Raw genomic sequence first — 51329 nt, 5'->3', positions numbered from 1 at the left:
GTCTTTCGCTAATTTTATCACCAATGCCTTGAGTGCTATCGCTGCTTACTGCTTTTTCCCAAAGAAACCGTCTATCTCTTTGGAGTTTGTGACAGATAACCAGCTAACTTTGTTCTGATTGCTTATATCGAACTCACGTTACTTTACGTAAACTTTCTCAACCTTGTTGCCCTGACGACGGATATAGAGACCGTTGGCAGGATTCTCAACGCGGATACCCTGAAGGTTGAAATACTCAACAGGTGCATTGGCATTGTCTACATTGATGTCGCTGATAGCAGTTGAACCTCCGGCATAAGATACTGCGTAGAAGTTTACACCGCCACCTGCATAAATAAAGATGGTAGTAGGTGTTGTTCCTGTATAATTTGCAGAAACCTTATCTACATTTTCAGTTGTAGCTTTGCCACTTCCTATCACATTTTCATAAGTTCCCTCTGCAATAGAAACTACACGGTTAGGATCACCACTACTTGCAGAGCAACAAATTGTGCTGATAGTGCAAGGTCCGGGAACTTCAAACTTCATGACACGATTAGTCGCAGAACTTTTACCACCAGTCTGCAAACGCATGGTATACTTCACATCCTCAAATGTTTTATTGTTGGCAGTAATTTTCATTGATCCAACAAACTCCATACCATCAATTGTATTGTTATTCACTTCTGTCACACCGGCAAACGCGCCCTCTCCAAAATTCCAAGTCTTTGAAACGGGAGCTTCGGCTGAAGCTGAAAGTGCCATTACGGCTGCTGCAAAAAGAGTAAAAATTTTCTTCATAAGCATTTGTTTTTTGATATTAAATAACGGTTATACGTGTGTGTTTAAGGTTGATGATTGTGAGTGTGTGCAGGTGTGTTTTCAAAACTAATGCTTGAAATGCTTTTTTCACAATATATTAGCAAATTTACGATAAAAAACCACCCGTCACAATTTTTTAACCCACATTAACACTATCAATCTGTTATCCACATGACTTTCACTAAAAAACCGCTGTCCATGAGATAGCATGAATACCATAACAGGGACAGCGGTCAAGAATCGGTCAGCCAGATGGCTGTATATTCCTAAAACAATCTTCTTTTTTAGAAATCACATATTACTTTATATATACCTTCTCCACGGTGTCACCCTGACGACGTATATAGATGCCATTGGAGGGGTTGGCCACGCGTATGCCCTGAAGGTTAAAGTATTGTATTTCGCCCTCGTTTATGTCAGCTCCAACAGAGTCGATGCCGGTAGTCGTGTCGACAGCCACGTCGGAGAGATGGCCCTGCGCTCCGTTGGCATTGATAGCGCGGACGGTATAGTCAGGCATGGCCTCGCGGGCATTGGAGAGCGTATAGGATGTCGATGTGGTATAGTCAATCAGTTTTCCATCGGCATATATCATATAACCGGCGGCACCGTTTACAGATTCCCAGGTAAGCACACCGGGCTTAATCACGGGAGAGCCGGGGGCGGGAAGCTCGGCTGTAAGCTCGGTGGCAAGCCAACTGTCAGTGCTTCCGAGTACATTCTCCACAGTGAAATATCCCACATATTGCTCAGGCAGCACGGGCGAATATGAATTGATGCTGGTGGGAGAGTTCTTACGTACAGAGAGATCGAGCAGGTTGCCGGAAGCATCCTTGGAGCCGTATTCGAAGAAATGGGTGACAAGAGTGCCCATCGGACCCCATGCGCCATTATCTGGCTTGGCTTCCATTGTAGTATTGAGGAAGAATGCACGGGGCTCGTTCTGCCACGGACGGCCGAGACTATAGTCACCCTGGCCCTTGATCACACAATTGGAGAATACATAACCGTGCTTGAGCGAAGGCGATGTGGAGGGAGCTGTTATATATCCACCGGCGATTTCATGAACGATAGTACAGTGGTCATAGAAGTGGTCACCGCCTCCGCATATGTAGTCGACCGAACCGTGGATAGTACAGTTGAGATAATAACCGCGCTCGCCTGTCACCTGGGTGTCCTGGATACTCTGGAGTGTGACGTTTTTCATGATGTCGAGATTACCTCCATAATGAGCCACACCGACGCCGCCACGCTGGGGCTTGCCAAAGTCAAGATCATTGCGCAGGGTTAAGTTCTCCATATAGATATTGGTGGAATAGCGGGTGGAGAATATCGGGTCGGAGATGCCTGTCTTGGTGCCGTGGATCAGCACTCCCTCACGGCTCTCGCCGATGAGGCTGACGTTATAGCGGTTATTGATGAGAAGCGCGTCCGAACCGAGGTCATAGTCTCCGTCATGTATATATATCACGGTAGTTGCAGCATCGGCCGATGAGTTGGTCGCGCCAAGTGAAGCCACGGCGTCGCGAAGCTGTGCCACAGTGCTTACCTCGATGAAGCGGTCGGCGGAAATAGCCTCTACAGCAGCCTCCGAACCGATGTTGAGAGTGGTCTTGTGATCCTCGGTAGTCTTGTTGCCGAATACATCCGAAGCTGCACCGGCAGGTATCGAGACGACAACATCCGTATTCCAGGCAAGATTCCACAAGGGGAAGCTCAGTCTGGTGCCTCCGCCATAGGCTATTACCTTGTTGCCGGCCACGGAAATCTCACAATCGGTCATCTCGCGGTCAAAAGAGAATGTCACCACGGCATGGTTACGTCCTTCATAGGGGGTCACTGCGATATTCTGAAGTTGCGGAGCTGTAGTCGGGGTTATCTGGTCATACACAAATTCAAACCACATGACAGGCTGCTGTCCATCCTCAAAATCTATTACAAACGGTGTGCCGGCCACATGATTCTCGACATTGACCACAAGGTCGACAGGACTGGTATTGCCCTGGATAAAATATCCGTTGGTGGGACAATACACCTTAGCTCCCTCACTGGTCACCGAGGTGACTTTACCGGCCTTATAGTTATCATAAAGCTGGTGAAGTATGAGCTGTTTTACCTTATGATAGCAGGGTGCGGTCACGGTGGTGGCCTGAGGCTTCAGTTTGAACTGCTTGCCATCCCATCCGTCATTGCAGGGGTTGACTGTGTAGAGTCCGTTGCTCCATGAGCCATCTGCCTGCTTGAGTGCTCCGTCATATTTTATGACAGTCGACTTGTCGGTGTCGGCGGGAGTATAGAGGTGTATGCCGTCGACGGTGAACTCAAACGATTTGCTTACGCTTCCGGCCTTGCCGTCAATCTGATAGGTGGCTTTGGTGCCGTCCATGGATTTGAGCACGGCTTCGGCGGTAGAATTGTCGGCAAATGTGGCCGTAACGACAGGTATCGAGGTGAACACCATATCGCTGACGGTCAGCCCGGGGGTCTGGGCATTGACAGCATCGAGCACATCGGCCCCGACACCTGTACCTCCGATATTGAGGCCGGTCATCACGATGTCGCCTATATGGAATATGCGCATTGTATAGACAGTCTTATAGGCAACCACACTGCCCTCTTCGGGCGTGAGTGTCACGGTGACGATAGTCTCTCCGTTGGCCGCAGGAGCGGGCACTGAGTATCGGCCGTCGGCAATCTCGGTCACAGTGACATTCTCACCGTCACTGACTGCTGTGACCGCAGTAGAGCCATGCACGCGGTCAAACGATAATGTGACATCGCTGCCGTCATACTCCATCGGGAGATTACAATTGTAATCGTAACCCTCGCCGGCAGTCACGCTCTGGCCTTCGATGGCAAAATTGCGCACGCAGGCATAGTGGTCAGCCACTCGTTTGAGCTCCACATCCTTAAAGTTAAGGATATAACCGTCATGCTCGGCTTTGAAGAGGATTTTGAGCACATTGTCACCCTTGGCCACTTCACCCTCGAGATGCACGGTGGCAGGGGTGTAGTTGCCGAGATTTTCTATAGCCCATGAGGTGGAGGCTGTGACATTGTTGTCCTTGTCAGCGACTGTGACCAGGGCCGTACCCTCGCCGCTGCGAGATATGCCCCACACGAGGTCATACACACCGGCTTCATCACACACGATATTATATGAGCCCGAGCAGTCATTTTTGACATAACCGACATTTCCGGCACTTTCAACCCTCATGCCTGTATAATTGCCTTTTTTAAGCGAGATAGGGCCGGGGATATGGTCTCGGGTGTCGTTGATGCCGGCATAGAAGCCCATCTTGCCCCAGTTGCCGGCATAATTGCTGCCCTGGAGATCGGAGGTAGTCAGCTCAAGTGTGTAGTTGCCCACGGCAAGCGGCTCGGTGAGAAACCATTCCCAGTTGTAGGTGCGGTTCCATGCGCCGGTGTTGGGTATAGGATTCTTGGTCTGTGCCACAACGTCACCGTTATTGTCACGAAGAGTGAGATTGATGGTGCAGGTGCCTTTGTGACCTGTCGACATTTTGAATGTATAGGGTTGTGCCACACTGTTTTCAAAAGCAAATGTGACTTTGGTCTTTGAACCTGTGCTTCCGAAACACTGATCCGCACCGGCAGAGCCTTCGACCTTTGCATTCTCATATGTCGCCAGAGTGAGGTCGATGTAAGTCTCCTCGGGGGTAGGGATTGTAAACTTGGCGTCGACTGCCCGTGAGGCTGAGCGTCCCACTGCCGGGACCTGCGGCTCAGACAAGACCGAGCCCGCCGCATAAGCCATTCCGGCCGTAACGGCAAGAGAGGCGATGCCGACAAGCACCTTGTTGATTTTGTTCATGGTAATAATTAAGTAAAAGTAAAAATGTATTATAATGATTCGATAAAAGTTTTCAGGTTTTTCATGTTTATATGCAAAGATATGGTAAAAAATTTGACACTTCGGGGCAAATTTTATCGGATTATCCGGCTACGACTCCGAAATCATGTCATCTACCACAGCCGTTATGCGGCGCATTGGGGTGGTGTTGATGACCAGCGGCACTGTCTCGGAGGTGACGATACTGGTGTCGAGGCCCAAGGCCTCCTCGTCGGTCAGGCCCAGACGGCTCAGCAGGCGGTGGAGGTTCATGAGCCGCACTGTTGAGGGGCTGCACGAACTGTTGGGCGAAAACACCCTGTGGATGACGATGAAATGAAAGTCGCCGGCTATGCCACGCCGCCGCAGCGAGGGATAGGTGCTGGTGAGATCAAAGCGGCCCTGAGCCACGAGGTCCTCGACTATCTGACGCAGATAGACTGTCACACGCGGCGAGATGCGAAATCCGAGATACATCCTCACGTCATAGAGCGTGTCGGGCACTACGGTCCTCACTTCATACTCGAGCGTGTCGGGCGCGTCGGTATAATCTATATGTATCATCCAGTAGTGGTCGGCGCGTTTGGGCTGCTTGTTGATTATCGAATAGATGATTTTGCTCTCGACAGTGCCGTTGGCCGGCGCGCCTGAGAGATAGATGAGATTGGAGGCATACTTGGGTATCTCCGTGTCGGCCTTGAGATCGGTGATGACTCCGGCATAGTCGTCAAGCCTCACATACTCAAGCATGGAGCGACGCACTCTCACGCCCTTGCGCCACCCTATCATTACAAAGCATACAACGCCGGCAATGAGCATGGTAAACCATCCGCCGTGGGCAAACTTGAACATATTGGCCACGAAGAAACATCCCTCCAGGGCCACATATCCCCCGAAAAATATGCCGACTACCCATCCGGGAGTGCGGTGCAGACGCAGATAGACGCCAAGGAGCACCGTGGTCATGAGCATGGTCACGGTGATGGCCAGTCCGTAGGCCGCCTCCATATGGGCCGACGAGCGAAACACGAGCACCGTCACTATGCAACCCGCATAGAGCGCGAGGTTGACGGCGGGGATATAGAGCTGACCGCGGTGGTCGGAGGTGTGCTTGATGACCATACGCGGCCAGAAGTCAAGGCCCATGGCTTCGCTGAAAATGGTAAACGACCCGCTGAGCAGGGCCTGGCTCGCGATGACAGCCGCGCATGCCGACATCACAACTCCGGCCACGACAAACCAGTCAGGCATAATCCCGTAGAAAGGGTTGACGGCAGGGTCGATGTCGCCACGGCGGGCTATCATCCACGCGCCCTGTCCGAGATAGTTGAGTATGAGCATTACTTTGACAAAAATCCAGCTCACCGCTATGTTGAGGCGGCCACAGTGGCCGAGGTCGGAGTAGAGAGCCTCGGCTCCGGTGGTACACAGAAACACCGCGCCCAACACCAGAAACCATCCCGGATAGGCCACCAACAGCCTCACGGCATACCACGGATTGAATGCCTTGAATATCGCGGGACACAGGTGGACACTCGCCGCCCCCATGACTCCGAGCATCAGAAACCACACGAGCATATAGGGCCCGAAGAGGCGGCCGATGCTGCCGGTTCCGGCCCGCTGCATGAGAAATATGAGCGAGATTATGGCTATGACTATGGGCACTACGGGGATGGACGGGTCAATGGGGGCGAGCCCTTCGATAGCCGAAGTCACGGTCATGGCGGGCGTAATCACACCGTCGGCTATCAGGGCGGCCGCGCCTATGGCTGCCACAGCATAGAGCCATCGCGCACCCCTGCGTCTCAGCAGCGAGTAGAGAGCCAGGATGCCCCCCTCGCCCTTGTTGTCGGCCCGGAGGGCTATGACCACATATTTGAGCGTAGTCTGGAGCGTTAGCGTCCATATCACACACGACACGGCTCCGATGATATAGTCGGCGTCATAGGCGGGATTAACACCCATTATGGCCTTCATCACATAAAGGGGCGACGTGCCTATGTCGCCGAATACTATGCCCATGGTGACGAGCAGCCCCAGGGCCGAGAGGCGATGGAGCGAAGAGGCTGTGGCGGCTGAAGGTTTCATAGCTGAGAGGACGTGAGATTGCGACAGGAGGATGCCACTCGGGCCCTAAGCCCGGTGTCATCCTCCTTGTATAACCGTTCAGTCACCGCGAGGGTTCACATCCCCTCACCGCCCCGTCAGTCTCAATTCATGTGGACATCCACCTGCGGGAAGGGGAAGGAGACGCCGGCCCGTTCGGGCAGACGGTTGTAGATGGTCTCGTTCATATCGAAAAACACACCCCAGAAGTCGTCGCTTCTGACCCAGGCGCGTATAGAGAGCGTCACGGCCGAGTCGTCGAGCGAGGCGAGATATACCGCAGGGGGCACCACTCCCTCGCCCGGAATCGGCTCGGAGAGCACACGCGGGTCGGCGGCAAGCATCTCGAGTATGGCCTCGCGGGCGCGCTCCACACTGTCGCCGTAAGAGATGCCGATCTTCCACTCCACACGGCGATAGTGCTGGGTGGTGGAGTTGTTGATGGCCCCGGTGGAGAGACCGCCGTTGGGTATGATGATAGTCTTGTAGTCGGGGGTGGTGATGATGGTCGAGAACATCTCGATTTTCTTGACCGTTCCGGCAAATCCCTGAGCCTCGATGTAGTCACCCACCTTGAACGGTTTGAGGGCGAGGATAAGCACTCCGCCGGCAAAGTTCTGAAGCGTGCCGCTCAGTGCCATGCCTATAGCGACACCGGCCGAGGCGAAGAGCGCGAGAAACGAGCTGGTCTCTATGCCGAGGATGCCGATGACAGCCACGATGAGTATAAAGTAGAGCACTATCCTCACAAAACTCAGCACAAACGTCAGCAACGAGGCTTCGACATTGCGTCGGCGCAGCAGACGGTCGGTGAAGTTGTAGAGACGGTTGATGATAAACTTACCGGCATAAAACACCAGTATTGCAGCCGCGAGCGAAATGGCGAAGTGGGCCAGGTCGGTGGCGATTGCGTTGATAACCTGGTCAAACGACATGTTTTTAAACTGTGAGAGTTCTTCGGCGGGATTGGGGAGATCAACCGACGAGGCATCCGCCCCGTGCGCTCCCATAATTGCATCAGCTATTGGATCAAACATAATTATTACTTGGCCTGCGGCCAAAGGTTATAAGGTTATTACTTGCTCTTCGAGCAAAGGTTATAAGGTTATCAATAAGTCTTGTTTATTTGGCCTTCGGCCAAAGGTTATGAGGTTATTACTTGCTCTTCGAGCAAAGGTTATAAGGTTATGAGGTTATAGGGTTATCAATAAGGTCAGTCGCTATGCCCCTGAGGGGCATAGATTATAAGGTTCTGTCGGTCGTTCATTAGGCCCATCAGCCCCATTCGGCCCATTTGCCCCATTTGCCCCGGAAAACACCCCGCAGGCCTAACCTTATAACCTTATAACCTCATAACCTTTGCTCAACGAGCAAGTAAGTAAGCAGGAGCTACAGAGACCACATCCTTCCACCATTGGAGAGTATTGTAGCCGCGCCACGAGATGTCGGAGGGCTGGTCGATGGCAAAAGAGCCGAGTCCGCAATAGCGGTAAATATACAGATTGCCTATGCCGTTACGCGTGGCAGCCCCATAGACCACCACCTTGCGCCACTGTGCTTGCCATGCCTCGAGCAGAGCGAGCGACGCGGCATGCTCCTTGTTGGCCTCGTTGTCGGGATTGTCAGGGTCATCGGGGTCCTTGCGATGCGTCGTGGTGGTGAAATACTCCATAAGGTTGTCCATATCATAGACATACCCCGCGTCATAAGGCTTGTTATAGCGTTGTATCTCCGACACCCACGGATCGATTACGGTCACCGTCTCATAGATGTCCCTTGTCACGGCGGCAAGCCCCTCCAGCTCGGTAATATTGTAGACAGCTATCTGACAACCGTCGTCATAGCCGTTCTCGTCAGCCTCATAAAATTTATACGTATTCTCGGCCATCCTGACCACGGCATCCTCATCGGTCAGCTCCGGGTCAAACATCACAGGCACATTCCTGTCATAAGGCATACCGTCGATGCTCAGTTCGGTCGGCGACGCCACAATCCAAGGCGTGATGTCGCGCAGCTCATAGATAGTCTCGACATTGCCCATGAGACAGCAGTCAAAATAAATGAAGGCAAAACGCTCGTCGGCAAGCGTCCGAGCCAGCGACTGCACCGTGATGTGATAACCCCGGTCGTCACCAAAAGCCCTGTAACGGTCGTCATTCTCATTTATCCCGCCGAGCCACCCGTTGGCATGGCTCCAAAGCACCAGCCCATACTCATTGGCCGGCGCGATGCTCTTCATGTCGTCCATCACAAGGCTTATGCGCTCGGGGTCGACCGAATATATTGACGGATCATCGGGATAGGTCTTGACCACTTTGAGACCCTGCTCGGTGATTTCGAGCATCTGCGGAGGATTGCCCGACGCGGTCTTCGGACGGTTGTGATACACCAGCAGGCGTCCGCCGTTGAGCGCGCCGCCCTTCACACCATCGAGCATCTCGCGTATGTCGGCGTCGTCACACCCCAATTGGGTGCCGAGACTGTTGTCAGCCACCATATACACGAGCACAGTCCGGCCCACCGTCGCCACAGGTCCGGGCGCAGGGTCAATGACATCGTCCTTTTCATCAACACACGAGGCCGAAAGAGTCACGAAAGCAAAAAGCAATGATGTGAACCGTATTATAAAATCTCGCATTACTTACACAATTTTTCTTTTAAAGCACACAAAGATAGTGATTATCGGCATAATATAGAAACCGGAGTGTGTAAAATATGACACATCCCGCGCCTGCGGCCGTCAAGAGTTAGAATTGTCTTATTTTTCACACTGTTTTTTATATAATTTTGAACATATTTTGTTAATAACTGGAAAAGGCGCGACTACTCCAAACATTAACGCTGCGGACATCCGCAACCTGTAATCCCGCGGGGGGTGTATCCTATAGCTAAAACGCCGTCACGATACATCCCCTCGCTTTATATTCTACCTTTAGCCCCTATTTTATATCTATTTGCGCCACCGTGGAGACAAAAAGAAAAACATTTGAAATATGTGTAAACGTCACATATGACTATAATTCATAAATTTGCCTTATGAAGTCCCTACTAAGCCTCCTACTGTTGTTAACCGTCTCACTCACCGCCGCTGCCCGGTCCGAATCACGGCTTGAGCGACACCCCGACGGCTCGGCCACTCTCGTGGTCGACGGCCGCCCTTACATTATAATAGGTGGCGAGACCCACCAGGGACGCCACGTGCGCATCGGAGTGGACGAGTTCAAGATACTCCACGTCACCCTCTACCCCTACTGACACCAATTAATCGAAAACTATTACCTTAAAACCATATGAACGCAACCACCGCAACTACCAGGCAATCCAAGGGCTTCTACAAGCTCTCCATGCTGCAATGTATCGGATTTGGCTCCGGCGACCTCGCCCAGAACCTCATCTACCAGACCATCAGCATGTATCTTCTCTTCTTCTACACCAACGTCTACGGGCTCGACCCGGCCGTAGCCGCTGTTATGTTTCTCATAGTCCGTATCGTCGACGTCATCTGGGACCCCCTGGTGGGAACCTTTGTCGACAAGCACGACCCTAAACTCGGCAAATATCGCGCCTATCTCATTCTCGGCGGCATACCTCTCACTGCCTTTGCCATACTCTGCTTCTGGAACGGCTTCTCAGGCTCACTCTTCTATGCCTACTTTACCTACGTCGGCCTCTCCATGTGCTATACGCTCGTCAACGTGCCTTACGGCGCGCTCAACGCCTCGCTCACCCGCGACACCGCCGAGATAACCAAACTCACATCGGTGCGCATGTTCATGGCCAATGTCGGAGGACTCGCCGTAGGCATGGGCATACCTATGATACTCAAATACTTCGACCCCTCCGAGACCACCGACATGTCCATGAGCGACTCGGCATGGTTTGCCACCATGACCCTCTACGGTTGCATCGGCCTCGCGCTGCTCATATTCTGCTTCAGCCAGTGTCGCGAACGCGTGGTCATGGACAAGAGCGAGACCGAAAACGTCAAAGTCTCCGACCTCTGGATGGAGTTTGTCCACAACCGTCCCCTGCGTATCCTCGCCTTCTTCTTCATCACCGCCTTCGCCATGATGGCCATAGGCAACGCAGCCGGAGCCTACTACATCAACTACAACCTCTCAGGCTCGGCCGAAGAGCTCTCCATCTTCATGGGCCTCGGCTCCATTCCGGCCTTCATATTCATGCCCATGATACCCGCCATCAAGCGCATGGTGGGCAAGAAAGGCATGTTTTACATCTTCCTCGTCACAGCAATCATCGGCATGGCCATGCTCTATGCCATCTCTGTCATCCCGGCCCTCCGTAAGCACATGTGGATGGTCTACATGGCCCAGTTCATCAAATCGACAGGCGTCATCGTTGCCACAGGTTACATGTGGGCACTCGTCCCCGAAGTAATCTCGTTTGGCGAATACACCCACGGCCGACGCATCTCCGGCATCGTCAACGCCCTCACCGGCATCTTCTACAAAGCCGGCATGGCCCTCGGAGGCGTAGTGCCCGGACTCGTGCTCGCCTTTGTCGACTTTGACAAAACCGCCGCCACCCAGACCCCCTTTGCCGAGCAGGGCATCCTTTGGCTCGTGGCTGTCATCCCCGCCATACTTCTCGCGCTCGCAATGTTTATCATCTCGCGCTACGAGCTCGATGACGACGTCATCGACCGCATCAACCGCGAGATCGAATCGCGCTCCTGACAAGTTGCTACATCATCAACTCACCAATCATTAACAATATGAAACACCTTCTGACCCTCCCGCTGCTCGCGCTGCTTGCATCGTGTGCATCGAGCGCGCCCGGAGACAAACCTCTCAAAGAGGCCTTTGCTGACAACTTCCTCATCGGAGGAGCCATCAACATGGACGTCGTCAACGACAACGACCCCAAAGGTGACTCCATAGTCACACGCCACTTCAACACCATAGTGGCCGAAAACTGCATGAAAAGCGAAAAAATCAATCCCGCCGAAGGCGTATATTACTGGGACGACGCCGACGCATTCGTGAAATACGGCCGAGACCGTGGCATGTTTATCGTCGGACACACCCTCATATGGCACTCACAGCTCGCTCCATGGTTTGCCGTCGACTCGCTCGGCCGGCCTGTCACCCCCGAAGTGCTCAAAGAGCGCATGCGCACCCACATATCCACAGTCATGAACCGCTACAAAGGCTGCATACAAGGCTGGGACGTGGTCAATGAAGCCATCCTCGACGACGGCTCCTACCGCCCGTCGCCCTTCTACGACATACTCGGCGAGGAATTTATACCCCTCGCCTTCCAATACGCCATGGAAGCCGACCCCGACGCCGAACTCTACATCAACGACTACTCCATGGCCGCGCCCGGCAAACGCGACCGCTACGTGCAGTTGGTCAACGACCTCAAGGCGCGCGGACTCCGTGTCGACGCCATCGGCATGCAGGCCCACATGGGCATGGACTATCCCGACATAGCCGAGTTTGAGAAATCCATCAAAGCCTTCGCCTCGACAGGTGCCAAAGTCATGATTACCGAGTGGGACATGTCGGCACTCCCGACAGTCAACACCGGAGCAAACGTCTCTGACACCGCAGCCTATCAGGCAGCCCTCAACCCCTATCCCGACGGACTCCCCGACGACGTGGCCGCCCGATGGAACGACCGCATGCGTCAGATGATGGACCTCTTCATTGCCAACGCCGACGTAATCTCGCGCGTCAACGCCTGGGGCACCGACGACGCTTCTTCATGGAAAAACAACTGGCCCGTAGCCGGCCGCACAGAATATCCCCTCCTCTTCGACCGCGCCTACAACCTCAAGCCCTTCCTCCTCCCCTACACCACCCGCTAACCGGCACTATACTAAGATACAAAAGTTTCATAAGGACAAAAGAAACATAAGTTTTTCATATCTCATAACCTCACGTCCATGGATACCGAAAACCTGATCAAAGAAATTGTGGACTCAGCCATCACTGTCAAACGTACTCTCGGACATGGATTTCTTGAAGCCGTATATCACAATGCCCTCATGTTTGAATTGCAACACCGAGGATACAAATGTGAGAAAGAAAAAGACATAAAGGTATACTACCTCGACCGTATAGCCGGAGCATATCGTGCCGATTTGATAGTCGAAGGAAAAGTAATCATCGAGATTAAAGTCGCAGACGGCATAGCTCCGGCACATGAATACCAACTTGTCAACTATCTGCGTGCGACAAACATCGAAGATGGATTGATTATTAATTTCGGCACTTTCCCGGTCGGCTTCAAACGCAAATTCCTAAACAAAAAAATTAGCTGAAATTAAAAAACTTATGTTTCTTCTGTCCTTCTGAAACTTTTGTATCTAAAAACTTTTGTCCTTTTGTATCCCCTATACCCCATATCTCCCATATCTTTAACCCGATTATTTTATGAATCCACTCCAACCCGACAAACGTTATCTTTTCCCGGACGACTACATGGCCGATCCGAGCGTACACGTATACAACGGCAAGATTTACATCTACCCCTCCCACGACTGGGAATGTGAAAACGTCGAAAACGACAACGGCGACCAGTACGTCATGAAAGACATGCACGTACTCTCCATCGACGGCGACCCCATGACAGGCAAAGTCACCGACCACGGCAAAGCCCTCGACATCGCCGACATACCCTGGGCCGGACGACAGCTCTGGGACTGCGACTGCGCCGAAAAAGACGGACGTTACTACCTCTACTTTCCCCTCAAAGACCAAAACGACATCTTCCGCATCGGAGTAGCCATAGCCGACCGTCCCGAAGGACCCTTCATACCACAGCCCGACCCCATACGCGGCAGCTACTCGATTGACATCTGCGTGCTCCCCGACGCCGACGGACACTATTATCTCTACTTCGGCGGACTCTGGGGCGGACAGCTCCAGCGTTACCGCGACAACAAAGCCCTCGAGAGTGCCGACCTCCCCGAAGGCGACGTCCCCGCACTCCCCAGCCGATGCGTGCGCCTCACCGCCGACATGCTCCAGTTTGCCGAAGAGCCTCGTCCCATCGTAATCCTCGACAAAGAAGGCAACCCCCTCAAAGCCAACGACCCTCATCGCTTCTTCGAAGCCTCCTGGGTGCATAAATACAACGGTAAATATTACTTCTCCTACTCCACCGGCGACTCCCATCTGCTCTGCTACGCCATCGGCGACAACCCCTACGGCCCCTTCGTCTATCAGGGCGTAATCCTCACCCCCGTCGTAGGCTGGACCACCCACCACTGCATCATCGAGTATGAAGGCAAATGGTATCTCTTCCACCACGACAGCGTACCCTCGGGCGGCAAATCATGGCTCCGCTCCCTCAAAGTATGCCCCATCACCTACGACTCTGAAGGCCACATCCTCACCATCGACGGAGGAGGAGATTCTTTATAGTTTAAAAAGTAATGAGTTTAAAAAGTTAAACATCTCAAGGTCTCTCATCCGTAGCTGTTACTGACAAGAGAACCATGACACATTTTAACTTTTTAAACTCATTACTTTTTTAACTACAAAGAATAAATTACCTTTGCACCTATGATACAGCTATCAGGCATACTGTCACGGCGCAAGGTAAAGCACAGACCCTCGTGGCATCTAGTGTTTGAGTGGGAGGACGAGATTTCGCGCGCACTTTCACTCCCCGTCCACGCCCCCGCCCGTCCCGGATGGTGGGCGCGCTCACTGGCCCGCAGGCTCGGGCTGAAATGTCCGGCAAGACACTTTCACCCAATGCTCGAATTTGTAATGATAGCCACCCCCGACAACCGCGGCCGTTACAGCCGCCACACAGTGCCATGGATTATCGACTGGTTTCTACCCGACAGCGACCTGCCGGCATTTCTCCACTCCACGCGCCACTGTCAGCAAGTGCTCATATCAAGCCGCGAAGCCTACGAACGGCTCACAGCCAACGGAGCCGACCCCGGCCGCTACCGCCATCTGCCGCTATCGCTCCCCGACCGCTACCGTCTCGACCCCTCGGCCCCGATGCACAAAGACATCGACCTCGCCCTGGTTGGACGCAACACAAGCCGCCTGCTCGAGTATGCCCGACGCTACGTCGACTCACACCCCGGGCTCCGCGTAGTGGTCAAAGGCCCCAAACGAGGCGGACACCCATGGGTCTACGACCTCGAGGGACACCCCGTGGCCGACATCGACAGCCGCCAAGACTACCTCGCCCTCATGCGACGCTGCCGCCTCTTTCTCTACTCCACTCCCGGCATCGACGACGGCAAACCCACCCAAGGCTTCTCCCAGGTAACACCACGGTTTCTCGAAGCCCTCGCCTGCGGCTGTCGGCCGATAATGCGCTATCCCGACAACCCCGACACACGCTACTACCGCCTCAGCGACTTCGGGCCCTCGGTCGACACCTATGCACAGTTTGAAGCCGAGGCCGACCGCCTGCTCTCCATCCCCCTCGACCTCGACGCCATAGCAGCCTACCTCGCTCCCCGCTACACATCACAGGTAATCAAAAGCATCTTATTATGAAACGCATAGCCATCATAGGAGCCGGAGTCAGCGGCCTCACCATGGGCCGTCTGCTCGCCCCGCGCGCTACAGTCACCATCTACGAATCCGACAGCCGCCCGGGCGGACTCATCAAGTGTGACCGCGTGGAGGAGAGCCTCTTCCACACGTGTGGAGGACACGTCTTCAACACCCGCCGACAGGAGGTGCTCGATATGTTCTGGAGCCTCTTTGACCGCGAACGCGACTTCGTAAAGGCCGACCGCAACTCGGCCGTCAGGATGCCCGACGGTGCCGAGATTCCCTACCCGATCGAAAACCACGCCTACATGCTCGACGACGACACCCTCCACGCCGTCATTGCCGACGTGGCACGCATGAGGGCCGAAGCCGACGAGCCCCATAACTTCGAGCAATTCCTCCGCAAACAGTTCGGCCCCACCCTCTACGACCTCTACTTCGGACCCTACAACCGCAAGGTGTGGCGGCGCGACCTCTCCTCTGTCCCCCTCTCATGGCTCGAAGGCAAACTCCCGATGCCGACACCCGAGGAGATAATCTACAACAACATACGTCGTGTCAAAGAGAAAGCCTTTGTCCACAGCACCTTCTACTACGAGCGTCGCGACGGCTCGCAATTTCTCGCCGACACCCTCGCCCAAGGTCTCGACATACGTTACAACACTCCCGTCGAGACCCTCACCCTCACGTCTCAGGGCTCCTGGGACATCAACGGCACCCCCTATGACACTGTGATATTCTGCGGCAACATACGCCAGCTCCCCTCCATGCTGCGCGGACTCGACATCTCGGGCTACACCTCAGCCATCGAAAGCCTCGAGTCACACGGTACAACATCCGTATTCTGCGAGATAGCCCCCAACCCTTATAGCTGGATCTATCTCCCCGACTCACGCTATGACGCCCACCGCATCATATGCACCGGCAACTTCTCGGCCACCAACAACGCCCCCGGCCACATGACCGCAACCGTCGAATTTACCGACTCCATATCACACGACGAAATACTGCGCCAGCTCCCCTCCATACCATTCTCGCCACGTTACATCACCCACCGTTACAACCCCTGCACCTATCCCATACAGCACGCCGACACACGCAACATGATTTCATCGCTGTGCGACCGTCTGGCTCCCGCCGGCCTATATCTCACAGGCCGCTCGGCTCTCTGGGAATACTTCAACATGGACGTAGTCATGGACTCGGCCATCCGACTCGCCGCCCGCATCAGCTAAGAGGGGTTGCAGAACACCCGAAAGCAGTACAAAAGCAGTTAATATGTAGACTGTTGTAGCGAGGAAAGGCCCGTAGGGCCTGTGCGAACTTAGGCCATGGCAAGCACCCGCGCAAGCGGTGCGCAGCCATGGTACAGAACAATTATCCACAGCATGTGCCGCGTAGCGGTACAACAATATAAGCGCATCAAAACATTAATTTGTAGTGACTATGGATGACCGCATAAAATATCGACTGTTTGACATCCTTGGGGCTATCGACGAGATTGAATCTTTGGAGAAGCAAGTCCTGACACGTCCATTTATAGAATAAAGCCGGTTGCGGCTACTTTTATTCCTTCCTAACCCTCTGTATCTATCCCTACCAATCATGACCACAGTAATCAAGACCCTGCTGTCTGCCTGCCTCATATGCTCCTGCCTCACATCACAGGCCGTGAACGACGTCACATTCAACAAAAAACGTCTGTCACCCACTCTTGAGCTCGCACGTCAGGAACTCACCGCCCCCGACATACTCCCCGACATAACCCACATCAGAGTCGAGACCCGCAGCCGCCCCTCCGACGGAAACGACAGCTACGAAATCACCCGACAGGACGACCGCATCACCATCACAGCCCCCACCGACCTCGGCGCACTCTATGGCGCATATCATCTGGCCCGGCTATCGGCCTCCGGAGCGCAAATACCCTCTCACATCGCCGAGTCACCGGCTTTCGCCCTGCGCATACTCAACCATTGGGACAATCTCGACGGCACCATCGAGCGCGGCTATGCCGGCCGCTCGATGTGGAAATGGGACGAGCTCCCCGACGTCGTGTCACCGCGATATGCCGACTATGCCCGACGCAACGCAAGCATCGGCATCAACGCCACCGTGCTCAACAACGTCAACGCCTCGCCCCTCATCCTCTCCACCCCCTATCTCCACAAAATCAAAGCACTGGCCGACACATTTCGCCCCTACGGCATAAAAGTATTCCTGTCGGTCAACTTCGCCTCACCCATGGCCCTCGACTCGCTCCCCACAGCCGACCCTCTCGACCCGGCCGTACAGAAGTGGTGGAAGCGAAAAGCCGACGAAATCTACAGTCTCATCCCCGACTTCGGCGGTTTTCTCGTCAAAGCCAACTCCGAAGGCCAGCCCGGCCCGATGGATTTCGGCCGCACTCATGCCGAGGGAGCCAATATGCTCGCCCGTGCCCTGCGACCTCATCACGGCATAGTGATGTGGAGGGCATTTGTCTACTCACCCATCGACGCCGACCGCGCCAAGCAGGCCTATATGGAGTTTCAGCCACTCGACGGCCGCTTTGACCCCAACGTCATAATCCAGATCAAGAACGGCCCCATCGACTTCCAGCCCCGCGAGGCTTACAGTCCGCTCTTCGGAGCCATGCCGGCCACTCCTCAGATGGTGGAGTTTCAGGTAACGCAGGAATACCTCGGCCATGCCAACCACCTGGCCTTTCTCGCCCCCATGTGGCAGGAATTTTTCAGTCAGGTATCGCCCGCCTCGCTCAAAGCCGTGGCCGGAGTCGCCAATGTGGGCGACGACCCCAATATGACAGGCCATCCGCTGGCCGACGCCAACTGGTATGCCTTCGGACGTCTGGCCTGGGACCCCACGCTCACCCCCGAAGCCATCGCCGGCGAGTGGATTGACTCACGGCTCATCGACCCGGCCGAGACTCCGGCCGACATACGCCGCAGCCTCATCGACATGTTCACCACCTCGCGCGAGACAGTGGTCGACTACATGATGCCGCTCGGACTTCACCACATCTTCGCATGGGGCCATCATTACGGCCCCGAGCCCTGGTGTGACATCGAGGGCGCGCGTCCCGACTGGATGCCCTCCTACTATCACCGCGCCGACAAGGCCGGACTCGGTTTTGACCGCACACCCTCGGGCAGCGACGCCGTGTCGCAATATCCCGACTCCCTGCGTTCCGTCTATACCGACATCTCGACATGTCCCGAAAATCTCCTCCTGTGGTTTCACCACGTCCCCTGGAACCACCGCATGCAGTCGGGCCGCACCATGTGGCAGGAACTGTGTCACCGCTACGCCTCAGGAGCCGCACGTGCCGCACACTATCAGCATGTTTGGGCCGACGCACGCCCCTATGTAAACTCAGCCATATGGACCGACGTCAACCGCCGTCTGGTCACACAGGCCCGCGACGCCCAATGGTGGAAAGACGCCTGTGTGCTCTATTTCAGCCAATTCTCAGGTCAGGCACCCACGCCCGAAGTCTACCCCATCCATCATACCCTCCCCGACCTCAAGAACATCAACCTCGGCATAGACAATTACACCAACCCCTCGCCCACCCTGCTCGACTCACTCCGATAATCCCGTCCACGGAGCCGCGACATACGAACAACAAAGAGCGCGGGAGTGATAATTCTCATATCGAAATTATCACTCCCGCGCTCTTGCATTTTATACCTTTTTGTTGTCATATTTTTCCACACACCGACACTGAGATTAACATTATTTATATGTATAATGTGAGTATTTCTGTGTAACTTTGCAAAAGAGGGTGAATAGGCTCATGCCGATTCGTGCCCTCTCGTGACCCGACTCTCCCCTCGCCCCCTTTGTTCAGGACTCTGACTGAGGGGAATAGCCGTATATAACGGACTGTAACCTCGCGAAATGCAAGATTTAAAATGACCTTCCGATTTTTCCATTTTAAATTTTCCATCTTCCACACCTCTCCCTCATCCGGCCCGGTGCCGCCCTCTTTGGAAAAAGAAAAAAACTACATAAATGACAAGTAAATGGAACTACTGTCCTCTTACATCCGACGAGCAAGAAGCGGAATCCCGACTGGCGCAACGCTATTCGGGCACTCCGCCTGTTAGCGAGCTGCTGGCACAACGGGGCATATCCACAATCGAGGAGGCTGACAAATTTTTCTACCCCTCGCTCAAGGATCTGCACGACCCGTTCCTCATGCCCGACATGGACCGGGCTGTGGAGCGGCTCAACCTCGCCATGGGGAGGAAAGAAAAAATAATGGTCTACGGAGACTATGACGTGGACGGCACCACTGCCGTGGCTCTCGTCTACAAATATCTGCGTAACTATTACTCTAACATCGAGTATCACATACCCACTCGCACCGAGGACGGGTATGGCATCTCGCGCGCCACTATCGACATGGCCGCCGAGAGCGGCGTGCGTCTCTTCATCATACTCGACTGCGGCATCAAGGCCACCGACGAAGTAGCCTATGCGCGCTCACTCGGCATCGACTTCATCATCTGCGACCACCACGTGGCCGACGATGTGCTGCCCCCCGCGGCGGCCATCCTCAACCCCAAGCTCGAAGGCTCGACCTACCCGTGCTCACATCTCTCGGGCTGTGGCGTGGGCTATAAGCTCATGCAGGCCTTCGCCATCTCCAACTCCCTCCCTATGGGTGACCTCGAGGGACTGCTCGACCTTGTGGCGGTGTCAATCGCCGCCGACATCGTGCCGATGGTCGGTGAGAACAGGATACTCACCTACTATGGTCTCAAACGACTCAACTCCAATCCCAACATGGGCCTGCGCGCCATCATACGCACCTGCGGACTCTCGGGCAAGGAGATTACCATCAGCGATGTAATATTCAAGATCGGGCCGCGCATCAACGCCTCGGGACGTATGCAGAGCGGCAAAGAGGCCGTCGACCTGCTCGTGAGCCGCGACATGGCCGATGCCCTGGCAAGAGCCAAAGAGATCGACGGATACAACCAGGACCGCAAGGAGCTTGACAAGCAGATAACCGAAGAAGCCAACACCATACTCGAAGAGCGCGACGTAAGCCATTCGCAGAAAAAGTCGATAGTCATCTACAACAAAAACTGGCACAAAGGCATCATCGGCATCGTGGCATCGCGTCTCACCGAGCTCTACTACAAGCCGACCGTAGTGCTCACCCATGCCAACGGTCTGGCCACCGGTTCGAGCCGTTCGGTGCAGGGTTTTGACGTCTACAGTGCGGTCGAGTCGACCCGCGACCTGCTCGAAAACTTCGGCGGACACACCTATGCGGTAGGCCTCTCGCTCAAGGAAGAAAACATCCCCGAGTTCACACGCCGGTTTGAGGAATATGTCAGGACCAACATACGCACCGACCAGCTCACGCCCCAGCACGACATCGACGCCTATCTGACATTCAGCGAGATAACGCCCGAGTTTCTCACGCTGCTGCGCAAGTTCAACCCCTACGGACCGGGCAACTCCAAACCGGTGTTCTGCACCCTCCGTGTCAAGGACTTCGGCACCAGCAAACTCGTCGGCAAGCAGGGCGAGCACATCAAACTCGAAGTGGTCGACGACACCTCGGGCAAAGTCTACAACGGCATCGCCTTCAACTCGGCCGCCTACTTCCCCCATATCCACGCCGGCAAGCCGTTTGACATCTGCTACACCATCGAGGAAAACAAGCGCAAGACATCCCACTCCGTACAGCTCCTCGTAAAAGGAATCCTTTGTTAATAATTAGTAATTAATAAAGGGATTACTAATTGCTAATTACTAATTACTAATTACTAATTGAAACTAAGTGTCCTGAAGCAATATTGGGGTTATGACGAGTTCCGGCCCATGCAGGAAGAGATAATCGACTCTGTGCTCGCCGGACACGACACCCTCGGACTGCTCCCCACAGGGGGCGGCAAGAGCCTCACGTTTCAGGTGCCGGCACTCATGCTCGAAGGAGTGACCATAGTGGTCACGCCACTCATCTCGCTCATGAAAGACCAGGTGGACAACCTGGCCGACCGCGGCATAAGGGCCGTATTGTTTCACTCCGGACTCACACCGCGCGAAAAAGACCTCGCCATGACGCGATGTCGTCTCGGCAAAGCCAAGATTGCATACGTCTCGCCCGAACGCCTTCAGAACGAACACTTTCTCGCCGAACTGCGCTCACTCACCGTCTCGCTGCTCGTGGTCGACGAAGCCCACTGCATATCGCAGTGGGGCTATGACTTCCGCCCCTCCTACCTGCGCATAGCAGCCCTGCGGCGCATAGTAGGCCCTCACGTGCCGGTGCTCGCGCTCACCGCCTCGGCCACACCCGAAGTCACGGCCGACATCATGCGCCACCTGTCGTTTGACAAGCCGCGAGTCTTTGCCCGTAGCTTCACACGCGAAAACCTCAGCTACATAGTGCGTTATGCCGACGCCAAGGAGCCGACACTCATGCGCGTGCTCCTCAACACCTCAGGCACCTCCATCGTATATGTGCGCTCGCGACGCCGCACCCGCGAACTCGCCGCACTCCTCTCCGACGCCGGCATCTCGGCCGAAGCCTATCACGCCGGTCTCGACCCCGAGGACAAAGAGATGCGCCAGGACCGATGGAAACGTGGCGAAGTGAGAGTCATGGTGGCCACCAACGCCTTCGGCATGGGCATAGACAAACCCGACGTGCGCCTGGTGGTGCACTACGACCTGCCCCCCTCGCTCGAAGAATACTATCAGGAAGCCGGACGCGGCGGACGCGACGGCAAGGAGTCGCTCGCCGTGGTCATAGCCTCGCGCTCCGACAAGGGACTGCTCACACGGCGCGTCAACGAAGCCTTCCCGCCCAAGGACTTCATAGCCCACGTCTACGAGATGGCAGGCAATTTTCTCAACATCCCCGTGGGCGAAGGCTACGGGACTGTATGCCAGTTTAATTTCAACCTTTTCTGCGACACATTCAGCCTCCCGCCCGTCACCACTCGCAGCGCGCTCCACATCCTCACACGCGCCGGCTATGTGGAGTATATCGAAGAGACCACCTCGCGCTCACGCATCATGGTGACAATGAAACGCGACGACCTCTACTCGCTGCGTCTCGACCCTGACACCGAAGAAGTGTTGCAATGCGTGCTCCGGCAATACACAGGCCTGTTTGCCGACTATGTATACATAAGCGAACTCACGATAGCCGAGCGTCTGCGCCTCTCGTCCGAGCAGGTCTACAACTCCCTGCTCACACTCGGGCGCATGCACGTAATCCACTACATCCCCCGAACTACGACACCCTATCTCGTCTTTACCACCTCGCGCGAGGAGCCGCGCCACATCATCATCCCCATCGACGTCTACGAGCGTCAGCGCGAACGCATGGAGCAGCGGGTCAACGCGATGAAGGAGTTCGTGTTCAACGCCTCGGAATGCCGCGCCAACACATTGCTGCGCTATTTCGGCGAATCGCCGGCCGAGCCGTGCGGCAAATGTGACGTCTGCCGCTCGCGACGCCAGGCCCGGCGCGCCGATGCAGAGCAGTCCGGCCTGCGCGACGCCATCATCTATCACGCCTCGCGCCCCGGAGGCACCGACGTCAGCGAGACAGTCGACACCCTCGCGCCCCGCTACGGACGCGACACCGTCATACAGGCCATCCGCGACCTCGCCTCACAGTCGGCAGTCATCCTCCGCGACACCCGCATCACTCTGAGGGCACTGTAAGCGGGGTGTACTATCTCATTAGTACACCCCCGCACGCCATCCGCCCCAAAGGCTTTGAGGGTGTCCTAGCCGGGTAGTACACCATTCAATCTATCGTTTTTTAAAACAAAATAGGGGGTAAATGTTGTTTTTTTAGTACTTTTGCAAGATAAACCCTCCTAACAGGCAGTTTTTAAAGACGATGCATCCTATCAAGCAGTTAAGATTGCTCCTTGCAATGATTGCGGCAGCCATGCTGGTGGCCGCCTGTGCCAATATGGGCCGGCCCGAAGGTGGCCCGCGCGACGAGCTGCCTCCCGTGTATGTGCGCTCCAACCCCGCTATGGGCCAGCTCAATGTCAAAGGCAACAAGATAACAGTCGAATTTGACGAGAATATCGCTCTTGACGACGCCATGAACAAGATAGTCGTGTCACCGGCCCAGCGCACCACCCCCGCCATATCGTCAAACGCCAAGCGCGTGACCGTGGAGCTGCGCGACACACTGCTGCCCAACACCACCTACACCATCGACTTTGCCGACGCAGTCAAAGACCTCAACGAAGGCAATGTACTTGACGGTCTGGCCCTTGACTTTGCCACAGGCGACACCATCGACACCCTGCGCATCTCGGGCATGGTGTTTGAGGCACAGACGCTCGAGCCCGCCCAAGGCATGCTCGTGGGCGTATACTCCAATCTCGAGGACTCGGCCATACACACCTTGCCGATGGACCGCATCACCAAGACCAACCAACTGGGACAGTTCACCATACGCAATCTCAAGGAAGGGACCTATCGCATCTTCGCGCTCAACGACGTGAACCGCGACTATCACTGGGACCGCTCGGAGGACGTAGCCTTCTATGACGTCACCATCAGTCCGACCGCCACCCCGACCACCGTGACCGACACCCTCGTGCGCGAGAACGGACAGCGCGACTCGCTCGTGACCCGCGACGCCACCCGTTATCTGCCCGACGATGTGCTCCTCACATGGTTTAACGAAGGATATTCCTCGCAATATCTCAAGGACTACAAACGCCCCGAGCGCAACAAGATAACCTTTCAGTTCGGCACCAAGGCCGATACCCACCCCATAATCCGTCTGCTCAACACCCACCGCGCAGGCGACGAAATATCCACTTGGAGCATGCTCGACGCATCGCCCACACTCGACACGCTGACCTACTGGATAGCCGACACCTCGCTCGTAGCCCTCGACTCCATCACCCTCGAGGCCAGCTACATGCGCACCGACACCAACGACTGCCTGAGCTGGACCACCGACACCCTGCGCTTCAACATACGCTCCGTCAAGAAAAAGGAGGAAAAGAAAAAGAAGAAAAAAGACGAGGAGGAGGAGGACTCCATACCCAAGATACCACATATGGACCTGCGCGTATCGTCAGGCTCCAGTCAGGAGCTTAACCGCGGACTCGTCATCACCGGAGGCACTCCGATAGTGAGCTTCGACACCACGGCTGTGAAACTCGAGATGCAGGTCGACACACTGTGGTATCCCATAGAGCCGCCGCGTTTTCACCGTCTCGACTCGCTCAAGCCCATGACCTACACCGCCCCCTATGAATGGGAGGAGGGCACGAAATATCGTCTGACGGTCGACTCGGCCGCCGTGCATGACATCTACGGGCTCGACAACGAACCGCTCACCCATGAGTTCACCACCAAAAAGAGCGACGACTACTCGACCGTATCGTTCACCATCACCGGACTTGACGGACGTCCGGCCATAGTGGAAGTGCTCAACACGTCCGACAAACCCGCCGGCTACGCCCCCGTCGAGGGCAACATAGCCACCATAGCCTATCTGCCGCCCGGCACCTACTACGCACGCCTGTATATCGACGCCAACGGCGACGGCAAGTGGACCACAGGCTCGCTCTCCGACTCCATACCGCGCCAGCCCGAGGAGACATATTATTATCCCAAGAAGCTGACTCTCAAAAAGAACTGGACCATCGAGCAGAGCTGGGACATCAACGAGCTGCCCGTCGACCAGCAGAAGCCGCAGGAAATCAAGAAAAACAAGCCCAAGCGCAAGAAGGGCGACCCCGAGGAGCCACGCAACGGTGACGAAGAGGAAGAGGACGAATTTTTTGACGACCCCTTCATGAACAACGCCACCCGCAACGGCAATCTCACCAACGGCAACTACAACTATAACACCAATAACAGATATTTTTAGACAACTGTCCGACATTGGCAAACTTCACCAAAATACTGTTGCGCTACTGCGTGCCCGCAGTGATAACCGTAGGGCTGTGTTACCTGCTGGTCAGGGGGATGGACCTGCGGCAGATGTGGGAGACCATATGCACGCAGTGTGACTTCCGCTGGATAGCCGTCAACATCCTCCTGCTCATCGGAGCCATGTGGGCACGCGCCGCCCGCTGGCAGCTCCAACTCAGGGCTCTTGGCATCAAGGCCTCGGTGTGGGTGCTGACACTGAGCGTATTCGGCACCTATGCGGTCAATCTGGTGTTTCCGCGTCTTGGTGAAGTGTGGCGCACCGGTTTTGTGGCCGAGCGTCAGAAAGCCCCCTTCACCACCGTATTCGGCTCGATGGTGGCCGACCGCCTCTCCGACACCGTTATGGTCGGACTCATCTCGCTCTCGGCCTTTGTGCTCGCAGGCCCGCAACTGATGTCATATCTCGGCCAGAACCCCGGGCTCATGGCCCGCGTCATCGCCCTGCTCTGCTCGCCCGTACTGTGGGGCTGCATGACAGCGGTGCTTGCCGTCACGGTGTGGATATTTGTCAGGTATCCCGAAAACAAGGTTGTGGCCATATGCCGCCGTCTGTGGCAAGGGCTGTGGGAAGGTTTTGCCGTGATAGGCCGCATGAGAGGCAAAGGTCTGTGGCTCTTCTACACCTTAATATTATGGGCGTGCTACTTTGTGGGACTCGTGTGTGCCTTCATGTCATTTCCGCTCGTAGCCGAGGTGATGGTGCGCCACGGGCTTACGGCCGTGCTGCTCTGCTTCGTACTCACAAGCCTGTCGATGCTTGTTCCATCCAACGGCGGCATCGGACCCTGGCAGTGGGCCATGATATTCGGCCTCAGCCTCTATTGTGACGGCATCCCGGGCCTGACTAAAGATTACATGGCATCATTTGCCAATCTCGCACTCGGCGTACAGGCCGTGACATCTATAATACTCGGTCTTTTCACTTTCGCGTGGATAGCCCTAACCAAAAACCCGAAGAAATGAAATGGATTGACGACCAGGAGGATTATTTCCTTCGCGACTTCAACGACAAGGATGGCGACAAAACCGCCACCCCGGCTGAAGGCACAGACACTCCCGCCGCTCCTGCCGCCGGGAGCGACACCGCTACGGCCGCAGACAATCAACCCTCATCGCAGAACGGCGGCGGTAGCAACGAGTTTACATTCCCCTCGGGCCAAAGTTACGCCAATGGCTCTCAGACCGCATCTCCGGCCGATGATGACGCTCCGGCCCGGAGCCGTCGCCGACGTCGCCGCCGGCGTCTGGCCTGGTTTTTCATTATAGTGTTTGCCGTGCTGGCCGTGGCTTTCTACATACGCTATTTCGTGCCCTATACGTCCGACACTCTCACCACGGGCTATATCACTCTTGTGGAGAAGAGGGGCATATTTTTCAAGACATTTGAAGGAGAGATGATTTCGGAGAGCGTGCTGGCCGATACTTCCAAGGTGTATTCGCGCGATTTTTATTTCTCCATACCCAACGACTCGCTGGGGCGGCTCGTGCAGTCCTATCAGGGTACGGGCAAACGCGTGACTGTCACCACACAAAAATATTTCGGCACCGTGCCCTGGCGCGGCTCCCAAAAATCTGTCATAACGAACATTTCTGTTAATTAGTAATTAGCAATTAGTAATTAGTAATTAACTTATGCTGATATTGTTGCTGATATTATCACTGTTGTTATCAGTGATGTTGGCTGTCAATTAAATGCCATCAATATTATACTGCAAATTGCTTAATCGGCTTTCCGCTTGGCTTGCAAAAAATTACTAATTACTAATTGCTAATTACTAATTGCTAATTGCTAATTGCTAATTTGAAGTTTAAAGTAAGAAGGATTGGATATAAAGTTATTTCCCCCCGAAGGATTTCTTGAGGCGCGGCTGTCGCTGCCGCTGTCCAAGAGCATGAGTGCGCGCGCGCTCATCATCAGTGCTCTCACTCCCGGAGCCGTATTGCCGGGACAGGTGGCTGAGTGTGACGATACCGACGCCATGCTTGCGGCCCTGCGCGATGCTCCGCTCTCTCCCGCCCACCGCACCGTCAATGTAGGCGCGGCCGGCACCACAATGAGGTTTCTCACCGCCTACTACGCCTGTACACCGGGATGTGACATCACTCTCGACGGCTCGGAGCGTATGCGCCAACGCCCTATCAAGGTGCTCGTCGAGGCTCTACGTCAGCTCGGTGCCGACATAAGCTATGAGGGCGAAGAGGGTTTCCCGCCGCTGCGCATACGCGGACAGCGGTTGCGCGGAGGCGAACTCGAACTTGACGCTTCGGTCAGCTCGCAATATATCTCGGCACTGCTCATGACGGCTCCCGTCATGGAACAGGGGCTGAAACTGACATTGCTCGGCGAGATAGCATCGCGCCCCTATATACTCATGACTCTCAAGATGATGCGCGACCACGGCGTGGAGAGCGATTTCTATCTCAACACCGTCACAGTGCCAGCGGGCAGCTACAAAGTACCCGCGACACCCCGCCCCATCGAGGGCGACTGGAGCGCGGCGGCCGCATGGTATGAAATCGTAGCTCTCTCGGCCGGCATGGTCACCATCGACAATCTCACCGACGATTCATGTCAGGGCGACCGACGTCTGGCCGACATATATGCCCGCCTGGGTGTCGACACCGAGTGGGAGGGCGAGGAGGGTGGCACCGAGCTTATGGCCAATCCGGATGCCGACGCGAGGGCCTCAATCGACTTTTCCGACTGTCCCGACCTTGCACAGTATGTGACGGTGACTTGCGTGATGCTGGGCATACCGTTTCACTTCACCGGACTTCACACTCTCGCCATAAAGGAGACTGACCGTGTGGCGGCTCTGCACTACGAACTTGCCAAGACCGGCGTGATGCTCGACACTTCGGTGGCCGGCGCGCTCAGTTGGGACGGACGCCGTGTGCCCATCAGCCGCATGCCTGTCTTTGACACCTATGACGACCACCGCATGGCCATGTGTCTCGCGCCCGTGTCGCTCTATATCCCCGGCATTGTGATACGTAACGCCGAGGTGGTGAGCAAGAGCTATCCCGGCTATTGGGATGCGCTGCGCGCCGCCGGCTTTACCATCGCCGATGCCGACGCCGAGACTCCCGATAATGAAGACGAAGCATAAGCAGCCATGACAGGAGCTTTCATAATACTCGGCATAACTCTTCTGACGGGCGTGATACTCTATATCACCCGTGACAGGTCGGCCTCGGTGGCCGACTCTACGGCTCCGCAAGAGGAGATTGAAGAGGAAGAGGTGTGTTGCGGCCGGCATGCGGTGTGCGAGAAGGGGTTGCTGACCTCCGAGGAGCTGTATTACAACGATGAGGAACTCGACCGCTACAAGGGTCGCGAGCCGGGGAGCTATACCCCGGAAGAGATTGAGGAATTTCGCGAAGTGCTCTACACTCTCCGCCCCGAGGAGGTGTATCAGTGGGGCATCGCTCTTACTCAGCGCGATATACCTCTGCCCGATGCCCTGCGCGACGAGTGGCTCATGCTTGTTTCTTGACTTGCCCTGCGGGCAAAGGTTATAAGGTTAAGCCTGACGGAATGTTTTTGGGGCTAATGGGGCCGATGGGGCTAATGAGCCTCATGGGCCTGATGGGCGACCGACAAAACCTTGCAATCTTTGCTCTTCGAGCAAAGTGACTGATTTATTGACAACTTATAATCTTATAACCCTTAGTCAAAGGCCAAATAATAACCTTATAACCCTTGGCCGGAGGCCAAACAATAACCTTATAACCTTATAACCTCATAACCTTTGCCCGTAGGGCAAGTAAAATGGATATATTTAATTACGAGTTTTTCCGCAACGCACTTATGGCGGTGGTGCTGCTGAGCATCGCGTCGGCCGTGATAGGGACATATATAGTGAGCCGCCGTCTGGTGTCAATATCGGGCGGCGTGACACATGCCTGCTTCGGAGGGCTGGGCCTCGGCTATTATCTGAGTATCAACCCAGTAGTTATGGCAGCCGTCTTTGCCATAGCCTCGTCGCTGGGGGTTCAGTGGATGTCGACGCGACACCGCGTGCGCGAAGACTCGGCCATTGCCGTGATATGGGCCATAGGCATGGCCATAGGCACACTTTTTATATTCCTGACTCCGGGCTACGTGCCTGAGCTCAATTCGTTTCTCTTCGGCAATATCCTCACCGTCACCCGCGGCGACCTGTGGGCCTTCCTGATATTCACGCTCGTGCTTATAGGATTTATGGCAGCCATGTATCGCAACATTGTCATCTGTGCCTTCGACCCCGACTTCGCCCGGGTGCGCCGTCTGCCGGTGACCTTTGTCACCACAGTCATGACGGTGCTTGTGGCCGTGTGTATAGTGCTCACCATCCGGCTCGTCGGAGTGATGCTGCTCATGTCGATGCTCGCGCTGCCCCAGATGACGGCCGAACTGTTTGTCAAGCGTTTCGGCTCCATAATGCGACTGTCAATCGGCATCTCGCTGGCATGCTCGCTGGCCGGACTGCTGCTGGCCACGGTGGTCAACGTGCCGTGCTCGGCCCTGATAGTACTGACCATGGCCGGAGCCTATCTCGTGTCGTGGGCCATACGCCGAATTATCTGAAAAAACCGCCGATTGGCCACATTTGCCACATCCGCACCATGAAATAGCAGTCAAATTATTTGAATTAAAGCGAAAATATTGTACCTTTGTGCGTTAATTGCGCAGGGTAGCTCCCGCGCACCCGCCTTAACATACCAAACCGAATAATCAAAAATCATCTAAACATAGAATGGCAACACTCGAAAAAATCCGTAGCAAGTCAGTGCTCTTGCTGATCATCGTTGGAGCCGCCTTGCTGGCTTTTATCATCGGTGACTTCTTCACTTCGGGCCGCACCTTCTTCGGCACCGGAACAACCATCGCCAAGGTAGGCGACCAGAAAGTAGATGTACAGGAATTTCAGCGTCGCGTTCAGCAGGCCTCACAGCAGGCCCAGCAGCGCGGCCAGCGCATCGACAACGCCGTGCTCCAGCAGCAGGTGCTCGACGCCATGATCGCTGAAAAGCTCTTCAACCAGGAGATAGCCGACCTCGGCATCACCGTGACCGACGCAGAGCTTACCGAAATGATGGTGGGCAAAAACTCGGCCTACGTAGACCGCATGGTGCAGCAGCAGCTCGGCCTGCCCGACGCAGCCACCGCCCACGACATGGCTTTCAATCCCACAAAATACGGCATGCCCCAGGAACAGGCCATGCAGCTCCAGCAGTATTGGCTCGACATGGAGCAGAACGTCGAGAAGATGCTCCTCCAGCAGAAGTTCCAGACCCTCTTCACAGGTCTCATCGCCGCCAACAATCTTGACGCCAAGGCTCTCTATGACGAGAACGCACCCACTGCCAACGTAGTGTACACCAAGAAGGACTTCTCGTCGCTCAAGGATGACGAATATACCGTCGAAAGCTCCGACGTCAACGCCATCTACAACTCGGAGAAAAACCGCTATGCCCTCACCGAGCCCGTGCGCCTCGTGAGCTACATAGCCGTCAACATCATCCCCTCACAGGCCGATGTGCTCGCCGGTCAGAAGAAAGTCGAGGACGCAATCCTCGCCCTCAACAACCAGCCCGAGACACAGGGTCTGGCCGACATGCCCGAGTTTATCGCCGACCGCCAGATGCTCTCACAGGCCGACGTAGACCGTCAGGCCCGTCTGAAATCAGCCCTCGACTCGCTCTCAGTGGGCCGTGCAGTGCTCGTGAGCAAGAACGGCAACGACTACACCATCGCCAAGCTCCTCAACAAGAGCCAGCAGCCCGACAAAGTGAAGCTTGACTTCATGGCCGTGCAGGGCACCAAGGCTCAGATCGACTCGCTCGTAAGCCTCCTCAACAGCGGCGCGGCGTTTGACTCAATAGCAGCCTCACCCTTAGTGGCCCAGTCGCAGAAAGAGATGGAGGTATCGCTCCTCGACGCCAACTCGGCCATGATCAAGGAACTCATCGCCGACCGCGCTACCGGTGTATACTTCGCACCCGACACACTTGCCGAGGGCGGACGCATCGTGCGTGTGGCCGAGCGCAACGCTCCCACCACAGTCTATGAGATCGCCAACGTGACCTTCACCACCGAGCCCTCCAACGCCACCATCAACGAGCTCGAGGCATCGCTTCAGGACTATGTGGCCGGACACCGTTCAGCCAAAGAGTTTACCGACAGCGCGCAGGCCGGCGGCTACACCGCCTTCCCCTTCTACGTGTCGGCATCTACCCCCTCGATCAGCAACCTCACCGACAGCCATGCGGCAGTGGCATGGGCCATGGAGGCCGACAAGGGTGATGTATCGCCCGTATTCGGCGACATCCAGACCGGCCACCTCCTCGCCGTGGCAGTCGACGACATCTATGAAGACTTCACCCCGGCCCGCGACCCGCAGCTCAACAACGAGCTGACCCGCCGCGCCCTCAACAACAAGAAAGCCGCCAAACTCATCGCCGACTATCAGGGCAAGGCCTCTGACATAGCCGGATATGCCCAGCTCATGGGCGCATCGGTCGACACCACCTCGGTTAACTTCGGCCAGCCCTTCGTGCCCGGCATCGGCATGAACGAGAGCGAGCTCCAGGGCCGTGTGGCCGCAGCCAAGGCAGGCGACCTCATCGGTCCCATGCAGGGCAGCAACGCCGTGGTAGTGCTCCAGGTGACAGCCATCGACAACGAAGGCCGCCCCTACAACCGTGAGGAGAGCGCGGTACGCTTTGACCAGCAGCGCGGCGCATCGCGCATGGCCGGCAACCTCCCCGCCATACTCCGCGGCAACAAGAAAGTGAAGAACAACATGAACACTTTCTACAAGTAAGCATCCCGTCTTGACAAAAAAATCACCCTCGGCCGATAATGGCGGCCGAGGGTGATTTTTTTGTCAAGACGGGAGATATACCGGTCTGACTGTCACTTTTAGTTTGATTAACTACAGTGTTTAGCGGATTTTTTGTAACTTTGTCACCCAAATAAATTAACGCTATCAACATGAAAGATAAAGAAATCGTGCTCTCGGGCATCCGTGCCACCGGCAATCTGCACCTGGGTAACTACTACGGTGCTCTCAGCAAGTTTGTCAAGATGCAGGATGACTACGACTGCCTCTTCTTCATAGCCGACCTCCACGCACTCACCACCAACCCCGACCCCAAGGCCCTGCACGAGAACGTGCGCAACATCCTGGCCGAGTATCTCGCCGCCGGCATAGACCCCGACAAGGCCAATATATTCGTCCAGAGCGATGTGCCCGAAATCTCCGAGATGTATCTGCTGCTCAACATGCATGTGGGCATCGGCGAGCTTATGCGCACAGCCTCATTCAAAGACAAGGCCCGCAAGCAGCTCGGCATCACCGACGACGGCCAGGACATCGAGAAGCAGATAATCGGAGCCGACACCAACAAGCGTGTCAACGCCGGTCTGCTCACCTATCCCACACTCATGGCTGTTGACATCCTCATCCAGAAGGCCCACAAGGTGCCCGTAGGCAAGGACCAGGAGCAGCATCTCGAGCTGACACGCCGCTTTGCACGCCGCTTCAACTCGTTCTATGGCGTAGACCTCTTCCCCGAACCCGAGAACTTCAACTTCGGCGACCATGCAGTGAAGGTGCCCGGACTCGACGGCTCGGGCAAGATGGGCAAGAGCGAGGGCAACTGCATATATCTCGTGGACGAGGAGAAGGTGCTCCGCAAGAAAGTGATGCGCGCCAAGACCGACGAAGGCCCCAAGGAGCCCAATCAGCCCGTATCGGAGCCTGTAGAAAACCTCTTCACCCTCATGGAGCTTACATCGGGCCCCGAGATGGTGCAGCAGTATCGCGACGCCTATGCCGACTGCTCGATACGCTACGGCGACCTCAAGAAGCAACTGGCCGACGATATACTCAAAGTCACTACCCCGATACGCGAACGCTATCAGGAGATACGCGCCGACGAGGCATATATCGCCAAGGTGGTGCGTCAGGGAGCGGAACGCGCCCGCGAGCGCGCGTCGAAGACCCTTGCCGAAGTGCGCGAAGCCATGGGTATTTTGAAGTTTAAAGGTTAAAGATTAAGAGTTTAGAGCTCAATTTATAATCGTGAAGCGATACAATCTCATCAACAACACACTGGGCTGGCTGTGCTTTGCCATAGCCGCGGTGACCTATCTGCTCACCGTCGAGCCTACAGCCAGCTTCTGGGACTGCCCGGAGTTTATCTCGCAGGGTTACAAACTTGAAGTAGGCCACCCGCCGGGCAACCCCATATTCATGCTTGCCGCTCGCTTTTTTGTCAACTTCGCCTTTGGCGACGTGACCAAGGTGGCACTCATGGTCAACTCGATGTCAGCACTGCTGTCGGCGGCAACCATACTGCTGCTCTTCTGGACCATCACCCACCTGGTAAAACGTCTGACAGTCAAGGATGACGCCGAGGAGGTATCGCTCGTGCAGATGCTCGTGATTTTCGGTTCGGGCATATGTGGCGCGCTGGCCTACACGTGGAGCGACACGTTCTGGTTCTCGGCCGTCGAGGGCGAGGTCTATGCGTTCTCGTCGTTCTGCACCGCGCTGGTGTTCTGGCTGATACTCAAGTGGGAAAACCGTGCCCACATGCCCCACAGCGACAAATATCTGATACTGATAGCCTATGTGATAGGCATCTCTATAGCCGTGCACCTGCTCAACCTGCTGTGTATCCCCGCCATAGGCCTGGTCATCTATTACCGTCTGTGGAAAGACACCACCGCGACAGGTTCGCTCGTGGCACTCGGCCTCTCGGCCGTAGTGGTGGGTCTGATACTCTACGGACTCGTGCCCGGATTCATCGAAGTGTCGCAGTATTTCGAGCTCTTCTTTGTCAACGTGGTCGGTCTGAGCTACAACATCGGTGTGCTCATCTATGCCATCCTCACTGTGGGCTCGTTCATATGGGCTATCAGCGAGCTTTACAAGCAGAACAACGTGAGCCGTCTGCGCTGGAGCGTGGCCCTCAGCATCCTGCTCTCGGGCATCCCCTTCATCGGCAACAGCATGTGGATACCCGTCATCATCATGGGTGGCCTGCTGGCCTATCTGTTCTGGGCCAAGAAGCTCCCGGTGAGAATCCTCAACATCGTGGTGATGAGCATCTTTGTCATCTTCATCGGCTACTCGAGCTACGCGCTGCTGCTCATACGCTCGTCGGCCAATCCGCCGATGAACCAGAACGCGCCCGACAATGTGTTTGCCCTCGCCTCTTACCTCAACCGCGAGCAGTATGGCGAGCGTCCGCTCTTCTATGGCCAGACCAACAACTCGTCGGTGGTCTATGAAGCGTCGCCCTCGGGCCAGCTCACCCCCCAATACTCCGACGGTGCGCCCCAGTATGCCAAAGCCACCAAGACCTCGCCCGACCAGAAGGACAGCTACGTATTCCAGGGCTATAAGAAGAACTACCGCATGAGCCCCGAGCTCGACATGCTCTTCCCCCGCATATACAGCGGAGCGCACACCCAGGCCTATTCGGAATGGATAGGCGGACCCAGAGGCACACCCGTCAAGGCCACACAGTATGTCGACCAAAACGGCAACGTGCTCCAGTATACCGACCGCATCAAGCCGACATTCGGCGAGAGCATGAGGTTTTTCCTCGTCTATCAGCTCAACCACATGTACTGGCGTTACTTCATGTGGAACTTTGCCGGCCGCCAGAACGACATCCAGGGCAACGGTGAGGTGAACCACGGCAACTGGATTTCGGGTATCCCCTTCATCGACACTCCCCGTCTGGGCGACCAGAGCCTCCTGCCCGACTCGGAGGGCAAGGGCAATCCGGGCCACAACGTGTTCTACATGCTCCCGCTCATCCTCGGCCTCATCGGTCTCGGATGGCAGGCATTCGTGTCGAAGCGCGGCATCGAGCAGTTCTGGGTGATATTCTTCCTCTTCTTCATGACGGGTATCGCCATCGTGCTCTATCTCAATCAGACACCCTCGCAGCCCCGTGAGCGCGACTACGCGTTTGCCGGCTCGTTTTACGCCTACACCATATGGGTGGGCATGGGTGTAGCCGGCCTGTGGCACATACTCACGAGTCTCATGACACCCAAGCCGTCGAAAGAGAAGACGTCATCATCCAAACCGGCCGACAAGTCGCTCATCGCAGCCGTCATCGCCTGCGTGATAGGTCTGGCAGTGCCCTTGCAGATGGTGTCGCAGACATGGGACGACCATGACCGCTCGGGACGCTACACCACACGCGACTTCGGCATGAACTATCTCGACTCGGTAGACGAGAACGGCATCATATTCACCAACGGTGACAACGACACCTTCCCCCTGTGGTATGCTCAGGAAGTGGAGGGCCACCGCACCGACGTCAAGGTGGTCAACCTCAGCTATCTCACCACCGACTGGTATGCCAATCAGGTCAAGCATCCCTCCTATGAGGCCGCAGGCATCGAGACACTCGCCAAACCCGAGAATTATGCCTATGACCGCATGAACTTCAACTACTTCGCCGCCGACGAGGACACCACCGCCGTGCTTGTGGACTCGTCGCTCGCACAGCTCTATGACCCGAAATCAAGTCAGAACTCGTGGAACGCGCCGATGATGAAGTATACCAACATGTATATCCCCGTCGACCTCGAGGCCGCAGTCAAGGCCGGACGCATCACCGAGCAGGAGGCCGCCCAGTGTGACCCCGTGATGATAGCCAACATGCACAACGACCCCGAGTCGATGAGCCACGGAGGCATGACTCTGAGCCAGGTGCTGAGTCTCGACATACTCAACACCTCGATCAAGAACGGATGGAAACGCCCGGTCTACATCGCGTCGACCGTGCCCTCCAACTATTATCTCGGACTCCAGCCCTACATGCGCTCCACCGGTATGGCCTATGAGTTCACCCCTGTGGTCAACGACGAGAACTCTGACCGCGACATCGTGGCTGTCAACACCGACAAGGCCTATCGCAACATCACCGAGAAATTCCGCTGGGGCGGCCTCGACAAAGTGACCGAGCCGGGCCAGATATATCTCGACGAGACAGTGCGCCGCATGGTCACCACCCACCGCTCCTATATACTCACCGCAGCCACCGCCCTCATCAACGAGGCTGTCATGGCCGAGCGTGCCGACAGCACCGTCACTGACGAGGCCGACCGCGCGGCTCTCGCGGCCTACAAGGCCGACCGCTACGAGAAGGCCTACACGCTGCTCAAGCTCATGGAGGAGAAACTCCCCGAGGCCGCATCGCCCTACGCGATACAGATACCTCAGAAGATGGCCCAGATCTATGCCCGCATAGGCATGGCCACCGAGCGTCCCGAGCTCAAGCAGCACGCCCTCGAGCTTCTCGAGAAGGAGTTGCGCCGCTACGGAGCCAATGTGAAATATTACCAGAGCCTCGCGCCCTGGCAGTATGCGACACTTCAGGATACCGACCGCTTTGCCGAGACTTACTACATGGTGTATCTCCTTCAGGACTATGCCGACGCGGGAGGTGACGCCGAAGCAATAATCAGCGACCTCGAGGAGATGGGAGTCAACTTTGACCGCATCGTCTCGATAATCGAACAACGATAAGCCGGGCTATCAAGCCCAACAGACTATTTTATGGAAAACAAGATAAAAGTGGGCATCACCCACGGAGACATCAACGGCATCGGCTATGAAATAATCCTCAAGACCCTCGAGGATCCCCGCATAGCCGAGATATGCACCCCGGTGGTGTATGGTTCGGCCAAGATTGCGGCTTCCTACCGCAAGATGATGGAGCTGCCCGAGGTGAAGTTCACTCAGATAGAAAACGCATCCCAGGCCAACGGCGACCACAACTATATAATAAATGTGGTCGACGAGACCGTGGTGCCCGAGCCCGGCAAATGCACGCCGGCCGCCGGAGCCGCCGCACTCGCCGCGCTTGACCGCGCCGTGGCCGATCTACGCGAGGGCAATATCGACGTGCTCGTGACCTGTCCCATAAGCAAAGACGCCATCCACAGCGAAGAGTTCGCCTTTCCGGGCCACACCGAGTATCTCGAAGACCGTCTGGGACAAGGCTCGGCCAAAGCCATGATGATAATGGCCGGCGAGGAACTCAGAGTAGCCCTCGTCACCATCCACGAACCGCTGTCGGGCGTGGCTCCAAAGGTGACCAAAGAGGCTGTGGCCGACTGCATCATGCGGTTTAACCGCTCGCTCATATCCGATTTCGGCATCCACTCGCCCCGTATAGCCGTGCTCTCGCTCAACCCCCATGCCGGAGACAACGGCGTGATAGGTTCGGAGGAAAACGACATCATCGCGCCCGCAGTGGCCGAGGCCTACAAGAAACGGGTGTTTGCCTTCGGTCCCTATCCGGCCGACGGATTTTTCGGAAGCGGCTCCTACAAAAAGTTTGACGGCATCCTGGCCATGTATCACGACCAGGGCCTCATCCCCTTCAAGCTGCTCATGGGCGAGCGCGGTGTCAACTTCACAGCCGGACTTCCGGCCGTGCGCACATCGCCCGACCACGGCACAGCCTTTGACATCGCAGGCAAAGGCTCGGCCGACCCACAGTCGCTGCGCGAGGCCATCTACATGGCACTCGACATCTATCGCAACCGCCGTCGCGAAGCCGACGCCACAGCCAATCCGTTGCGCAAGCAGAACTTTGACCGCGGACGCTCTGAGTAATCGCGTGAACGCGATTACTCAGAGTTGAGAGTTTAGAGTCGAGGAGTTTAGCCCCTCGCCGGTTTTTACCCGCTTGCTCTTGACAGCCGGGACCGTCATCACACCACAGCCAACCAATCATGCACTACGCCATTATCGCCGCCGGAGAAGGTTCACGCCTGAAGCATGAGGGCATCAATGTCCCCAAGCCGCTGGTGCGTGTCGGCGGGAGCACACTGATAGAGCGGCTGACAGGAATATTCCGCTCGCGACACGACTGCGAGAGCGTGAGTGTAATCATAAGTCCGGAGGTAGCTGCATGTGCCCCGGAGATTGACGCCGACCACGTAGTGACGGCCTCCACTCCCGGCTCAATGCACAGTCTGCACCGGCTCGCCCCCTGCCTGAAAGGGTGCGGGCGGTTTTGCCTCACGACAGTCGACACAGTGTTTGACCCGGCCGAGTTTGACCGCTATATTGACGCCTATGCCGCCGACACAGGCACGTATGACGGCTATATGGGAGTCACGACTTATATCGACGACGAAAAGCCTCTCTACGTGTCAGCCGACCGTGAAGGCACCGTCACCGGCTATTTCGACACCCCCGTCGAAGGAGCCGGCTACATCTCGGGCGGCATATACGCCCTACCCGAGAGCGCGCTCGAGATACTCGACGAATGCATGGCCGCCGGCAAGACACGCATGCGTGACTTTCAGCGCGCGCTCGTAGCCTCAGGCATGAGGCTCAAGGCGTGGCCTTTCGGACTCATAATCGACATCGACCACGCCTCCGACATCGACAAAGCGGCCCGCCTCCTCTCCCCGGCCCCATAACCATTGCCCGCAAGGCAAAAACAAAGCTCTCCTCCATAACCTCATAACCTTATAACCTCATAACCTTTGCCCGCAGGGCAAATAACAGTATGGCCGACACTAAAATAGCAGCAATACTCCGCGCCGGAGCCTATTCGCCCAACCACATAGGCAACGACGCGGCCATAATCAACCTCACGTGCGAACAGTTGCGCAAGCGTGGCTGCCAGGTGAAGACCTATTCGGAGGAACAGCTCATAGCAGGAGCCGTCAAAGAGCCGATAGTGATACACATGTGCCGCGACCAACGCTCGTTTCCCATACTCCAGGCCATGGAAGACTCGGGCCGCCTCGTAATCAACTCGGGCTACGGAGTGGAAAACTGCACTCGCGAACGCCTCACACGCATCCTCCTCGGCTCAGGCATCCCTTATCCCGAAAGCCTCATGGTCAACACCAACCAGACCGTCACCGAGCAGATGGAGCGCATCGGCATGGAGCGCGCCTGGATCAAGCGCGGCGACACGTATGCCATGCACAAGGAGGACGTCACCTATGTGCGTCATCCCGAAGAGGCTCAGGAAGTGCTTCAGGAATACTTTCTGCGCGGCATCAAGCGTGCCGTCATCAACCGTCACCTGGATGGCGACCAGGTGAAATTTTACGGAGTGAGAGACACCGACTACTTCTACTGCTTCTACCCCTTCGAGAAAACCTACTCGTCAAAAGGCGATGACAAAGCCCCGAGACGGGGAGGCGAGGAGGCGAGATTTGACATCGACAAGTTTCGCGACGCCTGCGACCGCGCGGCCGACATACTCGACATACGCATCTATGGCGGCGACGCCATCATCGACCCCGAGGGCAACTTTTCCATCATCGACTTCAACGACTGGCCCAGTTTCGCGCCCTGTCGCGTCGAGGCCTCGGGCGTGATAGCCCGTGCGATTCTCGCCGAAATCAAAAAGCGCAAATAACAAACCCGACAACAAAAATGGCAACAAAAAGCATATCAAAAATAAAGGATAAGTTTATCAACGGCGGTGACATCGTGTCGACATTTCTGCGCTCGTCGGTGTCATCACAGATCGCTTCGTGGATCGACATGGGCGTGGGCTTTGTGTTCTTTGCCTTTGTCCATCTGGCTCCGTGGATATCCACAGCCATCGGCGCGGTGTGTGGTGGCATAGTCAACTGTTGCATCAACTACCGCTTCACATTCCATGCCACCGACATACCGGTCAAGGCCGTGGCCGTGAAATATTCGCTCGTATGGTTAGGCTCGCTGCTGCTCAACGTCTACGGCACACAGGCCGCCTTCGAGCTGCTCAACCAGCTTAGTTTTCTCGAAGAGATGGGTTTCAAACCCAACGGATATTACGCGGCGGCCCGACTGAGCGTCTCGCTCATAGTGTCGATATTCTGGAACTTCCTCATGCAGAAAAACTTTGTATACCGTCACAACCGCATCGACCCCTATGCCATAAGATTTGTCGATCTGTTCATGCACCCCGGCAAGAACGGTTCAGACAAGTGACATAGATTCCCACGACTGAAATCCCATCGATATATATACCCAACGCTACCAATCATTTTCCATACGTATCTCTATGCCCGATTCAGATATCACAATGCAACCCAAGACATCAACTTTCAAGAAGATGCGCGATGCTCTCCAGCAGGGCATCTATTGTGTCATCAACCCCTTCGTAAGACTGCTCATACGCATGGGCGTCACCCCCAACATAGTCACGACCATAGGTCTGCTCGGCAATATCGCGGCGGCGGCCCTGCTCGTCTATGCCGGATATACCGGCTCGGCCACCAACATGAATTATGACCTTGTGACATGGGCCGGAGCCATCATCATACTCTTCTCGCTCTTTGACATGCTCGACGGCCAGGTGGCACGCCTTGGCGGCATGGCCTCGACATTCGGCGCGATGTATGACTCGGTGCTCGACCGCTATTGCGAGCTCTTCACTCTCGGCGGCATCAGCTATTATCTCATACAGACCGGCTATGTGGGCGGCGCGCTCATCACTTTCATCGCTCTTGTCGGCTCAATCATGGTGAGCTACGTGCGTGCCCGCGCCGAAGGCCTCGGCCTCGAGTGTAAGGTTGGCTTCATGCAGCGTCCCGAGCGCGTGGTGGTGACCAGCATCGGTGCGCTCGCCACGGGCATCACCGGCCAGTGTGTCAGCCCGGCGGAGTTTGACGCCACCACTATTCTCATCGTGTGCATGGGCATCATAGCGGTGTTTGCCAACATTACGGCCTTTGCCCGCATCAACCACGTGCGCAAGCAATTGTAGTTTAGAGAGTTTAAAGTTTAGCCGCTGTGTCAGCGGCCGAGAAATTTGAACATATTCCGTAAAATGCAGTTTCCCTCCAAGCGCGAAAGTGCCATCATAGTCATCAGCCTTGTGGTGTGGCTTGCCGTCACCGCCACTTTTGTCGGATTCCGGCCCGAGCACCTGTATATAGCGGTGTTTCTCGCGGCCATGCTGCTTGTCACAGGCGTTACAAGAAAACTGGTCGTGGCCCTGCTGCCGTTTATAGTCTTCGGCATCTCCTATGACTGGATGAACATCTGCCCCAACTATGAGGTCAACCCGGTGGACATCTTCGGGCTCTATTCCGCCGAGTCGTCACTCTTCGGCATCACCCTGCCGGCCGCCAACGAGGCCGTAGCGGGCACAATCGTCACCCCCAACGAGTGGTGGGCAATGCACACGACCCCTGTGCTCGACTTTCTGGCCGGATGTTTCTACCTGTGCTGGGTGCCGGTGCCGATACTCTTCGGCCTGTGGCTCTATTTCGACAGACAATACAAGGTGTATCTCCACTTCTCACTCGTATTCCTTTTTGTCAATCTTTTAGGCTTTGCCCTCTATTATGTGCATCCCGCCGCTCCGCCGTGGTATGTGGCCATGCACGGATTTGACTTCATCCCCGGCACACACGGCGAGACAGCCGGTCTCGGACGCTGGGACGAGATGATGGGCGTAGGGATTTTTGACGGTCTCTATTCGCGCAACTCCAACGTGTTTGCCGCCCTCCCCTCGCTTCATGCCGCCTATATGCTCATAGCGTTTATCTACTCGCTGCGTGCGCGGTGTGGCGTGTGGCTGCGTGTGCTCTTTGCCGTGATATGTCTCGGCATATGGTTTACGGCCGTCTACACCTCCCACCACTATATCATCGACGTGCTCGCCGGCATCGGCGTCACAATTGTCGGCTGGCTTATATTCGAGCAGGGGCTCATGCGCATCGGAGCCTTCGGCCGTTTTATCAACGCTTATAAAAACTACATCGCAAGGTGAGCGGCTGGAGAGAGGAATATCGCAAGTCGCTCAAGTCGATGGACACCGAGGAGCATATCGACCTGGCCTTCTACCGCCCCATAGGATTCATGTGGGCGCGGCTGGCCGCACGCGTCGGTGTCACCCCCAACGCCATCACCATCGCCTCGATATTTCTCGGTGTGGGAGCCGGAATACTCTTCTACTACCCTCAGTTGTGGATCAACGTCATCGGTATGCTGCTGCTCGTGTGGGCCAACTCGTTTGACAGTGCCGACGGACAACTGGCCCGGCTCACCAAGCAATATTCACGCCTCGGGCGCATACTCGACGGGCTTAGCGGCGACTTCTGGTTTGCCGCCATCTACATAGCCATCGTGCTGCGCGAAAACCAGGCCGTCAGCCTCTTCGAGTCACACCACTGGATAATGTGGACCATGGCCATAGCGGCCGGCATATGCCATGCACGCCAGGCCTCGATGGCCGACTATTACCGCCAGTTTCACCTCTACTTTCTCAAGGGCGAGGAGGGAAGCGAGCTTGACAATGCCGCCGACCTGCGCCGCCAGCTCGAGGAGTCGGGCCTGACGTGGCGCGGCAACTTCTGGCGTCGGCTCACCATGACCACCTATCTCGGCTACACACGCCGCCAGGAAGCGTCATCGCCCGCCATGCAGGGGCTGCGCCGCGCGCTCAAAGAGCGTTATCCCGACGGCCGCATCCCAGTGGAGTTCCGCGACCGTTTCCGCAGTCTCTCGCTCCCACTGATGAAGTATACCAACATCCTGACCTTCAACTGGCGCACCATAGGCCTTTTCATCACCCTTCTGCTCGGCGAGCCGTGGCTCTACTTTGTCTACGAACTCACCATTCTCAACGCCATCTATGCCTACATGGTGTGGCGTCACGAGAGCATATGCCGCAGTCTGACCCGAGAGCTTACAGCGCGATGAAAGAGACCGAGGGCATAATATTTGACTACGGCGGCACGCTCGACAGCCGCGGCGACCACTGGAGCGAGGTGATATGGCGCGCTTATGTGTCGGAGAGAGCCGAGGTGACACGCAAGGCGTTCAGAGAGGCATACGTGCACGCTGAGCGCGCTCTCGAGCGCGAGCAGTGTATCGGTCCGCAAGATACGTTTCTCGAGGTCATGCGCAAGAAAATCGGCCTTCAGCTCGATTATCTCGACATATACACACCGGAGCTGCACGAGGCCATAGGCCGCAGGTGTTACGACAGCGCGCGCGAATGTGTGGCCGAGTCGGCCGTGACGCTGCGCCGCCTGGCCGAAGACTATCCACTGGCAATAGTCTCGAATTTTTACGGCAACCTGCGCGCGGTGCTCGCCGACTTCGGAGTGTCACACCTCTTCCGTGCAGTCATCGACAGCGGCGAGACCGGCATACGCAAACCCGACCCCGAAATATTCCGCGCAGGCCTGCGCGCGCTCGGCATAACCGACCCCGGCAAAGTGCTCGTGGTCGGCGACAGCGTTGACAAGGACATACTTCCCGCCCACAGTCTCGGATGCCGGACGGCCCTGCTGCCCGGAGTGCCGTGGGATGCCTCGCGCCCCGCCCCTCAGCTCCCCAAAGAGACCGCCATACTGCAATCATTAAGCAATCTGGCAGAGATGTAACCAAATCAAACACATACGTCAATCCATAACGTGCCCACCCCTATACATATCTAAAGACATATTACAAATCCATACGAATCCCACACATCGACACATGCCGGTGTGCGGGATTTGTCATACCTTTACGTCACACCAAATATCATAACAGTCATGCACCTGATAAGAAAGCTTTTGACCGGCGTGTCGCTGCTATGCGCGACAGTCACGGCGTCGGGATGGCCGGGTATGCCGATGCCCCGCCTGCACGTGGAAGGAAGATACCTGAAAGATTCTGACGGCAATGTGGTCAATCTCCACGGCTTTGCCCAGACATACAGTCCGTGGTTCAACGAGCAAAACACCAAGTGGGGAAACTATGACGTTGACGCATGTCTCAGATACAACAAAGAGAAAATCGACCAACTCCTCGCGGCCGGATGGAAGATGAGTTTCATACGTCTGCACATGGACCCCTACTGGTCAAACACTCCGGGAGTCAAGACAGAGGGCGAACATGACATCTCGGCGTTTGACTTCTCACGCTTCACCAGATATCTTGATGAAGTATTTATCCCGATGGCCGAATATGCCGTCTCAAAAGGGCTTTATGTTGTGATGCGACCGCCGGGCGTGTGCCCCTCCAGGATAGCCGTGGGCGATGACTATCACAAATATCTCAAAAAAGTGTGGGGGCATGTGTCGTCACACAGCCGCCTGACCGGCAATCCGCACATAATGTTTGAGCTTGCCAACGAACCGATCGAAATCAAAGGCACCGACGGCAACTATACGTCATGGTCGGACGGCAGTTTCAAAAATCTGTCACAGTTTTTTCAGGAAATTGTCGATATCATGAGGGGCAACGGCTGTGACAACATACTATGGATACCCGGCACAGGCTATCAGTCGCAATATGCGGGATTTGCCAAATATCCCGTCAAAGGTGACAATATAGGTTATGCTGTACATGTCTATCCGGGATGGTATGGCAGCGACGCCATGGAGCCGAGCCAGGAGCTCGGAGGAAGCTATGGCGGAGGCTTCGAGGCATTCTCGGCCGGATGGGACGCACAGGTAGGTCCCGTAGCCGACTTTGCCCCGATAATGGTGACCGAGATGGACTGGGCTCCGTCGAAATATAACGCTTCGTGGGGCAAAAGCATTACCGGCAAAATGTTTGGCGACGGATTTGGCGGCAACTTCAAGATTATAGCCGACAATTGCGGCAACGTGAGCTGGCTGCTGTTTACGGGCTGCGAGCATCTGGCCAAATTTACCGGCACTCAGGGCAGCGCGGGAGGCTACACCTTTCTCAACGACCCGGAGGCATGTCCGTGGCCGGTATACCACTGGTATAAAGACTATGCCGGCGAATCGCTCGGGTCGGCCCCGACTTCCATGGAGCTGTCATTGCCTTCCGACGGCGACTGCTACCTCATCGCGACAGGCTCGTCGCTTGTGCCGGCCATGGTGGCCGACTATGCCGGGGGCTTTCAGCTTAACGCTGTCACCGACTTTGACATCACCACCGACAATCCAGACATAGTGTCATATGAAAACGGCCGCATAACAGGCAACGCGATAGGCTCCACACACGCCACCATCAGCTATACTCTCAACGGCACTACACACAGCGACGGAATGACCCTCAACTGCGAGGCTTTTCCTATGCACGCACGATATATCAATCCCTCGATATGGGAAAAAGGGTCGTTTGACCAGAGCACCCATACTTTCGTGACCGGCCAATACGGATTTGCCGGATGGAAGTATCCCAATGGCATTGACCTCTCGGCCCACAAGTATCTAATAGCCGAATTGGATGGAGCCAACACGTGTGGAGTGTCATTCAGACTCTTTGACAAGAACGACTACTGGAGCCAGCCGGCCACCGTTGATTTCGGCAACAACCGCCTGGCGGTATTTGACCTTTCGGCCCTCAGAGACGGCAACGGGCAGAGTCTTGACCCGTCACACATCTATATAGCGGGCTTCTGGTCGTATGGCAATCAACCGTTTAAAATCGCACGTGTCTATCTCAGCGACCGGCCCGACGGTCCGTCGGGCATCGGCGAGATAACCTCCGACACCGGTTCTCAGCTTGTAGACGTCTACAACATGCAGGGCATGAAAGTCAAGTCGCAGGCTCCACTCTCGCATGCAGGCGAGGGGCTGCGTCCCGGCATCTACATAGCGGGCGGGAAGAAAATCATCGTCACAGGACATTAAGAGGTTTAAGAGGGTGTTGCAAAACTCCTGAAATCAGATAATTTGCAGACTATTGTAGCAAGGAAAGGCCCGTAGGGCCTGTGCGAGCTTAGGCCATGGCAAGCACCCGCGCAAGCGGTGCGCAGCCATGGTACAGAACAATTATCCCCAGCATGTGCCGCGTAGCGGTACAACAATACAAGCGTATCAAAACGTTAAGTCGCAGTGAATTACCATCATGACATTTTGTGGCACCGCTACGCGGCGCACCGTCTTATATATGTCTTTATACCATGGCTGCGCACCGCTTGCGCGGGTGCTTGCCATGGCCTAAGCTCGCACAGGCCCTACGGGCCTTTCCTGGCGGTAACTGATTAAATCATGGGGGTTGCAACACCCTCTTAAAATGACAGGAGTACTTTCACGGAAGTTTTGAATCTCACGACAAACCTTGATAATTGTACTCCTGTCTTATCCCTTGACTGTCTGTTTGTGAGGCGGCGTATTATTGGAAATATGGTGTATTTTGAGTAATTTTGCACTCAGAATGACACTCCTTACTGCTATCCTTGCGCGCACGCCGCTTATCTCCGACCCTGTGCCTATATTTCTGTCGGTAATGGCCATCATACTTGTGACTCCGCTTCTGCTCAACCGGCTGAAGATACCCCACGTCATCGGTCTGATACTTGCCGGCGTGGCTGTGGGTCCGCACGGATTCGGACTGCTCGACAAGGATATGAGTTTCGAGGTGTTCGGACAGGTCGGACTGTTCTATCTGATGTTTCTCGCAGGCATCGAGATAGACATGTATCACCTGAAGAAAAATCTGTCGAAAGGGCTTGTATTCGGCCTGTTCACCTTCGGCATCCCCCTGGTCATCGGAGCCGCCGTGGCCATACTCGTGCTGGGGATGCAACTGCCCGAGGCCACACTGCTGGCGTCGATGTTTTCGGCCCACACACTGCTGGCCTATCCGATAGTGGCACGATTTGGCCTGACACGCTCGCCGGCCGTAATCATAGCCATCGCGGGCACTATCGTGACCGTGCTCGGCTCGCTCATCGTGCTGGCCGGAGTGCTCGGAGTGGTGAGAGACGGCTCCATACTGTCGCTCGTGAGAGTGCTTGGCTATCTGGTGATCTACAGCGCGGGCATCTATTATGTGTATCCGCGCCTCACGAGCTACTTTTTCAAGAAATATCACGACGGTATACAGCAGTTTATCTACGTCATGGTGATGGTGTTTCTTGCCGCCGCCCTGGCCTCGTGGATAGGGCTGGAGGGCGTGTTTGGCGCATTTCTCGCCGGCCTTGTGCTCAACCGCTTCATCCCCGGCAGGTCTACACTGATGGGGCGACTGGAGTTTGTAGGCAACGCCATCTTTATCCCCTACTTCCTCATAGGCGTGGGCATGCTCATAGACGTGAAGGTATTTACAAGCGGATGGGCCACCATCTATATAGCTGCCGTGATGTCGGCCGTGGCCATGTCGACCAAATGGCTCGCCGCGCTGCTGACACAAAAGGTGTTCGGACTCACCTCCACCGACCGTTCCATCATGTATCAGCTCTCCAACGCCCACACGGCCGTGGCTCTGGCGGTGGTTACCATCGGTTACAGCATGGGGCTCTTCGGCGTGGAGATACTCAACGGCACAGTGGTGATGATACTCATCACCTGCTCGGTCTCGTCAATGGGCACCGCTGCGGCCGCTGCCCGTCTGAAGGTGCAGATTATCGAGCAGACCGACGAGGAGCTGACCCGCGACGAGTCGAGCACCATGCCGCGCACACTGATAGCCGTGTCGAGCCCTCAGACGGCTCCCGGCATCGTCGACCTGGCTCTGTCAATGCGTTTTCCCGACTCGTCGGTGCCTGGCGATTTCTACGCGCTGCATGTGCGCAACGATAATTCGGCCTCGGCGCGCGCCATCAGCCACAGTTCGCTCGAGGTGGCTGAGAGAGCCGCTTCGTCGGTGGAGGTGTCGCTCACTCCTATAGAGCGTTTTGATCTCAATTTCATCACCGGAGTGCTCAACACTATGGCCGAACGTGACATCACCGAGGTAATCATCGGTCTGCACAGGCGCAACGCTTTCATCGATTCGTTTCTTGGCGACAAGATAGAGCGTCTGCTCCAGACCACCAACCGCATGGTGGTCATAACGCGCTGCTACATACCGCTCCAGACCATGACGCGCATGGTGGTGGCTGTGCCTAAGAACGCACAGTTTGAGACAGGTTTCCGCCGTTGGGTGCAGGCTACGGGCAATCTGTGCCGACACATAGGCTGCGAGGTAGAATACTGGTGCGAGCCGGCGACCGTCCCCATGATACGCACCGTGCTTGCCCAGGCCAAGATAGGCATACCGATGTCGTTTGCCACGGTGGATGATTACGATGATTTTGTGGTGAAGTCCAACGAGATTTCCGATGACGACCTGCTGGTGGTGATCAGTTCGCGCCGCGCCGCGGTGTCGTTTGACAGCGACATGGAGGCTATGCCCGAGTTTCTGCACAAATATTTTGCCAATACCAACCTGGTGATTATCTATCCGAGCCAGTTTGGCACCGAGGCCCCTATGACGATGGCCGAGACGATGGCTACCGACATGGCGGCAGCTCCGTCGACCATCTACCTGTGGGGTATGAGCATCATGCGCCGCCTCCGTGGCAAACGGTAAGCTCTTATGGTTTAGAAAGTTGAGGGAGTTAAAAGAGTTAATCTTGTAAATACGGAGCTGTGTTTTTTACGGACCAAGCCGAAGTTATGGTGCATCACATAGTAATGCCCGCCCCAATTCTGCCTGACATACGCGTCCGCAGGCATCCCATGCATGATAATCTATATCCCGCAAGGGCGTCCGCAGGACGCAGATTTGATCGTAACCGGGTACACCGAAGCGCAGCGGAGGTGTGCCCGGAGTGGCACGCTATAAAGAAATGATGTCCGACAGGACATCGGTTATCGTGAGAGGGGGCTGTTTCAGCTATCATGCCCGATAATCGGCGTCCTGTCGGACGCCATCATTGTATTGTGTCATTTGTCCGGGCACACCTCCGCTGCGCTTCGGTGTACCCGGTTACTATCAAATCTGCGTCCTACGGACGCCCTTGCGGATGTAGTGTGGTATGCACAGGATGCCTACGGACGCCCATGCGGGATATAGAGTGGCATGCGTGGGGCCTGTTCGGTTGCGGATGCCTGCGGACACGTATGCCAGGAGCATTAATCTATGATGCTCCGGGATTTCGGATTGAGCCATAATATGCGATTTACAGATGCGTGATTTTATGCAAATTAATGATATGTTACGCCAAATTTTGGGATTTTAACTATATAATTGACAAGAGATAAAGCCGTAGCGACCAAGGGAAAAAGGTTGCTACGGCTTTGCTGTCGATGGGGGCGACGTAATCACTACGTCTATCCAAAAAAGAATAGTGTTTCTATGTCAAGCACGTCGTTCGTGCCAATGGTATGTCGAACCTATTGGAAAGTCAATGAAAAGTGTTTTTATGTATATGGCTATAATCGTCTTATAGCGGATCAAATGATGACCTTTGTCACTTTGTTGCCCTGACGGCGTATGTAGAGACCATTGGAGGGATTCTCCACACGTACGCCCTGGAGGTTGTAGTATTCCACGGGAGCGTTCTCGTCGGCTGCCTCGATGTCGGTGATGGCTGTGCTGCCGCCGCCATCAGCTCTTACAATATCTACCTGTGTGATATTTACGCTCTCTTCACCGGCAATAAGGATACTACGCTCTTCCTGCAGAATCTTAAGAGTCGCAGCATCAACCGGAATCTCAATTGAGCCGGATGCTGATGAATAATATGTACCATATTCAGCATTTACCCCTTCAAGAGCGAGGAAAGGAGGAAAATCGGTCCATGCCCATCCTTGCGTCACATACTGCACTTTAAACGAACCGCCAGTGGTTGTGGTATAGGAAATCTTTATCTTGTCACCAACAGCAATCTTATTGGCGGTAAACTGTGAACATGCAATCTGAAGAGGCTGTCCACCACTCCAACCACCAAGATTATGGTCGCCACTCCACAACTCGACATCCTTGGTAGGGTCAAATGGCACCGAGTTCTGCAGATAGGCAGACTTGAGAGTCAGAGAGCCGGCGGCTGAATTTTGAATATATATCTGCTTTACAGCATTTTTATAGGTCTCGTTAAGCGGACATGTCACTTTTGTTGCTCCAGCCATAACAGTTGCATCAGAACTTTGGGCTCCGTCAGACACATATTCCACAACGAGCTTTACATCAAAAGTAGTAGGCTCAAACTCGATTACAGCCTCGTCATACTTGCTATAATCCACATCTCCAAGCCACCAACCTTTTCCGGCCCATGCTTCTACGTAGGTTATAGTTTTAGTAGCGGCATCATATGTTGCATTACCCCATCCGGAACCAAGGTCGGCGAGAGTAAGATCCAACGTCTCGGCACTTGCACCGAGAGCAAAGAATGTCATTGCTGCGATTGAGAGTAAATTTTTAATCATAAGCATTTAAGGTTTTAAATTGACAAAAATGTGTCGGTTTGGTAAAAGGATGCAGATTTAGGCAAAAAAACTTGTGGTCCTGTAGAGGGAAATATAACGATATTAGGTAATGGGTATTTGCGGTAATAGATTCAACAGGTTTCTTTTACTAAAAACTACGAGAGCAAATTTAGTACAAATTTGCCCTCGTAAATAATACTATTTTACCACAGGCCGACACTTTCATGACAGACTGTGATTTTATGTCAATTTTTATGGTCCCGACGCATGATTTTTCTTGTAAAACGGTCAAAATACCAACAAATAGCTCATGCCGGCCGCGACCATGCGCCATGACTCTGCGGACTATCAACGCACCACCACATGTGACGGGTCGTGCCTGTCGCCTCCGGCATACCATGCGTCTTTTATGCCGGAATCATTCATCCAGCCCATGAAGCCCGGCCCGAGACTTCGGCATAGACTCTGACATTGGTCGGAGCCGTGGTGATGACCGACACGGAACTATGCACGGCAAGGTTCCAGTCGTGGCTGCGTGAAGCGACGCCAAACGTCTTGATAAATTCTCGTGTGTAGCTTTCATCACGCGACACTGTCAAATCGTCGGATGTACACGAGAGCATGCATTCCCCCGACATAACTGCCAAGGATAGCAAAACTGTTTTTATTTGCATAATAGATAAATGATTATTGGAATCCGTTGATCGCAACGAATACATGAGAGATAGTCAAAAGGCTTGTCTATAACCAGATAGACCTTTCGGCAAAAACGGTTACAAAATTACAAACAAAATACCGGCAACACGGATTTTTTAACATGCATTAACCCGCATTCACAATCGAGACATCCAAGAAACGCTCTGCAATACGGTTACAGATAAAATAACGTGAGTTCGATATAAGCAATCAGAACAAAGTTAGCTGGTTATCTGTCACAAACTCCAAAGAGATAGACGGTTTCTTTGGGAAAAAGCAGTAAGCAGCGATAGCACTCAAGGCATTGGTGATAAAATTAGCGAAAGAC

The 51329-nt window shown here is 55.2% G+C and carries 37 protein-coding genes and 2 pseudogenes; 30 read left to right on the top strand and 9 right to left on the bottom strand.

Translation table 11 applies throughout. The features are described 5' to 3' along the window. Positions 1-118, top strand: a pseudogene (locus QGT73_RS06625) (IS982 family transposase); the annotation flags it as partial. 20 nt (positions 119-138) lie between these two features. On the opposite strand, the gene QGT73_RS06620 reads toward QGT73_RS06625, so the two are convergent. The 5 genes from QGT73_RS06620 to QGT73_RS06600 all read right to left on the bottom strand — a co-directional run bounded on the left by QGT73_RS06620 (position 139) and on the right by QGT73_RS06600 (position 9398). Further along, positions 139-780, bottom strand: a complete 642-nt coding sequence (locus tag QGT73_RS06620; RefSeq protein ID WP_280121907.1) for a hypothetical protein — start codon at positions 778-780, stop codon at positions 139-141. A gap of 319 nt (positions 781-1099) precedes the next feature. Then, entirely contained in the window at positions 1100-4636 is a 3537-nt protein-coding gene (locus QGT73_RS06615) for a pectinesterase family protein (RefSeq protein ID WP_280121906.1), read from the bottom strand. A 129-nt stretch (positions 4637-4765) separates the two neighbouring features. Beyond that, positions 4766-6742, bottom strand: coding sequence for a KUP/HAK/KT family potassium transporter (locus QGT73_RS06610; protein WP_280121905.1), 1977 nt, complete (start codon positions 6740-6742; stop codon positions 4766-4768). A gap of 122 nt (positions 6743-6864) precedes the next feature. Continuing rightward, a complete protein-coding gene (locus tag QGT73_RS06605; protein ID WP_280121904.1) occupies positions 6865-7797 on the bottom strand; it encodes a mechanosensitive ion channel family protein in 933 nt (310 codons plus the stop codon). A 326-nt stretch (positions 7798-8123) separates the two neighbouring features. Beyond that, positions 8124-9398 carry a clostripain-related cysteine peptidase gene (locus QGT73_RS06600; RefSeq protein WP_280121903.1) on the bottom strand — a complete coding sequence of 425 codons (1275 nt, stop codon included), beginning with the start codon at positions 9396-9398 and terminating at the stop codon, positions 8124-8126. A 398-nt stretch (positions 9399-9796) separates the two neighbouring features. Here QGT73_RS06600 and QGT73_RS06595 point away from each other — a divergent pair, with 398 nt between their 5' ends. From QGT73_RS06595 to QGT73_RS06455, 29 genes are all read left to right on the top strand, one after another. Further along, positions 9797-10015: a hypothetical protein gene (locus tag QGT73_RS06595; RefSeq protein ID WP_280121902.1), complete on the top strand. Its 219-nt coding sequence runs from the start codon at positions 9797-9799 to the stop codon at positions 10013-10015. A gap of 35 nt (positions 10016-10050) precedes the next feature. Next, positions 10051-11457 carry an MFS transporter gene (locus QGT73_RS06590; protein WP_280121901.1) on the top strand — a complete coding sequence of 469 codons (1407 nt, stop codon included), beginning with the start codon at positions 10051-10053 and terminating at the stop codon, positions 11455-11457. 38 nt (positions 11458-11495) lie between these two features. Further along, positions 11496-12593: an endo-1,4-beta-xylanase gene (locus QGT73_RS06585; RefSeq protein WP_280121900.1), complete on the top strand. Its 1098-nt coding sequence runs from the start codon at positions 11496-11498 to the stop codon at positions 12591-12593. Positions 12594-12671: 78 nt separating this feature from the next. After that, complete coding sequence (locus QGT73_RS06580) at positions 12672-13049, top strand: GxxExxY protein (RefSeq protein ID WP_280121899.1); 378 nt, start codon at positions 12672-12674, stop codon at positions 13047-13049. 112 nt (positions 13050-13161) lie between these two features. Then, on the top strand, positions 13162-14154 hold the full coding sequence (locus QGT73_RS06575; protein ID WP_280121898.1) for a glycoside hydrolase family 43 protein: 993 nt from the start codon (positions 13162-13164) through the stop codon (positions 14152-14154). A 141-nt stretch (positions 14155-14295) separates the two neighbouring features. Then, on the top strand, positions 14296-15258 hold the full coding sequence (locus QGT73_RS06570; RefSeq protein ID WP_280121897.1) for a CgeB family protein: 963 nt from the start codon (positions 14296-14298) through the stop codon (positions 15256-15258). Then, on the top strand, positions 15255-16493 hold the full coding sequence (locus tag QGT73_RS06565) for a protoporphyrinogen/coproporphyrinogen oxidase (RefSeq protein WP_280121896.1): 1239 nt from the start codon (positions 15255-15257) through the stop codon (positions 16491-16493). Before QGT73_RS06570 ends, QGT73_RS06565 begins: the two co-directional genes overlap by 4 nt. A 370-nt stretch (positions 16494-16863) precedes the next feature. Next, positions 16864-18855, top strand: coding sequence for an alpha-glucuronidase (locus tag QGT73_RS06560; RefSeq protein WP_280121895.1), 1992 nt, complete (start codon positions 16864-16866; stop codon positions 18853-18855). Between the two features lie 420 nt (positions 18856-19275). Beyond that, complete coding sequence (recJ, locus tag QGT73_RS06555) at positions 19276-20994, top strand: single-stranded-DNA-specific exonuclease RecJ (protein ID WP_280121894.1); 1719 nt, start codon at positions 19276-19278, stop codon at positions 20992-20994. Positions 20995-21051: 57 nt separating this feature from the next. Beyond that, positions 21052-22959 (top strand): RecQ family ATP-dependent DNA helicase, encoded by a 1908-nt coding sequence (locus QGT73_RS06550; RefSeq protein ID WP_280121893.1) that lies wholly within the window; start codon positions 21052-21054, stop codon positions 22957-22959. Between the two features lie 181 nt (positions 22960-23140). Next, the gene (locus QGT73_RS06545; protein WP_280121892.1) at positions 23141-25147 is read left to right on the top strand and encodes an Ig-like domain-containing domain; all 2007 of its coding nucleotides are present in this window, start codon (positions 23141-23143) and stop codon (positions 25145-25147) included. Between the two features lie 14 nt (positions 25148-25161). Next, positions 25162-26175, top strand: a complete 1014-nt coding sequence (locus QGT73_RS06540) for a lysylphosphatidylglycerol synthase transmembrane domain-containing protein (RefSeq protein WP_280121891.1) — start codon at positions 25162-25164, stop codon at positions 26173-26175. After that, complete coding sequence (locus QGT73_RS06535; RefSeq protein ID WP_280121890.1) at positions 26172-26813, top strand: hypothetical protein; 642 nt, start codon at positions 26172-26174, stop codon at positions 26811-26813. The genes QGT73_RS06540 and QGT73_RS06535 overlap by 4 nt, the downstream gene beginning before the upstream one ends. A gap of 222 nt (positions 26814-27035) precedes the next feature. Then, the gene (locus QGT73_RS06530) at positions 27036-28322 is read left to right on the top strand and encodes a 3-phosphoshikimate 1-carboxyvinyltransferase (RefSeq protein WP_280121889.1); all 1287 of its coding nucleotides are present in this window, start codon (positions 27036-27038) and stop codon (positions 28320-28322) included. Between the two features lie 6 nt (positions 28323-28328). Then, positions 28329-28709, top strand: a complete 381-nt coding sequence (locus QGT73_RS06525; protein ID WP_280121888.1) for a hypothetical protein — start codon at positions 28329-28331, stop codon at positions 28707-28709. 275 nt (positions 28710-28984) lie between these two features. After that, positions 28985-29782: a metal ABC transporter permease gene (locus QGT73_RS06520; protein ID WP_280121887.1), complete on the top strand. Its 798-nt coding sequence runs from the start codon at positions 28985-28987 to the stop codon at positions 29780-29782. A 169-nt stretch (positions 29783-29951) separates the two neighbouring features. Next, positions 29952-32021, top strand: coding sequence for a SurA N-terminal domain-containing protein (locus QGT73_RS06515; RefSeq protein ID WP_280121886.1), 2070 nt, complete (start codon positions 29952-29954; stop codon positions 32019-32021). A 170-nt stretch (positions 32022-32191) separates the two neighbouring features. Continuing rightward, positions 32192-33253 carry a tryptophan--tRNA ligase gene (gene trpS, locus QGT73_RS06510; protein WP_280121885.1) on the top strand — a complete coding sequence of 354 codons (1062 nt, stop codon included), beginning with the start codon at positions 32192-32194 and terminating at the stop codon, positions 33251-33253. Positions 33254-33284: 31 nt separating this feature from the next. After that, entirely contained in the window at positions 33285-36758 is a 3474-nt protein-coding gene (locus QGT73_RS06505) for a glycosyltransferase family 117 protein (protein WP_280121884.1), read from the top strand. A gap of 30 nt (positions 36759-36788) precedes the next feature. Further along, the gene (gene pdxA / locus QGT73_RS06500) at positions 36789-37853 is read left to right on the top strand and encodes a 4-hydroxythreonine-4-phosphate dehydrogenase PdxA (RefSeq protein WP_280121883.1); all 1065 of its coding nucleotides are present in this window, start codon (positions 36789-36791) and stop codon (positions 37851-37853) included. A gap of 119 nt (positions 37854-37972) precedes the next feature. Next, the gene (locus tag QGT73_RS06495; protein WP_280121882.1) at positions 37973-38668 is read left to right on the top strand and encodes an NTP transferase domain-containing protein; all 696 of its coding nucleotides are present in this window, start codon (positions 37973-37975) and stop codon (positions 38666-38668) included. A gap of 89 nt (positions 38669-38757) precedes the next feature. Then, entirely contained in the window at positions 38758-39624 is an 867-nt protein-coding gene (locus tag QGT73_RS06490; protein ID WP_123616573.1) for a hypothetical protein, read from the top strand. Between the two features lie 17 nt (positions 39625-39641). Continuing rightward, on the top strand, positions 39642-40184 hold the full coding sequence (locus QGT73_RS06485) for a GtrA family protein (RefSeq protein ID WP_280121881.1): 543 nt from the start codon (positions 39642-39644) through the stop codon (positions 40182-40184). Between the two features lie 94 nt (positions 40185-40278). Then, positions 40279-40962 carry a CDP-alcohol phosphatidyltransferase family protein gene (locus tag QGT73_RS06480; protein ID WP_280121880.1) on the top strand — a complete coding sequence of 228 codons (684 nt, stop codon included), beginning with the start codon at positions 40279-40281 and terminating at the stop codon, positions 40960-40962. 63 nt (positions 40963-41025) lie between these two features. Beyond that, a complete protein-coding gene (locus QGT73_RS06475) occupies positions 41026-41973 on the top strand; it encodes a phosphoinositol dihydroceramide synthase (protein WP_123616575.1) in 948 nt (315 codons plus the stop codon). A 38-nt stretch (positions 41974-42011) separates the two neighbouring features. Beyond that, a complete protein-coding gene (locus QGT73_RS06470) occupies positions 42012-42905 on the top strand; it encodes a CDP-alcohol phosphatidyltransferase family protein (RefSeq protein ID WP_280121908.1) in 894 nt (297 codons plus the stop codon). Continuing rightward, complete coding sequence (locus QGT73_RS06465; RefSeq protein ID WP_280121879.1) at positions 42902-43594, top strand: HAD family hydrolase; 693 nt, start codon at positions 42902-42904, stop codon at positions 43592-43594. The genes QGT73_RS06470 and QGT73_RS06465 overlap by 4 nt, the downstream gene beginning before the upstream one ends. 150 nt (positions 43595-43744) lie before the next feature. Continuing rightward, a complete protein-coding gene (locus tag QGT73_RS06460) occupies positions 43745-45802 on the top strand; it encodes a cellulase family glycosylhydrolase (RefSeq protein WP_280121878.1) in 2058 nt (685 codons plus the stop codon). Positions 45803-46328: 526 nt separating this feature from the next. After that, entirely contained in the window at positions 46329-48467 is a 2139-nt protein-coding gene (locus QGT73_RS06455) for a cation:proton antiporter (RefSeq protein ID WP_280121877.1), read from the top strand. A gap of 405 nt (positions 48468-48872) precedes the next feature. Here QGT73_RS06455 and QGT73_RS06450 read toward each other — a convergent pair whose 3' ends face one another. The 4 genes and pseudogenes from QGT73_RS06450 to QGT73_RS06435 all read right to left on the bottom strand — a co-directional run. Beyond that, positions 48873-49049 (bottom strand): hypothetical protein, encoded by a 177-nt coding sequence (locus tag QGT73_RS06450; RefSeq protein WP_280121876.1) that lies wholly within the window; start codon positions 49047-49049, stop codon positions 48873-48875. 284 nt (positions 49050-49333) lie between these two features. After that, positions 49334-50305 carry a hypothetical protein gene (locus QGT73_RS06445; RefSeq protein WP_280121875.1) on the bottom strand — a complete coding sequence of 324 codons (972 nt, stop codon included), beginning with the start codon at positions 50303-50305 and terminating at the stop codon, positions 49334-49336. A 422-nt stretch (positions 50306-50727) separates the two neighbouring features. Next, positions 50728-50943, bottom strand: coding sequence for a hypothetical protein (locus QGT73_RS06440; RefSeq protein WP_280121874.1), 216 nt, complete (start codon positions 50941-50943; stop codon positions 50728-50730). Positions 50944-51211: 268 nt separating this feature from the next. After that, a pseudogene (locus tag QGT73_RS06435) lies at positions 51212-51329 on the bottom strand (IS982 family transposase); the annotation flags it as partial.

The organism is Duncaniella muricolitica, assembly GCF_910574735.1.
Taxonomy (GTDB): Bacteria; Bacteroidota; Bacteroidia; order Bacteroidales; family Muribaculaceae; genus Duncaniella; species Duncaniella muricolitica.
The sequence above is the reverse complement of the archived record's forward strand: the minus strand, read 5'-3'. Positions and strand labels throughout refer to the sequence as shown.

Coding starts and splice junctions, on each gene's coding strand:
- QGT73_RS06620 (WP_280121907.1), bottom strand. CDS start 780: ATGAAGAAAATTTTTACTCTTTTTGCAGCAGCCGTAATGGCACTTTCA.
- QGT73_RS06615 (WP_280121906.1), bottom strand. CDS start 4,636: ATGAACAAAATCAACAAGGTGCTTGTCGGCATCGCCTCTCTTGCCGTT.
- QGT73_RS06610 (WP_280121905.1), bottom strand. CDS start 6,742: ATGAAACCTTCAGCCGCCACAGCCTCTTCGCTCCATCGCCTCTCGGCC.
- QGT73_RS06605 (WP_280121904.1), bottom strand. CDS start 7,797: ATGTTTGATCCAATAGCTGATGCAATTATGGGAGCGCACGGGGCGGAT.
- QGT73_RS06600 (WP_280121903.1), bottom strand. CDS start 9,398: ATGCGAGATTTTATAATACGGTTCACATCATTGCTTTTTGCTTTCGTG.
- QGT73_RS06595 (WP_280121902.1), top strand. CDS start 9,797: ATGAAGTCCCTACTAAGCCTCCTACTGTTGTTAACCGTCTCACTCACC.
- QGT73_RS06590 (WP_280121901.1), top strand. CDS start 10,051: ATGAACGCAACCACCGCAACTACCAGGCAATCCAAGGGCTTCTACAAG.
- QGT73_RS06585 (WP_280121900.1), top strand. CDS start 11,496: ATGAAACACCTTCTGACCCTCCCGCTGCTCGCGCTGCTTGCATCGTGT.
- QGT73_RS06580 (WP_280121899.1), top strand. CDS start 12,672: ATGGATACCGAAAACCTGATCAAAGAAATTGTGGACTCAGCCATCACT.
- QGT73_RS06575 (WP_280121898.1), top strand. CDS start 13,162: ATGAATCCACTCCAACCCGACAAACGTTATCTTTTCCCGGACGACTAC.
- QGT73_RS06570 (WP_280121897.1), top strand. CDS start 14,296: ATGATACAGCTATCAGGCATACTGTCACGGCGCAAGGTAAAGCACAGA.
- QGT73_RS06565 (WP_280121896.1), top strand. CDS start 15,255: ATGAAACGCATAGCCATCATAGGAGCCGGAGTCAGCGGCCTCACCATG.
- QGT73_RS06560 (WP_280121895.1), top strand. CDS start 16,864: ATGACCACAGTAATCAAGACCCTGCTGTCTGCCTGCCTCATATGCTCC.
- recJ (WP_280121894.1), top strand. CDS start 19,276: ATGACAAGTAAATGGAACTACTGTCCTCTTACATCCGACGAGCAAGAA.
- QGT73_RS06545 (WP_280121892.1), top strand. CDS start 23,141: ATGCATCCTATCAAGCAGTTAAGATTGCTCCTTGCAATGATTGCGGCA.
- QGT73_RS06535 (WP_280121890.1), top strand. CDS start 26,172: ATGAAATGGATTGACGACCAGGAGGATTATTTCCTTCGCGACTTCAAC.
- QGT73_RS06525 (WP_280121888.1), top strand. CDS start 28,329: ATGACAGGAGCTTTCATAATACTCGGCATAACTCTTCTGACGGGCGTG.
- QGT73_RS06520 (WP_280121887.1), top strand. CDS start 28,985: ATGGATATATTTAATTACGAGTTTTTCCGCAACGCACTTATGGCGGTG.
- QGT73_RS06515 (WP_280121886.1), top strand. CDS start 29,952: ATGGCAACACTCGAAAAAATCCGTAGCAAGTCAGTGCTCTTGCTGATC.
- trpS (WP_280121885.1), top strand. CDS start 32,192: ATGAAAGATAAAGAAATCGTGCTCTCGGGCATCCGTGCCACCGGCAAT.
- pdxA (WP_280121883.1), top strand. CDS start 36,789: ATGGAAAACAAGATAAAAGTGGGCATCACCCACGGAGACATCAACGGC.
- QGT73_RS06495 (WP_280121882.1), top strand. CDS start 37,973: ATGCACTACGCCATTATCGCCGCCGGAGAAGGTTCACGCCTGAAGCAT.
- QGT73_RS06490 (WP_123616573.1), top strand. CDS start 38,758: ATGGCCGACACTAAAATAGCAGCAATACTCCGCGCCGGAGCCTATTCG.
- QGT73_RS06485 (WP_280121881.1), top strand. CDS start 39,642: ATGGCAACAAAAAGCATATCAAAAATAAAGGATAAGTTTATCAACGGC.
- QGT73_RS06480 (WP_280121880.1), top strand. CDS start 40,279: ATGCAACCCAAGACATCAACTTTCAAGAAGATGCGCGATGCTCTCCAG.
- QGT73_RS06475 (WP_123616575.1), top strand. CDS start 41,026: ATGCAGTTTCCCTCCAAGCGCGAAAGTGCCATCATAGTCATCAGCCTT.
- QGT73_RS06470 (WP_280121908.1), top strand. CDS start 42,012: ATGGACACCGAGGAGCATATCGACCTGGCCTTCTACCGCCCCATAGGA.
- QGT73_RS06465 (WP_280121879.1), top strand. CDS start 42,902: ATGAAAGAGACCGAGGGCATAATATTTGACTACGGCGGCACGCTCGAC.
- QGT73_RS06460 (WP_280121878.1), top strand. CDS start 43,745: ATGCACCTGATAAGAAAGCTTTTGACCGGCGTGTCGCTGCTATGCGCG.
- QGT73_RS06455 (WP_280121877.1), top strand. CDS start 46,329: ATGACACTCCTTACTGCTATCCTTGCGCGCACGCCGCTTATCTCCGAC.
- QGT73_RS06450 (WP_280121876.1), bottom strand. CDS start 49,049: ATGGCTCAATCCGAAATCCCGGAGCATCATAGATTAATGCTCCTGGCA.
- QGT73_RS06445 (WP_280121875.1), bottom strand. CDS start 50,305: ATGATTAAAAATTTACTCTCAATCGCAGCAATGACATTCTTTGCTCTC.
- QGT73_RS06440 (WP_280121874.1), bottom strand. CDS start 50,943: ATGTCGGGGGAATGCATGCTCTCGTGTACATCCGACGATTTGACAGTG.